At 28.8% G+C, this 57,671-nt stretch carries 51 protein-coding genes and 1 pseudogene (2 of these 52 cut by a window edge); 31 read left to right on the top strand and 21 right to left on the bottom strand.

Annotated features, from left to right (window positions below; translation table 11 throughout):
• Positions 1 to 184, top strand: partial view of a RidA family protein gene (locus EAH69_RS07665; RefSeq protein ID WP_121934602.1) — the end only. The gene continues 206 nt to the left of window position 1, outside the view; the window shows 184 of its 390 coding nt (coding positions 207-390); its start codon lies off the left edge, out of view; its stop codon occupies positions 182 to 184.
• A 24-nt stretch (positions 185 to 208) separates the two neighbouring features.
• Here EAH69_RS07665 and EAH69_RS14060 read toward each other — a convergent pair whose 3' ends face one another.
• Positions 209 to 415, bottom strand: a complete 207-nt coding sequence (locus tag EAH69_RS14060; protein WP_262602205.1) for a tyrosine-type recombinase/integrase — start codon at positions 413 to 415, stop codon at positions 209 to 211.
• 382 nt (positions 416 to 797) lie between these two features.
• Between EAH69_RS14060 and EAH69_RS07655 the strand changes: the two genes are divergently transcribed.
• Both EAH69_RS07655 and EAH69_RS14155 read left to right on the top strand, forming a co-directional pair.
• A complete protein-coding gene (locus EAH69_RS07655) occupies positions 798 to 1,247 on the top strand; it encodes a hypothetical protein (RefSeq protein ID WP_121934601.1) in 450 nt (149 codons plus the stop codon).
• A gap of 80 nt (positions 1,248 to 1,327) precedes the next feature.
• Positions 1,328 to 1,468, top strand: a pseudogene (locus EAH69_RS14155) (IS30 family transposase); the annotation flags it as partial.
• A 172-nt stretch (positions 1,469 to 1,640) separates the two neighbouring features.
• Here the strand turns inward: EAH69_RS14155 and EAH69_RS07650 are convergent.
• Genes EAH69_RS07650 through EAH69_RS07640 form a run of 3 tightly spaced genes read right to left on the bottom strand, consistent with a single transcriptional unit; the run spans position 1,641 to position 4,299 of the window.
• The gene (locus tag EAH69_RS07650; RefSeq protein ID WP_121934600.1) at positions 1,641 to 2,960 is read right to left on the bottom strand and encodes an ABC transporter permease; all 1,320 of its coding nucleotides are present in this window, start codon (positions 2,958 to 2,960) and stop codon (positions 1,641 to 1,643) included.
• A gap of 10 nt (positions 2,961 to 2,970) precedes the next feature.
• Positions 2,971 to 3,906, bottom strand: a complete 936-nt coding sequence (locus tag EAH69_RS07645; RefSeq protein ID WP_121934599.1) for an ABC transporter ATP-binding protein — start codon at positions 3,904 to 3,906, stop codon at positions 2,971 to 2,973.
• Positions 3,907 to 3,957: 51 nt separating this feature from the next.
• The gene (locus EAH69_RS07640; RefSeq protein WP_121934598.1) at positions 3,958 to 4,299 is read right to left on the bottom strand and encodes an MGMT family protein; all 342 of its coding nucleotides are present in this window, start codon (positions 4,297 to 4,299) and stop codon (positions 3,958 to 3,960) included.
• Positions 4,300 to 4,341: 42 nt separating this feature from the next.
• On the opposite strand from EAH69_RS07640, the gene EAH69_RS07635 reads away from it, so the two are divergent.
• Positions 4,342 to 4,878: a hypothetical protein gene (locus tag EAH69_RS07635; RefSeq protein ID WP_121934597.1), complete on the top strand. Its 537-nt coding sequence runs from the start codon at positions 4,342 to 4,344 to the stop codon at positions 4,876 to 4,878.
• A gap of 309 nt (positions 4,879 to 5,187) precedes the next feature.
• On the opposite strand, the gene EAH69_RS07625 is transcribed toward EAH69_RS07635, so the two are convergent.
• Complete coding sequence (locus EAH69_RS07625) at positions 5,188 to 5,379, bottom strand: cold-shock protein (protein ID WP_121934595.1); 192 nt, start codon at positions 5,377 to 5,379, stop codon at positions 5,188 to 5,190.
• A 140-nt stretch (positions 5,380 to 5,519) separates the two neighbouring features.
• Between EAH69_RS07625 and hemW the strand changes: the two genes are divergently transcribed.
• The 7 genes from hemW (at position 5,520) to EAH69_RS07590 (ending at position 14,756) form a co-directional block, all read left to right on the top strand.
• On the top strand, positions 5,520 to 6,647 hold the full coding sequence (hemW, locus tag EAH69_RS07620) for a radical SAM family heme chaperone HemW (protein ID WP_121934594.1): 1,128 nt from the start codon (positions 5,520 to 5,522) through the stop codon (positions 6,645 to 6,647).
• An 18-nt stretch (positions 6,648 to 6,665) separates the two neighbouring features.
• A complete protein-coding gene (murI, locus tag EAH69_RS07615) occupies positions 6,666 to 7,484 on the top strand; it encodes a glutamate racemase (protein ID WP_121934593.1) in 819 nt (272 codons plus the stop codon).
• Between the two features lie 47 nt (positions 7,485 to 7,531).
• Complete coding sequence (rocD, locus tag EAH69_RS07610) at positions 7,532 to 8,767, top strand: ornithine--oxo-acid transaminase (RefSeq protein WP_121934592.1); 1,236 nt, start codon at positions 7,532 to 7,534, stop codon at positions 8,765 to 8,767.
• Between the two features lie 80 nt (positions 8,768 to 8,847).
• Positions 8,848 to 10,902 carry a M48 family metallopeptidase gene (locus tag EAH69_RS07605; protein WP_121934591.1) on the top strand — a complete coding sequence of 685 codons (2,055 nt, stop codon included), beginning with the start codon at positions 8,848 to 8,850 and terminating at the stop codon, positions 10,900 to 10,902.
• Positions 10,902 to 12,704 carry a hypothetical protein gene (locus tag EAH69_RS07600; RefSeq protein WP_121934590.1) on the top strand — a complete coding sequence of 601 codons (1,803 nt, stop codon included), beginning with the start codon at positions 10,902 to 10,904 and terminating at the stop codon, positions 12,702 to 12,704. The genes EAH69_RS07605 and EAH69_RS07600 overlap by 1 nt, the downstream gene beginning before the upstream one ends.
• Before the next feature lie 58 nt (positions 12,705 to 12,762).
• Complete coding sequence (locus EAH69_RS07595) at positions 12,763 to 13,971, top strand: NAD(P)/FAD-dependent oxidoreductase (RefSeq protein WP_121934589.1); 1,209 nt, start codon at positions 12,763 to 12,765, stop codon at positions 13,969 to 13,971.
• A 2-nt stretch (positions 13,972 to 13,973) separates the two neighbouring features.
• On the top strand, positions 13,974 to 14,756 hold the full coding sequence (locus tag EAH69_RS07590) for a GIY-YIG nuclease family protein (protein ID WP_121934588.1): 783 nt from the start codon (positions 13,974 to 13,976) through the stop codon (positions 14,754 to 14,756).
• Positions 14,757 to 14,789: 33 nt separating this feature from the next.
• Here the strand turns inward: EAH69_RS07590 and EAH69_RS07585 are convergent, their stop codons facing one another.
• On the bottom strand, positions 14,790 to 15,347 hold the full coding sequence (locus tag EAH69_RS07585) for an acyl-CoA thioesterase (protein WP_121934587.1): 558 nt from the start codon (positions 15,345 to 15,347) through the stop codon (positions 14,790 to 14,792).
• 5 nt (positions 15,348 to 15,352) lie between these two features.
• Positions 15,353 to 16,858: a GH3 family domain-containing protein gene (locus EAH69_RS07580; RefSeq protein ID WP_121934586.1), complete on the bottom strand. Its 1,506-nt coding sequence runs from the start codon at positions 16,856 to 16,858 to the stop codon at positions 15,353 to 15,355.
• Between the two features lie 236 nt (positions 16,859 to 17,094).
• On the opposite strand from EAH69_RS07580, the gene porW reads away from it, so the two are divergent.
• Positions 17,095 to 19,548 carry a type IX secretion system periplasmic lipoprotein PorW/SprE gene (gene porW / locus EAH69_RS07575; protein WP_121934585.1) on the top strand — a complete coding sequence of 818 codons (2,454 nt, stop codon included), beginning with the start codon at positions 17,095 to 17,097 and terminating at the stop codon, positions 19,546 to 19,548.
• Between the two features lie 55 nt (positions 19,549 to 19,603).
• Here the strand turns inward: porW and hemB are convergent, their stop codons facing one another.
• Positions 19,604 to 20,599, bottom strand: a complete 996-nt coding sequence (gene hemB / locus EAH69_RS07570) for a porphobilinogen synthase (RefSeq protein WP_121934584.1) — start codon at positions 20,597 to 20,599, stop codon at positions 19,604 to 19,606.
• Positions 20,600 to 20,750: 151 nt separating this feature from the next.
• Between hemB and EAH69_RS07565 the strand changes: the two genes are divergently transcribed.
• From EAH69_RS07565 to EAH69_RS07525, 9 genes are all read left to right on the top strand, one after another.
• Complete coding sequence (locus EAH69_RS07565; protein ID WP_121934621.1) at positions 20,751 to 21,293, top strand: lipocalin family protein; 543 nt, start codon at positions 20,751 to 20,753, stop codon at positions 21,291 to 21,293.
• Between the two features lie 48 nt (positions 21,294 to 21,341).
• Positions 21,342 to 22,016, top strand: coding sequence for a tRNA (guanosine(37)-N1)-methyltransferase TrmD (trmD, locus tag EAH69_RS07560; protein ID WP_121934583.1), 675 nt, complete (start codon positions 21,342 to 21,344; stop codon positions 22,014 to 22,016).
• 213 nt (positions 22,017 to 22,229) lie between these two features.
• A complete protein-coding gene (locus tag EAH69_RS07555; protein WP_121934582.1) occupies positions 22,230 to 24,998 on the top strand; it encodes a TonB-dependent receptor plug domain-containing protein in 2,769 nt (922 codons plus the stop codon).
• 10 nt (positions 24,999 to 25,008) lie between these two features.
• The gene (locus EAH69_RS07550; RefSeq protein ID WP_121934581.1) at positions 25,009 to 26,235 is read left to right on the top strand and encodes a DUF4876 domain-containing protein; all 1,227 of its coding nucleotides are present in this window, start codon (positions 25,009 to 25,011) and stop codon (positions 26,233 to 26,235) included.
• A 12-nt stretch (positions 26,236 to 26,247) separates the two neighbouring features.
• On the top strand, positions 26,248 to 27,780 hold the full coding sequence (locus EAH69_RS07545) for a DUF6850 family outer membrane beta-barrel protein (RefSeq protein WP_147439110.1): 1,533 nt from the start codon (positions 26,248 to 26,250) through the stop codon (positions 27,778 to 27,780).
• Positions 27,781 to 27,825: 45 nt separating this feature from the next.
• Positions 27,826 to 29,256, top strand: a complete 1,431-nt coding sequence (locus tag EAH69_RS07540) for a DUF4846 domain-containing protein (RefSeq protein ID WP_121934579.1) — start codon at positions 27,826 to 27,828, stop codon at positions 29,254 to 29,256.
• Positions 29,257 to 29,298: 42 nt separating this feature from the next.
• On the top strand, positions 29,299 to 32,751 hold the full coding sequence (locus EAH69_RS07535; protein ID WP_121934578.1) for an AAA domain-containing protein: 3,453 nt from the start codon (positions 29,299 to 29,301) through the stop codon (positions 32,749 to 32,751).
• 194 nt (positions 32,752 to 32,945) lie between these two features.
• Positions 32,946 to 34,232: a glutamate-1-semialdehyde 2,1-aminomutase gene (gene hemL / locus EAH69_RS07530; RefSeq protein WP_121934577.1), complete on the top strand. Its 1,287-nt coding sequence runs from the start codon at positions 32,946 to 32,948 to the stop codon at positions 34,230 to 34,232.
• 98 nt (positions 34,233 to 34,330) lie between these two features.
• The gene (locus tag EAH69_RS07525; RefSeq protein ID WP_121934576.1) at positions 34,331 to 34,906 is read left to right on the top strand and encodes a hypothetical protein; all 576 of its coding nucleotides are present in this window, start codon (positions 34,331 to 34,333) and stop codon (positions 34,904 to 34,906) included.
• A gap of 56 nt (positions 34,907 to 34,962) precedes the next feature.
• Here EAH69_RS07525 and EAH69_RS07520 read toward each other — a convergent pair whose 3' ends face one another.
• A complete protein-coding gene (locus EAH69_RS07520; RefSeq protein WP_121934575.1) occupies positions 34,963 to 35,277 on the bottom strand; it encodes a DUF4286 family protein in 315 nt (104 codons plus the stop codon).
• Positions 35,278 to 35,389: 112 nt separating this feature from the next.
• Here EAH69_RS07520 and EAH69_RS07515 point away from each other — a divergent pair, with 112 nt between their 5' ends.
• Together EAH69_RS07515 and EAH69_RS07510 are read left to right on the top strand one after the other, a co-directional pair.
• Positions 35,390 to 36,772: a dipeptidase gene (locus EAH69_RS07515; RefSeq protein ID WP_121934574.1), complete on the top strand. Its 1,383-nt coding sequence runs from the start codon at positions 35,390 to 35,392 to the stop codon at positions 36,770 to 36,772.
• 70 nt (positions 36,773 to 36,842) lie between these two features.
• Positions 36,843 to 37,997, top strand: coding sequence for an FAD-dependent monooxygenase (locus EAH69_RS07510; protein WP_121934573.1), 1,155 nt, complete (start codon positions 36,843 to 36,845; stop codon positions 37,995 to 37,997).
• A gap of 1 nt (position 37,998) precedes the next feature.
• On the opposite strand, the gene EAH69_RS07505 is transcribed toward EAH69_RS07510, so the two are convergent.
• The gene (locus tag EAH69_RS07505) at positions 37,999 to 38,496 is read right to left on the bottom strand and encodes an MgtC/SapB family protein (protein ID WP_230466742.1); all 498 of its coding nucleotides are present in this window, start codon (positions 38,494 to 38,496) and stop codon (positions 37,999 to 38,001) included.
• On the bottom strand, positions 38,486 to 38,665 hold the full coding sequence (locus EAH69_RS07500) for an MgtC/SapB family protein (protein WP_121934571.1): 180 nt from the start codon (positions 38,663 to 38,665) through the stop codon (positions 38,486 to 38,488). The genes EAH69_RS07505 and EAH69_RS07500 overlap by 11 nt, the downstream gene beginning before the upstream one ends.
• Before the next feature lie 157 nt (positions 38,666 to 38,822).
• On the opposite strand from EAH69_RS07500, the gene EAH69_RS07495 reads away from it, so the two are divergent.
• From EAH69_RS07495 to EAH69_RS07465, 7 genes are all read left to right on the top strand, one after another.
• The gene (locus tag EAH69_RS07495) at positions 38,823 to 40,007 is read left to right on the top strand and encodes an MFS transporter (RefSeq protein WP_121934570.1); all 1,185 of its coding nucleotides are present in this window, start codon (positions 38,823 to 38,825) and stop codon (positions 40,005 to 40,007) included.
• A 186-nt stretch (positions 40,008 to 40,193) separates the two neighbouring features.
• Positions 40,194 to 41,357: a hypothetical protein gene (locus EAH69_RS07490; RefSeq protein WP_147439109.1), complete on the top strand. Its 1,164-nt coding sequence runs from the start codon at positions 40,194 to 40,196 to the stop codon at positions 41,355 to 41,357.
• Between the two features lie 42 nt (positions 41,358 to 41,399).
• A complete protein-coding gene (locus EAH69_RS07485; protein ID WP_121934568.1) occupies positions 41,400 to 41,951 on the top strand; it encodes a hypothetical protein in 552 nt (183 codons plus the stop codon).
• Positions 41,952 to 42,009: 58 nt separating this feature from the next.
• Positions 42,010 to 42,327, top strand: coding sequence for a hypothetical protein (locus EAH69_RS07480; protein ID WP_147439108.1), 318 nt, complete (start codon positions 42,010 to 42,012; stop codon positions 42,325 to 42,327).
• Positions 42,328 to 42,648: 321 nt separating this feature from the next.
• Positions 42,649 to 43,293, top strand: coding sequence for a PAQR family membrane homeostasis protein TrhA (trhA, locus tag EAH69_RS07475; RefSeq protein ID WP_121934566.1), 645 nt, complete (start codon positions 42,649 to 42,651; stop codon positions 43,291 to 43,293).
• A 12-nt stretch (positions 43,294 to 43,305) separates the two neighbouring features.
• A complete protein-coding gene (locus tag EAH69_RS07470) occupies positions 43,306 to 44,013 on the top strand; it encodes a peptidylprolyl isomerase (RefSeq protein WP_121934565.1) in 708 nt (235 codons plus the stop codon).
• 44 nt (positions 44,014 to 44,057) lie between these two features.
• Complete coding sequence (locus EAH69_RS07465; protein ID WP_121934564.1) at positions 44,058 to 45,731, top strand: B12-binding domain-containing radical SAM protein; 1,674 nt, start codon at positions 44,058 to 44,060, stop codon at positions 45,729 to 45,731.
• A gap of 35 nt (positions 45,732 to 45,766) precedes the next feature.
• Here EAH69_RS07465 and EAH69_RS07460 read toward each other — a convergent pair whose 3' ends face one another.
• Positions 45,767 to 46,201 carry an FKBP-type peptidyl-prolyl cis-trans isomerase gene (locus EAH69_RS07460; RefSeq protein ID WP_121934563.1) on the bottom strand — a complete coding sequence of 145 codons (435 nt, stop codon included), beginning with the start codon at positions 46,199 to 46,201 and terminating at the stop codon, positions 45,767 to 45,769.
• 455 nt (positions 46,202 to 46,656) lie between these two features.
• On the opposite strand from EAH69_RS07460, the gene EAH69_RS07455 reads away from it, so the two are divergent.
• Entirely contained in the window at positions 46,657 to 47,430 is a 774-nt protein-coding gene (locus tag EAH69_RS07455; RefSeq protein ID WP_121934562.1) for a hypothetical protein, read from the top strand.
• Between the two features lie 379 nt (positions 47,431 to 47,809).
• Here EAH69_RS07455 and brnQ read toward each other — a convergent pair whose 3' ends face one another.
• The 9 genes from brnQ to gloA2 form a co-directional block, all read right to left on the bottom strand.
• Entirely contained in the window at positions 47,810 to 49,093 is a 1,284-nt protein-coding gene (gene brnQ, locus EAH69_RS07450) for a branched-chain amino acid transport system II carrier protein (RefSeq protein WP_121934561.1), read from the bottom strand.
• Positions 49,094 to 49,282: 189 nt separating this feature from the next.
• Positions 49,283 to 49,903 (bottom strand): hypothetical protein, encoded by a 621-nt coding sequence (locus EAH69_RS07445; protein WP_121934560.1) that lies wholly within the window; start codon positions 49,901 to 49,903, stop codon positions 49,283 to 49,285.
• On the bottom strand, positions 49,885 to 51,267 hold the full coding sequence (gene creD, locus EAH69_RS07440) for a cell envelope integrity protein CreD (RefSeq protein ID WP_121934559.1): 1,383 nt from the start codon (positions 51,265 to 51,267) through the stop codon (positions 49,885 to 49,887). Before creD ends, EAH69_RS07445 begins: the two co-directional genes overlap by 19 nt.
• Positions 51,268 to 51,334: 67 nt before the next feature.
• Positions 51,335 to 51,634, bottom strand: a complete 300-nt coding sequence (locus EAH69_RS07435) for a winged helix-turn-helix domain-containing protein (RefSeq protein ID WP_121934558.1) — start codon at positions 51,632 to 51,634, stop codon at positions 51,335 to 51,337.
• 9 nt (positions 51,635 to 51,643) lie between these two features.
• Positions 51,644 to 52,258 (bottom strand): hypothetical protein, encoded by a 615-nt coding sequence (locus EAH69_RS07430; RefSeq protein WP_121934557.1) that lies wholly within the window; start codon positions 52,256 to 52,258, stop codon positions 51,644 to 51,646.
• 317 nt (positions 52,259 to 52,575) lie between these two features.
• Positions 52,576 to 55,602: a sensor histidine kinase gene (locus EAH69_RS07425; RefSeq protein ID WP_121934556.1), complete on the bottom strand. Its 3,027-nt coding sequence runs from the start codon at positions 55,600 to 55,602 to the stop codon at positions 52,576 to 52,578.
• Positions 55,589 to 56,383, bottom strand: a complete 795-nt coding sequence (locus tag EAH69_RS07420; protein WP_121934555.1) for a LytR/AlgR family response regulator transcription factor — start codon at positions 56,381 to 56,383, stop codon at positions 55,589 to 55,591. Before EAH69_RS07420 ends, EAH69_RS07425 begins: the two co-directional genes overlap by 14 nt.
• A gap of 88 nt (positions 56,384 to 56,471) precedes the next feature.
• A complete protein-coding gene (locus EAH69_RS07415) occupies positions 56,472 to 57,629 on the bottom strand; it encodes an MFS transporter (protein WP_121934620.1) in 1,158 nt (385 codons plus the stop codon).
• Between the two features lie 8 nt (positions 57,630 to 57,637).
• A protein-coding gene (gene gloA2, locus EAH69_RS07410; RefSeq protein WP_121934619.1) for an SMU1112c/YaeR family gloxylase I-like metalloprotein crosses the window boundary here: on the bottom strand, positions 57,638 to 57,671 show its final stretch. 356 nt of this gene lie beyond the right edge of the window; 34 of the gene's 390 nt are visible here — the last part of the coding sequence; its start codon lies beyond the right edge, outside the window; the stop codon is at positions 57,638 to 57,640.

Genomic DNA, 57,671 nt, shown 5'->3' with positions numbered 1-57,671 from the left:
TCCATTGAACTCAATCGTAAAACTTACCGTTTATACGGTTTCATTGGACGAATTATATCCACATTTTTATATGATTCAAGATTGGATAAAAACTAATCAAATTGAGACTGCATTAACTGTGATTGAAGTTAAAGGATTATTTCAAACTTTAAAAATTGAATTGGACGCAACGGCTGTAATTTAAGAAGAGGGAATATTCCCTCTTCTATTATATATATTGCTCAACCGCTTTATCTAATTCGTCGTTTACGATTTTAGCATAAATTTGAGTTGTTCCGATATCAGAGTGATCTAATAATTTTGATACGTATTTAATACGCATACCGTTAGCTATGGTTTGGGTTGCAAATGTATGTCGGCTTAAATGAAAGGATAAAACAGATCGGTCTGATGTAGTTGTTGATAGTTTTAAAATGGATTTAGATAAAGAATCTAAAGGTTTCCAATTTGGAGCTTATCTCACTGGTTTTGGTGTAATATGTTTTGTGTTGTTTTTAGCTTAGTTAGGTTGGCGGTTTAAAGTAATAGACAAATTAAAGAGTATATAGATGTTGAGTCGCTTAATTTTTTAACCCACTCATTTTGTATATTTGGATAAATAACATTTAATATGGATTTAACCGTTAAAGACCTTTATGAAAGATTAAAAAATGACTCTAATTTTTCAGACAAAATAATTGAATTTCAATCTGATGTTTTAAATAAAAGAGATAGATAAGGAGCAATATGAAAATATTCTTTTAGTCCAAAAAATAAGATTTTCATTAATCAATGAAAGTGATAGAGGTTGTGTTTTATTGTCGGTTTCTTATTTAGAAGATGCTTTAGGTAAGTATATTTTGTTATATTTAAAAGGTGATAAAACTTTTAAAAAGAAGATGCTTAATTATAATTTATCAAATCTTAGTAGTCGAATCAATTTTGCGTATAGTATAGGTTTTATTAATGAAAAATTAATGAATGATTTGAATGTAATACGTAATGTAAGAAATGAATTTACTCATTCATTTGAACCAATTGATTTTAAAACTGAGAAGATTGATAAATTGGTAAAAGGTTTACAGTATAAATTTAGAAATGAAAACAATACGAGCAATAGGAAGCAACTGACTACGTATATTTTTGCCTTGTTAGGTATTCTATTGCCCTATTTAAATAAGAGTTTAGATCTTAAAAATCCTATTGATATTGAGCAGAAATTTATAAAGATTTATAACTCTACTAAAAGTCAAGTAAGTGATTTGTAGGTATTGAAAATGTGCTATATATTATTTTGTTAGTTCGAGAAGTTTATATTAGCTAAAAATTAATGTTAATATGGAAGTTGAAAGAAACTGACCTTTCGATATACTCAGAAAAAGAACTTAAAAAAGTTCAACGTGAACTCAATGAAAGACCTCGAAAAGTACTCAATGGATATTCACCAGCACAAGTTTTTAATCGAATGATTATTCAACAAATCAAATAATCAAAATTTTTACTATTTTTATACTATCGTTGCATTAGCAACTTAAAACCGCCCTTTTATTATTACTGATAAAAGTAATAAAACAATATAAGATAAACTTAATTAATTCAATGGTTTTCAAATAAAAAAAGCTGCTCATAACTGAACAGCTTTAAAATATAATTGAAGATTTTTAATTCTTATATGTAATCCACTTCAACATCTCTTTAATAGTTGGTTTCTTACCGTAAATTAAAATACCTATTCGATAAATTTTAGACGCTAAAAATATCATTCCGATTGTACTAATCAATAAGATAAATATTGATAAAGCCAATTCCCAAATCGGAATATCAAACGGAATACGTGTAATCATCGATATAGGTGATGTAAATGGTATCATCGATAACCAAAATGCAACAGGTCCATCTGGATTTTGTAATGTAGAAAATGACCCGTATAATCCAATCATCATAGAAACTAAAGGAAAATACGTAAATTGTTGCGTGTCGGTGTCGTTATCAACTGCCGAACCAATAGCTGCAAAAATTGCAGAATAAAACAGATATCCTAAAATAAAATAAATGATAAATGTAAATATAATTAACGGGTAATTAAATGATAATAATATCTCGCTGGTTTCAGCAACAATCTGCATCATTTCTGGATTAGATTCTGTTTCCTGAGCTTGATTCATCATATCTTGCGCCATATCCATTCTGCTTGCTGCGATGGCAGGAAAAATCATTAATAATCCTAAAGTCATTGTAATCCAGATGGAAAATTGTGTAACTGCAACCATTGTTGTACCAGCAATTTTTCCCATCATCAATTCGAATGGTTTTACAGAAGAAATGATAATTTCTACTACTCGATTATTCTTTTCTTCAACCACAGAACGCATTACTTTAACTCCATAAATCATAATAAACATAAAGATGATGTACGTTAAAGCACCTGATAAAGCGACTTTAAGCTCTACACCTTTATCCTCTTTCCCTTCCTTAACATTAAATACATTTAAGGAAACGCGAGAATTTGTTTCTTTTAATTTGACTTGATCTATACCCGAATTTTTCATTCGATATTCTTCGATTTTTGAAGACATCAAACTAGAAATTTTTTCGCGATCCGTAATTCCTAAATTCCCGTTAGTTGATAGTTTTGTATTTTTCTCAATGTTGTTATAATTACCATCCGTATTTGCCGGAATCTCTAATAATGCATTTAAATATTCGCTTCCACTTAAAGTATCTTTTATCGCTTTCGCTTCATCAGGCGTATAAATATTAAAAATCATATTTTCGTCTGATTTAAAAGTTGTTACAAATTGTGCACTTTCATCAATAACAGCAATATTTTTTATTTCAGAATTATTGGTTGCTGTCAACCAAAAAATTACACCTCCTGCTCCTACTAATAATAAGGGAGCTAAGATTGTCATAACAATAAATGCTTTATTTTTTACCTGAGAAAAGAATTCTCTTGAAGCAACTAAAAATATATTTTTCATCTTCTCCTACTTATTTATTTTGAGCTAAATTAGATTGTTTTACAGCTTGTAAAAAAACATCATTCATTGATGGAATAATTTCTTTAAATTGATTAATCTGTCCCATTTCAATTAATTCTTTCAATAAAATATTAGACGGTATAGTTTTATCAATCAATAAATTAAATGATGTTAATTCACCTTTTACATCAACATTTTTTATTTGATATTTATTTCCTAATAAAACTAAATCTTCAGATGAAATTTGATGAATTCCGATATTAAATTCGCCTGACTTAAATTGGTTTCTCACTTCTTCAATTGTTCCATCTAAAACCTTATTCGATTGATTTATCAAAGCAACATGATCACACATTTCCTCAACCGATTCCATTCGGTGAGTTGAGAAAATAATTGTTGTTCCTTTCTCACGAAGTTCTAAAATTTCGTTTGCAATTAATTGTGCATTAACCGGATCGAAACCTGAAAAAGGTTCATCAAAAATTAATAAAGAAGGTTCATGAATTACTGTAACAACAAACTGAACTTTTTGTCCCATTCCTTTCGAAAGTTCGCTCAGTTTTTTATCCCACCAAGACATCATATCCAACTTCTCGAACCAGTATTGTGTACGTTTCCTTGCTTCAGCAGATGACATTCCTTTTAATCGTGCAAAATAAATGGCTTGTTCCCCTACTTTCATGTTTTTATACAATCCACGTTCTTCAGGCATATAACCAACTTGTGCAATCGATTTTTTAGTTAAAGGCTCGCCATTTAATAAAATACGACCTTCATCTGGTGCTGTAATTTGATTAACGATTCGGATAAACGTTGTTTTTCCTGCTCCATTTGGTCCTAAAAGTCCATAAATAGATCCTTGAGGAATATTGATACTAAAGTTATTTAATGCAACTTTATCTTTATAGCGTCTTGTTAAATTTTCTGCTTGTAATAAGTAGTCCATTCTATATTATAAATTGAATTCGTAAAGTTAGTAAGAAGAAAACGAATATCGTTACAAATAATTTTCTTCTTCTAAGGGATTCCACAGATGTTGTTTAAAATTAACCACTTGGTCATTTTTTATTTTTATACCTTCTTGTTCTAAAAGTTCAATCATTAATTCAGGAGGAGAAAAATGATGTTTTCCAGTTAACAGTCCGTTTCTATTTACTACACGATGCGCCGGAACGTCCTCCAAATCATGTGCATGATTCATCGCATAACCAACAACACGAGCAGAAAATCCTGCTCCAATAGTTTTAGCAATTACGCCATAAGAAGTTACTTTTCCTTTTGGAATTTGCTTTACTATTTCGTAAATTATTTTATAAGTATCAGAAACTTCTTTAGTCATAATCTATTGATTTATTGTAAATTTAAAGAAACCTAATCAATAATGGAGAACAAAATTAGAATTAAAACTTTACAAAGTAGACCACGTTTTAAAGTATATACAAAAGCATCTAAAATTGAATTGATCAAGACCATTAAAAATCATTTAGCTCTGAATAATAAAGAAATTGGTGGTTATGCAAATCAAGAATTTGCTATGGTTAGATTAAGAAAAGATAAACAAAAATATTGGGCTCCGCAGTTACAAATACGATGGGAAGATGATGAAGAAAATAAAGAATTAATTGTTGTTCGTGGCATTATTGGTCCACGTCCTAATATTTGGACAATGTTTATGTTTTTCTATGGATTGTCTGGTGCATTATTAATAACATTAGGTACATATGCCGTATCTGAATATTATGTAACTGGCACGAGTAATTGGATTTGGTCAATTCCATTTGCTCTATTATTAGCTTTAGGAACTTTTATTGCATCCAAAATTGGACAACAAATATCAAAAGAACATTTAATAGAAATTTATAAATTTATAAACAGTGTTTTTAAAGATATAGAGTTTTATGAAGATAAAGATATTTAGTATTCTTTTTTTACTACTCTTAATTAGTTGTAGTAAAGAAAACCAAATAAAAAGTGTCAAATTTTGGAAATTTGGAAATGGTAGTCACTTCGGAGATGTTTTAGATTTTAAAGATGATACATATTCCGTTAAGTCTGATACCATCTATTATCAAAACAAACCAATCTATAAAATTTTAAAACTAAGACAATTCCCTAGTACTTCTTTAACCATAAAAGATCTGGAAACTAATACTGAAGGGAATTATTATGGAAAATAAAAAAACCACTTCTTTTGAGAAGTGGTTTGCATTCAAAAAATATGTAATGGTTATGCTAATTTTACATTTACAGCCATTGTACCTTTTTTACCTTCAGCTAAATCAAAAGTTACTTCATCGTTTTCAGCAACTTTATCAACTAACCCTGTAACGTGTACAAAATATTCTTTTCCTGATCCATCTTCTTTAATAAATCCAAATCCTTTTTCATCATTAAAGAATTTAACAGTTCCTTTGTTCATAATATTATATTTATTGTCGAAAGATAGAATTTAATTTCATAAAAATTATACTTTTTTTAAATTATTTTTTATCAAATTTCATATTTCTACTTTTAGATAAATAATCGAATTAGATTTATCTTTGTGAAAAATATTTGCCATTGGCTGGAATTTACATACATATACCTTATTGCAAGCAGAAATGTAGCTATTGCGATTTCCATTTTTCAACGAATTTAAATTCAAAGAATGAATTAATTTTTTCACTTTTAAAAGAGTTTGAATTACGCAAAAATGAAATACAAGAACCTATCGAAACTATTTATTTTGGTGGAGGAACTCCTTCTATTTTAACCAATAACGAGTTAGATTCTATTTTTGATGCATTACAACATCATTTCGATTTATCACAGGTTAAAGAAGTTACACTTGAAGCTAATCCTGATGATTTAACTCCTGAAAAATTAGCCTATTTTAAAACTACTCCTATTAATCGTTTTTCAATCGGAATTCAATCCTTTTTTGAAGAAGATTTACGTTTAATGAATCGTGCACACAATGCTGTTGAAGCTGAAAATTGCATCAAATTGGTCCGAGAATTTGGTTTTGAAAACATTACAATTGATTTAATTTACGGATCAAATACAACTACGCACGAAATGTGGCAACAAAACTTACAAAAAGCTGTAGATTTAGGAGTCAATCACATTTCGTCTTATGCACTTACAGTTGAGGAAAAAACAATTCTTAATCGAAAAATTGAGAAGGGAGAATGGAAACCAATTAACGATCAACATCAATCAGATCAGTTTGATTATTTAGTACAATTTCTTGAAAAAAATGGATTTATTCAGTACGAAATTTCAAATTTTGGAAAACCAGGATATTTTTCTCAGCATAATTCTAATTATTGGAAAGGCGTTCCTTACATCGGCTTTGGACCATCTGCACATTCTTATTTCGGGAACAATCGCGCATGGAATATTGCCAATAATGCTAAATATATTCAAGCTTTAAAAAATAACAATTTACCAATAGAGATTGAAACGCTATCTTTAGAAGATCAATACAACGAAATGATGATGATTGGTTTAAGAACAATCTACGGAATTGATCCTAATGTAGTAAAATCAACATTTGGGACTAAGATTTTTGACTATTTTAACCTTGAAATTAAAGAATTATTTAAAGAAAATTTAGTGCAACAAATTGACGGTAAAATTGTTTTAACAAAAAAAGCAAAATTTTTCGCGGACGGAATCGCTTCTCGCCTATTTTACGTTGATTAATTTTATAAATTTGCATCTATGAATGATAACAGACCGATTGGAGTTTTTGACTCTGGTGTAGGTGGACTAACTTTTGCAAAAGAAATTAAACGTTTATTGCCAAACGAAAGTATGATATACTTTGGCGATACACAGCATTTGCCCTATGGTGAAAAATCTAAAGAAGCGATTACTCGTTTTTCGGTTGATATTACTAATTTCTTAAAATCACACGATTGTAAAGCTATTTTAGTCGCTTGTAATTCGGCTACGGCTAATTCTATTGAAGCAATTAAAGAAGCAGCTGGTGAAGATGTTGTTGTTATTGATGTAATATCTCCCGTTGCAGAAAAAGTTGCATTCGAATTAAGAGAAAAAATTGGAGTAATTGCTACAAAAGCAACTATCAATTCTGGAGCTTATAAAAAATCAATACGCAAATACAATAAACACGTTAAAGTTATTGAAATGGCTACTCCTCTTTTGGTACCAGTTATCGAAGAAGGATATGCTAATACTTCAATTTCTAAGGCTGTTTTAGAAACGTATTTATCTAACAAAAAATTAGATGGAATTGATTCAATCATTTTGGGATGTACGCATTATCCGTTGGTTGAAAAAGAAATTAATCAAGTTTTTGAAGGTAAAGTACATATCATCAATTCGCCTTTAATTGTGGTTAATCATTTGATTTATTTATTAGGAAGAGAAGGTAAATTAGCAGCAAAAGATCACGCTCCTACTTATGATTTCTTTTTGTCTGATTATACAGATAATTTCTTAAAGGTTTCAAAAAGATTTTTTGGTAAAGATATTCAGTTAATCGAGAAAAGATTAGATACACAACCGGCGCTATAAGTGTCCGGTTTTTTTATATATTTAAATTACAAACAAAAGCATAAAACATGAATACAAATTATTCTGCACAAGAATTAATCGGATTAGAAGAAAAATACGGAGCACACAACTACCACCCACTTTCTGTTGTCTTAGAAAAAGGTGAAGGAGTTTACGTTTGGGACGTTGATGGTAAAAGATACTTTGATTTCTTATCAGCTTATTCTGCTGTTAACCAAGGACACTCTCACCCAAGAATCATCAATAAATTAAAAGAGCAAGCAGATAAATTAACTTTAACTTCTCGTGCTTTTTACAATGCTGAATTAGGGATTTACGAGAAATTTGTAACTGAATTATTCGGTTTTGATAAAATATTACCGATGAATACAGGGGCTGAAGCCGTAGAAACTGCTTTAAAAATTGCACGTAAATGGGGCTACGAAAAGAAAGGAATTCCTGCTGGTGAAGGTATTATTGTTGTATGTAAAGACAATTTCCATGGACGTACAACTACAATTATTTCTTTTTCTAATGACGAAGATGCACGTAAACATTTTGACCCATACACATCAGGATTTATCGCTGTAGAATACAGTAATGTAGATGCTTTAAAAGAAGTAATTGCTGAAAAAGGTGATAAAATTTGTGGTTTCTTAGTTGAACCAATTCAAGGTGAAGCTGGTGTTAATGTTCCTGCTGAAGGTTACTTAAAAGCTTGTTTCGATTTATGTCAAGAAAATAATATTTTATTTATCGCTGACGAAATTCAAACAGGAATTGCGCGAACAGGAAAAATGTTAGCAATCGATCACGAAAATATTAAACCAGATATGTTAATCTTAGGAAAAGCTTTATCTGGAGGAGCTTATCCTGTTTCTGGAGTTTTAACACGTAACGAAGTAATGGATGTTATTCATCCAGGTCAACATGGATCTACTTACGGTGGAAATCCATTAGCTTGTGCAGTTGCTCGTGAAGCTTTACAAGTAGTTTTAGACGAAAAATTAGCAGATAATGCTGAAAAATTAGGTCAAATTTTCCGTGCTGAAATCAACAAATTAGTTGAAGAATTCCCATTATTCAAATCAGTTCGTGGAAAAGGTTTATTAAATGCAATTTTAATCAACGATACGCCAGAGTCTGACACTGCATGGAATTTCTGTGTAAAAATGATGGAAAATGGTTTATTAGCAAAACCAACGCATGGAAACATTATCCGTTTTGCTCCACCTTTAGTAATGAACGAAGAGCAATTAATGGAATGTATTGCAATCATTCGTAAAACAGCTGCTGAATTCTAATATTCAACAAATACAATAAATCATATTAAAACCTGAGGATTATTCTTCAGGTTTTTTTATTTTCGTTAAAATTTAACACAATGCCTTCTACTATCAAACTTTCTGAAAACTACAAAAGTGCTCAGAAAAAATCTATTGTATGGATTATATTATTCATCATTACTTTTATTATCTCATTACTTCTATCTGTTAGTATATTTTTAGCTTCTTTATATTTAGGTTATTTTCTATTAAGCGAAGCATTTAATACAGGAACAATCATTTTATCTGTTGGTGCTTGCGTGATGGGCGGAATGATAATGTTTTTCAACTTTAAATATTTATTATCAATTTTCAAAAAAACTGAAGAAAATGGTATTCAAATTTATGAAGAGGATTATCCTGAATTGTTTAAATTAATTAAAGATACAGCTGACGAAGTTGGAACAAAACATCCCAAAAAAGTATTTTTAATTCCAGATATTAATGCATCTGTTTATTATTCTAATCATATACAAAGTTTATTATTCCCAACGGCTAAAAACTTAAATATTGGTATTGGATTAGTACGAATGACTACTATAAATGAATTAAAAGGAGTTTTAGCGCACGAATTTGGTCATTTTTCTCAAAAATCGATGACAATTGGTTCATATACAGCTAATGCTTATTATGTTATAGATGAAATCGTTAACAACAAAGAATCAATGGTCGATGTTATAAATACTATTGCTGATTTTAATGGATTTATTGCTATCATTAGTCGTGGTGCTTTATTATATAATAAACTTTTTGAAAAGGTTTACGTCTATATTTTCGAGAAATTAGATTTACAACGTTTGGCACTTTCTAGAGAAATGGAATATCATGCAGATCAGATTGCGACAAATGTAGTTGGAATTGATGTAATGATAAAACCAATGCTTCGTATGGATTTGTATATTGCAGAATTAAATAAAGTTTCAAGATTCTACGCAAGTAAACAAGAAGAGAAAAAGTTTTCTAAAAACTACTACAGAAACTTAGATCAAGTAATTAATTTATATGTAGCTAATAATAAAATTAAAGTCAAAAATGGTTTACCTCAACCAGAGTTTGAGCAGTTAAATAAAGTTTATTCAAAATTAGAATTAGAGAATATTTATTCGACGCATCCAGAATTAAAGGCAAGTATTGAAAATATAAAAAACACTAAAATTGAATCTGAAATAGACAATTCACCAATTGCAAAAGTTTTAATTAACGATATCGTAAAATTCGAAGAAAATTTTTCTTTTAATTTCTTTTTTGATTTAGATATTACACGTAAAAACGAAATTTCAGACGAAGAATTTTTAACTGAATTTAAACTCGAAAATAGTAATTCTAATTACCCAAAAGAATATCATAATCTTTACAGTTATACTTTCTTAGATTACAAAGAAATATTAGATTGTAAAATTATAAATGATGTAGAAGTTATTAATCCAAACGAATTATTTAGTGAGGCTACTACAGATTTATATGCAAATCTTTTTGCTTACAGAGATGATATTCAAAGTTTAAACTTCATAAAATTTAACAAAAATATCAAATCTTTTAAATATGATGGAGAAACATATCATACTAAAGATATTGATGAATTAATTGAAAAAATCACGAATGAACATGATAATTTTCAACCAAGTGTAAATATTATTGATGAAAAGATTAAACAATTTTATTCGCAAAATCTAACAGAAGAAAGTATAAAACTAGCTGAAATTGGTTTAGAATTAAATAATGATATTACTAAAATACAAGATCTTAAAACAAAAATAGATGAGAAAACACAATTCTTATTTGTAAATTCTCATGAAAAAATAATAAAAGAAGGAATTCAAAATTTACACAGTTTTAATGATGAAATTAAGCCTTTAGTAACTAAATATCTTGATTTTGATAACCTTTCACAATACGTAAATAAAGATGGAATTAACAGTTTTAAAAACTATGTAGAGGATGAACAGATCTTCTATACAAATCAGTATTTAGATTATGATTTAAGATCTTTTTTTGAATCCTTAAATTTCATTGATGAAATGTCGCAAATCATCTTATTCGAAAATAAAAAACAATTCTTATACACATATCTTTCTTTATTTAATAAAACTCCTGAAGTATTAATTGCCAATTAATGGAAAATAAAATTGATATATTAAATAAAAACGCAAGAAAAAGCCTAAGAAAACTACAAATCGGCTTTCTTTTAATAGCTATTGGCTCTATTGTATATTTTGGTATACTTATTACATTTTCTGCATATATTTTTAATATTTACAATTGGCATTATGGCGTAATATTACCAGGTTTTATATTTATTATTGGGCTAATTACATCATTAATGCCTTTAAGATATATTCTTATACTTTTTCAGAAAATCAAGACAGGAGAAAATCAAATTAATCCGAAAGAAGAACCTGAATTATTTAAATTACTCGATGAAATCAAAAATGAAATCGGTTTAAAGAAAACGCCAAAAGTATTTATTGAAAATGTAGCTGAAGTTTTCACTGAATATGAGAACCAATTTAATGCATTATTTAATCCCTCAAAATTTAATTTAGTTATTGGAATTAATCATTTTCAAACGCTTAATAGAGCTGAATTAAAAGCTTTAATATTTAATGAATTAAGAAAATATATAGACAGAAATGAATTCAGTTTAATTAAATTCAGAAATTGGGAATTTAGTACTGGAAATATGTTTTATACATCTGAATTGACAAATGAAACTAAGATTTCAAAATTTACAATTCTATTCTCCTATATTTATATTGCTGAACATATATTATTAAAAACTCATTACAAATTTTCTAAAAACATAAAACAATTCGAAAAACAATTAAAAGAATTAAATAAAAAAGAAAATATAAATACTAACGAATATAAGTCTGCTAATCATAAGCTTTTAGAATATATTATTATCAAAAATGAAATTGAATTTTATTTTATAGAATTACTTAATAATTTTTATCAAGTTGATAATCAATTTGAATTATATCGAGAAGTTTTAAAACGTGATCAATTAAGAAAATTAATTTTGAAAAATCATCAAATTAGCTTGTTTAATACGACAATGAACAATACTAAAATAGTTGATTATTATTCCGATACTAATCTAATATTAGAATTATCTAAAACCTCTAACCAAACAAATTATTCTATTGATAATTTTCAACTAAATAATCAAGAAAAAATAGAACAAAATCTATCTACTTTTAACAATGGTTTGAATAAAAAACAAGCTTCAGAATTAGTTAATATTTTCGAAGAATATTATTTTAATAATACCTATTTAGAATTCTTCGAAACATTACAAAATTTTACAGAAATAGATTTTAAACAGATACATTATTCAGCAATTGATTCATCAAGTCCTATCAAAAAAGAAGATTTAATTAATCAAATAATGGATTTAAACAACACAAATAACACTGATTCGCATACAGATAGCTACTTTCAATCCATAGATAAGCTCAATAATCAATTATACATTTATTTAAAATCGAATCATGAACATGGTAGTTCTAAAATTATAGAAACTATCTTATTTTATGATTCTGAAATAAATGATTCCGAGATTCTATTTTATGAATTAGATGAAATCGGATCATCAATCTATACAGAAACAAGACATAAAGTTTTAGAAGAACTTTATAAGGATTTTGATCACAATATTTCAACTGTAAAAACAAGTTTAAAAGAAAAATTAGATGATCCAGAATTACTGAATATTATTCAGCAAGATGTAATTGATTTTATCCAAAACGAAATTAACGACAACATTGTTTATTATGAAAATAGAATATACAATAAAGAGGCTTTTGACCGTATCACAAATTTAACTTTTTGGAATAATAATTTAAATATTTTACTTTCTGTGAGATACAAAAAACTTTATTTTGATTTAAATAAACAGTTAATTACTTTAAATTAGGTATATAAGTTGATAGTTAAATACAGCTATAGCAACTATTTGCTAATCTGTCTAAACTATGAAATTAAAATCGAACGAACCTTTTTGGTTAATTAAAAATGGATTAATAAATTCATTTCCTTCTTTACAACAGGACATAGAAACCGAAATCTTGATTATTGGAAGCGGAATTACAGGTAGTTTAATCGCTCATCAATGTATAAAAGATAATCATGATGTTGTATTAATTGATAGACGAGAAATTGTTAACGGAAGTTCTTCTGCAACAACTTCTATGTTACAATATGAAATTGATGTTCCACTCTATCAATTACAAGAATTAATAGGTGAAGATGCTGCTAATACTTGTTATAAAGCCTGTGAAGATTCAATTAAAACTTTAGAAATGATTTCAAAGTCGATTAAAAGCAAAGCTGGTTTTAAAAATAAAAAATCCATATATTTTGCGCATTTCAAGAAAGATATTGATTGGCTAAAAACTGAATTTGAAGCTCGAAAAAAAGCTAACTTTCCTGTAAAGTGGTTAAATCCTGAGCAAATTCAAGAAAAATACCATTTACATAATACACATGGTGGAATTATTTCTAATGTTGGTGCAAGCGTTGATGCTTTTCATTTAGCCCATGAATTATTGGCTTATAATCATAAAAAAGGATTGCGAATATTTGACAAAACAAATCTCGTAAACATCACTTCTACCTCACGATCTGTAACAGCAACTACCGATAAAGGTTTTACAATTAAAGCTAAAAAAGTAATTTATTGTAATGGTTTTGAAAGTGCCGAAATCATTAAAGAAAAATTTGTTGATTTATTATCTACCTACGCAATTGTTTCAGAGCAAATGGAAGCTAAACAATTAGAAAAATTGAATAAATTATTGATTTGGAATACTGCAGATCCTTATATTTATCTTAGAACAACTGACGATAACCGAATATTAATTGGTGGCGAGGATGAAGATTTTGTAAATCCTGATAAACGCGATCAATTAATTCACAATAAAACATTAAAACTAGAAAAAGAGTTTAAGAAATTATTTCCAGAAATTCCGTTTGCTACTGATTTTAGTTGGGCTGGTACTTTCGGAAGTACAAAAGACGGTTTACCATATATTGGAACTCATAAAGACTTTCCTTCGTCATATTTTGTTCTTGGTTTTGGTGGAAACGGAATTACTTTTTCAGTTTTAGGAATGGAAATGGTAAAAGCTTTTCTAGAAAACAAAACACATCAACTAAATCCATATTTTAAATTTGGTCGATAAAAATGTTAACTGAACAAATACAAAATCTTCCTCAAGTAGCAGGTGTATATTTCTTTTACAATGAAAAAGAAGATTTAGTTTACATCGGGAAAAGTATAAATATTAAAAAACGTGTTATTCAGCATTTTAGTGGCAAAGATCGAAAATCACTGAAAATTCAAAACTATGTTAAATTCATAAAATATGAAGAAACTGGTAGTGAATTAATTGCTTTATTGCACGAATCCCAATTAATCAAAGATTATAAACCAATATTTAACCGTGCACAGAGAAAAAGTGTTTTTCAGTATGGATTATATCAAACAGATGTCAATAATTATATTGGTTTACACATTAAAAAAATCACTGATAATGAAGAATGTATAACAACATTTACAACTGCAAAGGAAGCTAAGGAAACATTATTTCGGATTACGGAAAACTATTTCCTTTGTCAAAAAATCAACAATCTATATCATACAAAATATTCCTGTTTTGGTTACCAAGTTAAAATGTGTTTTGGTGCTTGTATTAATGAAGAATCTCCTGAATCTTATAATATGAGAGTGAATCGTTTTATTGAAAATAATACATTAGAAAAATTTACTAAATTTTATGTACTTCCTGGAAGAAATCCTACTGAAATTGGATTAGTTTATATTGAAAATGGAGTTTATAAAGGCTATGGATTTTGTAAAAAAAGAACGCGAAAAACGAATTATATCAAATACATACTACCAAAAAAAGACACAAAAGATGCAAGACGTATTTTAATTCGATACATGATAACTGAAAAAAATAAATGATAAAAAAACCTCCAAAAATTGGAGGTTTTAATATTATAATCTTGAGTCTAATTGAATCTTTACATTATAATGCTCTAACAAATAATTGATTAAATCATCCGAATGATAATCCATCGGATCTTTTACTTGTAAAGCTGCTTTTTTGTGTTCTTCGATTCGATGTAACGCTTTGTAAAAACGACGAATCTCGTTTGGAGAACGTAAAATTAATTTCGGAGCATCGGCTTTTTCTCCATTTTCTTCCTTACAAATCATAGTAAAATAAGACGAATTACAATGTCTAATTTCTCCGGTTTGTACATTTTGGCTTTCTACGCGAATTCCAATTACCATAGATGTATTACCTACATAGTTCACCGATGCATTAAGTGTTACTAATTCCCCTACTTCTACTGGCGTTAAAAAATCAACTCTGTCTACAGATGCAGTTACACAATATTTCCCAGAGTATTTAGATCCACATGCAAAAGCAATCTGATCCATTAATGATAATAAATATCCTCCGTGAATTTTACCCGAAAAATTCGAGTGTGATGGTAACATTAACTGCGAAAAAGTTATCAATGAACTTTCTACTGTTTTATAAATCATTTGTGTTATTGTGTGATGTTTGTTAAATTCAATCGATAAAATTCATCAGCAATCGAACGATCATTGGCCAAACGAGGAACTTTATTTTGCCCTCCTAATTTACCAATTGATTTCATATAATCTTGGAAACCTCCTTTATTAATTGGCGTTAAAACCAATTTTCGAAGAATATTTCCTCCGATCAAATCATCATAATACACATTTTGTAAACGCATTTGTGCATCTAATTCTTCACCAAAAGCGTCCATATTTTCAGGATAATTCTCAAATTCAACAAACCATTCATGGTAAGGTAAACCTGTTTTTGGATTAACCTGTGGCGCAACTGTAAATTCGTTTACACTTGCCGAATACTTTTCTAAAGTTTTTTGCAACGCCTGCTCTACTTCATGTGCAATTACGTGTTCACCAAAAGCCGATGTAAAATGCTTGATTCTTCCAGAAACCACAATCTTATAAGGCGCAGTTGAAGTGAAACGTACCGTATCACCTAAATTATAACCCCATAATCCTGAGTTCGTGTTCAAAATCAAAACATAATCCTTCCCTACCTCAACATCTTTTATCGAGATACGCGTTGGATTTTCTTGGTGGAATTCGTCGATTGGAATGAACTCATAGAACATTCCGTTGTTTAACAATAACAGTAAATCTTCGTTTTTTTGTGTGTTTTGGTATGCAATAAAACCTTCCGAAGCCGGGTAAGTTTGTATGCAATCTATATTTCTACCAATTAATTGGTTTACTTTTTCGCGGTATGGCTCATAATTAACCCCGCCAGTAACCATTAATTGTAAATCTTTAAATAATGTTTGGATATTTTCCTTTCCAGACACAGCTAATAAACGTTCAAAATACATAATTAACCATGGTGGAATACCAGAAATTAACGTCATATTTTCCGGAATCGTTTCTTTAACTACAGCATCTACTTTATCTTCCCATTCTTCTATACAATTCGTTTCCCACGAAGGCATACGATTGGTTTGAAGATATTTTGGAACATAATGTGCTACAATACCTGAAAGACGTCCGAATTTTAATCCATTTTTTTCTTCTAAAATTGGACTTCCTTGTAAAAAAATCATTTTTCCATTCAAGAAATTAGCATTTCCAGTTTCTTTTACATAATGTAGCAAAGCGTTTTTTGCTGAATTAATGTGATAAGGAATTGATTCTTTAGTTAAAGGAATATATTTTGTTCCAGAAGTTGTTCCAGAAGTTTTAGCTAAATAAATTGGTTTTCCAGGCCAAAGAATATCCGATTTACCTGCAACCATTTCATCGAAATATACACGTAAACCTTCATAATCATTAATTGACACGTATTTTTTAAAATCATCATAAGATTTGATTTTATCAAAATGATGATCTTTCCCAAATTTTGTGTTTTTTGCATAATTTATAAGGTCTAATAAGGTCTTTTCTTGCGTAGAAATTGGATTATTCATCCATTTTTGATCCTTATTTACAATATAATTTGCATAAATTTTAGCTAAAAAAGCCTTCATAAACTTCATTTAAAATTATACAAAATGAATGCTAACATATTATTGCAATCAATTTATAATTATCTTTTTCAATTAGTTACAAATTGTAACTTCTAATGAAAATGTTGTAGATTAGCGACTATAAATAATCGTACTAAACCAACATAATCTAATAGTACAAATATCTAAAACTTTTTGTGAATACAAGATTTTTTGTATTCTTTCGTTTTATTGTAGATTTGTCGATATAGTTGACCATGAAAAAATACGCACTTAGCATCTTTGCAGCAAGCCTTTTGGTTGGTTGTTCTACCAGAAAAGATACTTTTCAGACTAGAAATTACCACAAAATGACTTCTTGGTTTAATGGCCTTTTTAACGCAGAAGAAGAATTACAAAAGAAACAAACAGAACTGAAGTCTTCCTATACAGAAGACTATGGTGAAATATTGCCTTTAGGTGAGAACTATTATGGAAAAAACAGTCTTTCTGAAGAGTATGATGGTTCTTTACTAAATATGACTCCTGGAAATTCGAATAATGAAAACAATTCAAATAAACCAAGTGGTTATGAAGCGGTAGAAGCAAAAGCCAATAAAGTAATTGAAAAACATTCGATGATGATTCGTGGTGAAGAAAAAAACACCATGATTGCACGTGCGTACTTATTAATTGGTAAAGCGAGATTTAATCGAGCTAAATATTACGAAGCTTTAGATGCATTAAATTACGTTACGAAAAATTTCCCGAAATCTAAATACTACGATGAGGCTTTGTTATTCCAAACATTAGCTGATATTAGAGGTGGGAATTATTTTGATGGTCAAGAAAAACTATTGAAACTATACGATAAGGAAAAGGATTTATCGAAAGAATTAAACTACTTAGTTGCTACAAACTATGCAGATTTCTTGATTGAGAATAAAATGTACGAAGAAGCATTAGAACCACTTGAAAAAGCTGAATATTACAGTAAAGGTTCTGATAATAGAGCGCGTGTATTGTTTACTTTAGGTCAAGTGTATTCTAAATTAGGTATGCAGGAAGAGGCTGGTGAAGCTTTTACACAAGTATATAAAATTCGTCCTGGTTATGATATGGAAGTAAAATCTCAGTTGGCAATTGCCCAGAATTTTGATCCAAAAATCAATACATACGGATCGTACAAAGAACATATTTTAGACCAAAGCAAAAAAGGAATATATACATCTAAAAAGAACGAATTTTATTATGCAATTGCAGAAATGGCGTTTAGAGATGGAAATATAAAAGAAGCTATAGAATACTCTAAATTATCTTTAAAAGAGCCTATTTCTGACCCTTATATTAGAGGAAAAGCATATGAGAATTATGCAAATATAGAATTTAGTCAAGGAAACTATCTTTATGCAACATCTTATTTTGATTCTGCAGTAACTACTTATACAAAAGAATCTGATAAGAATAGAATCAATGAAAAAAATACAGTTCTTAAAAAGTTAATGGAGATGCATTACTTGGTTCAAAAGAACGATAGTATTTTACGAATTGCTGCGATGTCTAAAGACGAACAAAAAGAACATTTCACAACTTATATAGCAAAAATTAAGAAAGAAGAAGAAGAACGAGTTATCCAAGAACAGCAAGAAATGGCAGAATTCCAATTAGGTGGAAAAGTTGCTAGCTTTACTTCAAGTTTTGATAATTCAGGTTCTAATAAATTCTATTTCTACAATCAAAATTTAAAAAATAATGGTTTAGCAGAATTCCAACGTGTTTGGAACTCTCCTTCTCTAAAAGATAATTGGAGAAATTCAGCTTCAAATCCAGGAGGTGATTTAGCAGACCGTGAAAATGAATTATTAGGTAACATTGTATCTGGTGATCCACGTCGTTTTGAAATTGAATATTATTTAGAAAAAATTCCGCGTACAGCGAAAGATTTAAATAATTTAAAAATCACAAGAGACACAACTCAACTTTCTTTAGGAACAGGATATTATGATCATTTTAATGATGTAAAACTATCTGCATCAACTTTAGAAAAATTAGTAGCTTCGCCTACAAAACAAAAAGAAGTTGAGGTACAAGCCTTGTATCAATTGTATCGTATCCACAAAGACAGAGATAGAACTCTAGAGGATAAATACAAAAATATTATCTTAAATCAGCACGGAAATACAATTTATGCAGGTTATATTTTAAATCCTGAAGTCGATTTTATTACTGCTGAAACTAAAGAAGCATTAACCGATTACGAAGCTACTTATACTTTGTATAAAGAAGAAAAATACGAAGAGGTTAAACAACGTGTAAACGCTGCAATCACAAAATATCCGACAGAAATTATCATTGCTAAATTTGCTTTATTAAATGCCTTTGCAATTTCGAAAACTGAATCTAAAGAAAACTTTGAAAAAGCCTTAGAAATTGTTGTTTTAGCTTATGATGGTACTGATGAGGCTAAACGAGCTAAACAATTATTAGATAGTTTAAGAAATCCTGATAAATCTGCATTAACAAATGTTAATTCTGGCAATAAATCTGATAAGGATGGAGATAATTCAAATCCAACTAAGGCAATTGAAGAGGAAGATGATTTCGTTCCGCCAATGCCTGGAGGAAATCCTCTTGGAACAGTAGACCAGCAATTTTCTCCACAAACTCCGGTTCAAAATAATAAAAAGAATACGAACAATAAAGGAAATTCTACAAACGAGTGGGATCGATAAAATAAAAAAACCTCAACTAATCAGTTGAGGTTTTTCTTTATCTATAAATCAAATCTTATTGATCATTTAATAATCTTGCCGCTTCTTTCGCGAAATAAGTTGTAATTAAATCAGCACCAGCACGTTTCATACATGTTAAGGTTTCTAACATAATTTTATCATGATCAATCCACCCTTTTTCAGCAGCAGCTTTAATCATTGCATATTCTCCAGAAACTTGATAAACGGAAACAGGAACTTGTAAATTATCTTTCACTAATTTAACAATGTCTAAGTAAGCCATACCTGGTTTTACCATTAAGATATCAGCTCCTTCTTCAACATCAGCAATTGCTTCACGAAGCGCTTCTTCTGCGTTGTGGTAATCCATTTGATATGTTTTTTTATCTTTAGGAATTTCCATATTGTCGACTGGTGCACTATCTAATGCCTCACGGAAAGGACCATAAAAAGAAGAAGCGTATTTCGCAGCGTAAGACATAATACCAACATTATCAAATCCATTTTCTTCTAAACCTTCGCGCATAGCACCAATACGACCATCCATCATATCTGATGGCGCAACAAAATCAGCACCAGCTTCAGCATGAGAGATTGTCATACGAACTAAAGCATCAACTGTTTGATCGTTTGCAACTTGTCCGTTTTCAATAATTCCGTCATGTCCGAAAATAGAATAAGGATCTAAAGCTACATCAGGCATTACAATCATATCAGGACATGTATCCTTAATTAATTTGATTGTATTTTGCATTAATCCATTCGGATTCCACGCTTCTTTTCCTGTATTATCTTTTAAGTTATCGCTAACTTTACAATATATATTAACGGATTTAATTCCTAAATCCCAAGCTTCTTGAACTTCCTTCTTTACATTATCTAAAGAATTACGGTAAATACCTGGCATTGATGGTACCTCTACCTTTACTCCTTCACCTTCTGCAATAAATAATGGCATGATAAAATCATTAGTACTTAAATGATTTTCACGAACCATACTACGGATAGATTCGTTTTTACGAAGTCTTCTATGTCTATTATAAATGAACATTTTATTATTCTTAGATTTTACACAAATTTACTTGTTTTCAGTTGACTTGACTAATGAATAATATCAATTCTATTGATGTACTTAAAAATCTTATTGATAATTTATATAATGTGGAATGTTAATTGTGAGAACTACCTTAAAATTTTATGGTATGAATAAGAATAAATATCTAATTTTTGCAGCACTTACAATTACTACGCTTGCGTTTATAAGCTCTTGTAGTGTTAAAGTACCTGAGTATGCAAAACCTGTAAATAATTTTAAGGCAGATAAATATCAAGGTAAATGGTACGAAATAGCTCGATTCGATTTCAAATATGAAAAGGACATGAATCAAGTAACAGCACAATATACTTTAAAAGACGACGGATCTATCGAAGTAATTAATAGAGGTTTCGATTACGTAAAAAATGAATGGAAAGAGAAAAAAGGAAAAGCAAAATTTAATGGTTCTGATAATCAAGGTGCATTAAAAGTTTCATTTTTTGGACCTTTTTATGCAGGTTATAATGTAGTTATGATGGATCCAGATTATGAAACAGCTTTAATTTTTGGTGATAAACGTGATTATATCTGGTTTTTATCACGTAAACCAACCCTTTCAGAAGAAACGAAACAAAAATTTTTAAATGAAGCAAAAAAAGCTGGTTATGATTTAAATCGTTTAGTTTGGACAGAACAGAATCCACAATAAATCGATAGGAATTTGTAAATCCACAGTTTTTTAAAATATCTTTGCAGTATGCGAATAGATATTATCACAGTTTTACCCGAATTATTAGTTAGCCCATTTTCAGCTTCAATTATGAAAAGAGCTCAAGATAAAGGTTTAGCTGAAATTCATGTACATGATTTAAGAGAATTTGGAAAAGGTAGATACCGTCACGTAGATGATTACCCTTATGGTGGAACATCTGGAATGGTTATCATGTGTGAGCCTTTAGATAAAATGATTTCTAAATTAAAGGAAGAACGTGAATATGACGAAATCATCTATTTAACACCAGATGGTGAAGCATTAAACCAAAATATGGCGAATTCATTATCTTCTGCAGGAAATTTAATGATGATTTGCGGGCACTACAAAGGAATCGATCAACGTATTCGGGATATGTATGTAACCAAAGAAATTTCAATTGGAGATTATGTACTTTCTGGTGGAGAATTTGGTGCAATCATTTTAGCGGATTCTATTATTCGTTTAATTCCAGGAGTAATTGGTGATGAAACTTCTGCTCTTTCAGATTCTTTTCAAGATAATTTATTAGCGCCTCCTGTTTATACACGTCCATCAGATTATAAAGGACACAAAGTTCCAGATATATTACTTTCCGGAAATTTCCCTAAAATTGAGGAATGGTTACATGAACAAGCATTAGAACGTACTAAAGCTCGTCGTCCTGATTTATTAAAATAAGAATTAATAAGATATTTTTAAAGCGTCTCAAATTAAATTTGAGACGCTTTTTTTTATTACAAAACTCTATTTTACAAAAGTTTAACTGTTGATTTTTTTTATTATTTTAAATAAGTCTAAATAAATGATATTTCTCATTATTAATTATATTTAGTCTAAATAAGTTGCTTGTTAAAATATTGTTAAGCATATTTGCGCCCTCAAAACAGAACTATGAGAACTAAAAATATCATCTACTTTACATTATTATTTACATCAAATACTTTATTTAATCAGGTTTGTGCGCAAACTAAAAACGCGCAAATAGATTTACATGTAATGGATAATGATAGTATTTCATTAAGAAATGTACAGATAGAATTTTCACCTCAATTAAAATATCAAACAAATACCGAAGGAAAACTAAGCGTTAATTTACCATTAGGAAATTATCAATTAAAAATCTTAAGCGATACTACAGAAGAATACATTCAGAATTTAGTAATTAATGGTAATAAAAAATTACCAATAGTTTTACAATCCAAGTTGATTAATTTAGAAGAAGCTGTATTCACCGCAAAAGAAGATAAAGGATTAACATCTAAATCCGTAATCAATAGACAAGCTTTGATGCATTTACAACCATCGAGTTTTTCAGATTTAATGGAACTTTTACCTGGAGGATTATCAACCGATCCTTATCTAATCGGAACAAATGTTGTTGCATTGAGAGAAAACTCGGGAAGACCTTCTAATTACAGTACAAGTTCTTTAGGAGTTCAGTTTATGGTTGATGATAATATCATAAATTCAAACTCTGATTTTCAAAAATCATTAGATTCTAGTTTATTATTAAGCGCACCAGAAGGAAGAAATACCTACCAAACAGGGGTTGATATGCGAAGCATTTCTACTAACGACATCGAAAAAGTTGAAATTATTCGAGGAATTCCAAATGCATCTTATGGAGATTTAACTTCAGGATTAATCAAAATTGAACGAAAAAATGGAAATACTCCACTTCAAGCAAGATTAAAAGTTGATGGATTTAGCAAACAATATTACATTGGAAAAGGATTCAGAATAAAAGATAATTGGTCTATCAATTCATCATTCGATATTTTAAATGCCAAAGTTGATCCAAGTGATGAAACAAGTAATTACCAGAGAATTACAGCTTCTGTTAGATCCAAAGCAGATTTCAAAATTGGAGAAAATAAATTACAATGGCGAACAAATTTAGATTTTACAGGAACTTTAGATCAAACCAAAATAGATCCTGACACGGGTTATGATTTGGTTGATAAATACAGATCTTATAACAGAAAAATAGCACTTGCTAATAATTTTATTTTTGATTTAAAGAAAGAATCATTTTTCAATAAAATCATTTTAAATACTGCAATTCAACAAGGATTTAATCGCATTGAACAAACAAAATTTGTTCAATATACAGGTCCAAGAGCAATTTCTATCTCTACACAAGCTGGTGAAAATACAGGAATATATCCAGCATTAAGTTTCATCTCAGATTCTTATACTGATGGAAAACCATTGGATTTACAAACAAAATTAGAATTTAAAGGAAATAAAAAAATTGGTCAACTAAAACTTGAATATGATTTAGGAACAGATTGGCGATTCTCTAAAAACTACGGTGATGGTGATGTTTATGATATTACTCAACCTCCTACTACATCGATGAATACTAGACCGAGAGCTTTTAAAGATATTCCTGGAACTCAAAATTTATCAGTTTATGGAGGTAATTTATTGAATTATAAAATCAATCAACACCAATTTAATTTATATACAGGTTATCGTTTAAGCACATTATTAAGTGTTGATTCTTCATATAAAATCGCGAATAAAATTTTTGTTGAACCTCGTGTTAATTTTCAATATAGTTTACCAAAAATCAATATAGGGAAAAATCACTTAAACATTGATGTAACAACTGGATATGGTGAGTTTTATAAACAACCAACTAATCTAAATTTATATCCAGCAGATCAGTTTAGAGATTATGCTCAAATCACATATTACCATAATGATCCACAATATCGTTACATCAATTACATGACGTATGTTACTTCATTAATCAATAAAGATTTAACAGCTGCTAAAAATATCAAAAAAGAAGTTCGTATTGATTTTGAATACAACAAACATCAGTTATCAGTAACGTATTACAAAGAAAACATGAAAAACGGATTTCGTAATGTAGGTTATTACAATATTCACTCATACAAAAAATACGACATCACTGCTATTGACACAAATAATTGGGGACCTAATGGACCAGATTTATCTAATGTTCCTTACCAAGATATTAAAACTTTTTCATCTTATACTTTAACAGAAAACGGAAGTGCTACAATAAAATCTGGATTCGAATTTCAGTACAATTCACCACGAATTAAAGCAATTAATACGCGATTTACATTAAGTGGAGCCTGGTTTAAAACAAAATATTACAATACTGTTCCGGTTCGAGCAATTCCTTCAGTTTCTGTTGGTGGAAATTCTGGTGGTTTTCCATATGTCGGAATATATGCGAATGACGAAGGTTATAAAAACTCACAAATGAATTACAATTTAATGATCGATACTTATATTACTTCGTTAGATTTAACATTTTCGGCATCGTTACAAGGAATACTTTTTACGAATAATTACAGAATGGGAAAAATAGCAAATCCATTTGCTTACATGGATTTACAAGGAAATATTCATCCCTTTTTAGAAGAAGATAAATCAGATTTATATAAACAATGGCTTGTTAGAAATACATCTGCAACGGATTATATGAGTCAAAAAACGAGTTACAACATCAACATGAATTTGAAAGTAACTAAAAGTATTTATAAATCGATCAGAGCTTCCATGTTCGTTAATCGATTATTCAACTACAATAACCCTTACACATTTAATGGTGTGAAAGTAAATCCGAGAAATGGAATGTCTCCGTATTTCGGAATGGAAATAAACTATAATTTTTAAACATATTACAATGAAAAAACGTATTTTACTATTAGGTCTTTTAGCAATCACTTCAACAATTACAATAACTTCTTGTTCTGATGATGATGGTTTTAATGTAGAACAAGTTCAAAAAAGTATTTTAACTTTAGGATTTAGAGGAGAAAACATTTCAACATATAAAACATTAAACATTGATATTTTAGAAATAAATACTGGTGTAACTACAACTAAAACGATCGAAAACACTAACGTTCATTCTTTAGAGTTACCTAAAGGATCTTACAAAATCACTGTTAATGGTGAAATTATTTCGCAATCAAACGAAACATTTACTGTTGGTGGAGGTACTAACATTGATATTGTAAGTGCTGTAGAAAATGTAAATATAGATTTATATGTAAAATCTTTCAATAACGATTTTATTATTGAGGAAGTTTTCTTTACAGGCGTAAAAACTCCAGAAGGTAGAAATTATAACTCAAGCCGTTACTTTAAACTAACAAACAACACAGACGAAGTTTTATTTGCCGATCAATTAATCATTGGACAATCAAACTTTTTAACATCGGTAGACAACAATGTTACACCTTATGCAACTACGGAATATTTTCCAGTAAAAGGTGTGATGGTTTTACCAGGAACTGGTCAACAATACCCAGTACAACCAGGAGATTTTATTGTAATTGCTGATAATGCGATCGATCACAATTCAATTTCTAGTACAGCTTTCAATTTAAGTAATGCTGATTTTGAGTTTCCAAATGATAATCCAACTTTAGGAAATGTAGACAATCCAAATGTTCCAAATGTAGATGTAATTTACACTCAAATGAATTTTAATATGTTTTTCTTACACAGCAGTGGTGTTGAGGCTTATGTAATTGCGCGTTTCCCAGAAGGACAAGATAAAACGACATTTTTAGCGAATCAAAAATACGATTACGAATACACAAATTCTGCCGGAAACATTACTTCTAAATCTGCATACAAAATTCCAAATTCTTGGATTATTGATGGAATGAATAATGCAAACGAAGATAAGTTGTTACAATTATTAACATCTCCTTCTATCGATGCGGGTTGGACAAGTGTAGGAGCTTTTTACAACGATCCAAATAGAATAGGTAAATCTGTTCGTAGAAATGTTATTGGAAAATCTGCTACTGGAAAAAATGTATACAAAGACACGAACAATTCTACAATTGATTTTAATAAAAATGCTGAACCAAGTTTAAAAAACGGAATCGTTCACTAAAACAATCTTATTTTGAAACACAAAAATTTATTTCGATTAACGATATTTTCTGTTTTGATTTCTGTTAATGTACAAGCGCAAAATCAAAAAAAAGATTCTATTACGTATTTAGAAACCATTAATAGACAATATCATACCGAAAGAGATTTTATAAATAATTTATACTATAATCCGGCATCAATGTCGGATTATAGTAATTTTTCTTTCTCCGAATTATATATAAATTCTCAAACAAATAAAGACCAAATTAATCGATATCCATTAGGAAAGGATCAAACATCTTTTGGTTTAAAAACAAAATCTTATCAAACACTTAAAAAAAATGTCTCTTTATGGGGAGAAGCTGCTTATTCTTCTATCTCTACAAAAGACGTTAAGTGGAATGAGAATTTAGATTATGATCGTATTTCACCATATAGCGTAGCCGATTCTGTTGGAGGAAAATTAGATGTTGAAAAATATAATTTTAAAGGTGGTTTTGCCAAAAAATTAAACCGAATTTCATATGGTTTAGAAGGGAATTATATCGCCCAAATGGGTGCGCGTAGTAAAGATCCAAGAAATAAAACTGTTACTTCTAATCTAGAAGTTAAAGCTGGTTTAAACTTTAATTTTTACAAAAATTTAGAAGCTGGAATTTTCATTCATGGTGAAAAATACACACAAAATAACAATGTTCGTTTTGCAAGTATTCTTGGATATCCTACCGTTAATCAAATGGCTGGATTCGGAAATTATAACTATTTATTTAGTGGTGGTAACAATAACATATCAAGTATTTATGAGCAATTCGGATATACTTATGGAGGACAAATCTCAAATAATAATGATTTCTATTTAATGGCTAAAAAAAGTAAACATGATTTACTTAAAACCACAAACGGAACACAAACTAATTATTTTGACATAGCCGATTTAATTGAAGAAAATTACTTATTTGAAGGTGCTAAGTTTTTTACAATTAATAATAATCGACTTGGTATAAAAGCTCAATATAATTACCGCAAAAAAATAGGAACCGAATATGGATATAGCAACAACACTAAGGTTATTGAATTAATTTATAAACAAAAATCGTATAAAAAAGATATTACAAATTATTCAGCAGAGCTTTTTTATCAATACAATTCTCGTAAAGTAAATGTTACGCTAATGCCTTTTACTAACTACGAACAATTTGTAGAAAAACGTATAGGTCCATTTAATGGACAAAAATGGAATAGTATTTTAATTGGATTAAAAACTGATCTTAAATACCAGATTAATGAGCAGCATGTACTTTCTGTAAAACCTGTATTTTCTTATAAAAAAGTAACAAATAAAGATGCTATTTTCTCTGAGGATTATAAGCAATCGATAAAAGATTTAGTTCTATCAGAGTATAATTATTTATCAAGTAATATATCTGAATTTGGAGCGACTATTCGTTATGATTTTGAGTTTAAAAATCTTCCAAAATTATTTATTTCAGCTGATTATTTTAATAGTACTATTTTAGAACAAAATAATCAATTTTTATCATTTAATATTGGTGTTATTTTTTAAACCTACAAATTACTATTTTTGATTTTTAATTGAATCTAAAATACTATGATTGCAATCGTTATTGGAGCTACTGGCGCTACAGGAAAATTTTTAGTTCAAGAATTAATTAATGATTCTAATTATCATGAAATTGTAATTCTTGTTCGTCGTAAAACGAATATTTCACATTCTAAAGTGAATGAAATTATTGTTGATTTTGATCAATTAGAAAAATATTCTGAATACATCATTGGTGATGTTGCGTTTTCATGTTTAGGCACAACTTTAAAAGATGCCGGAAGCAAAGAAAAACAACGAATTATTGATTATGATTATCAATTGAAATTTGCAGAAATTGCGAGTCAAAATCAAGTTAATTCGTTTGTTTTAGTTTCGAGTATGAATGCGGATAGTAATTCAAATTTCTTTTATCCAAAAATAAAAGGCGAATTGGAAGATGCGATTAAAAAATTAAATTTCGAACAATTAATCATCTTTCAACCTGGCTTTTTATTACGCCCAAATACTGATCGATTAGGTGAAGTTTTAGGTGTAAAAGTAATTGGCTTTTTCAATTCTATCGGTTTATTTAAAAAATACAAACCTCTAAAAGTTGAAGATTTAGCCAAATCTTTAATACGTTCTGTACAAAAATATCCAAAAACAAAAATTACTATTAATACATTAAAAGGACTTCCTCTACTTCTACTTGCCTTTATGCTTTCGTGCGAATCTAAATCAGGAAATCAAGATAAACCTGAGAATCAAACGACTGAAATTACAGAAGAAAACAACGCGACGTATATCAATACTAATGGTAACACTATTTTGGAAAGATATAATACTCCAAAAGGTACAGAAAGAGAAAATTATAACAAATCCGATTTTGGATACTTTTTGCAACATCTTCCTTTAAAACCATTTGGAAATCGAGTTTTGTATCATACTGGTAAAGAAAAAATCAATCAAAATGTATATAATGCAGTAATTGATTTACCAATCGGAACGAAAGATTTGCATCAATGTGCAGATGCGACTATGCGTTTACGTGCAGATTATTTATACCAACAAAAACGTTTTAAAGAAATTGCTTTTAATTTTTTATCTGATGGGCAACCACGTTTTTATTCCGATTATGTAAATGGAGATTATTCAGAGTCTAAATATTGGGAATATTTAGAACATATTTTCAATTATGCAAATACGGCTTCACTAAAGAATCAATTACAAACTATTTCACATCAAAATATCAAAATTGGTGATATTTTAATACAAAAAGGAAATCCATACGGACATGCAGTTATGGTTGTAGATTTGGCTAAAAACGATTCAGTAACTTACGTTTTAATCGCTCAAAGTTACATGCCTGCACAAGAATTACAGATTTTAAATAATCCGAATACTACTGATGGATCGCCTTGGTACAAAGTAGAAGAAGGAAATATTAACACACCAGAATGGAATTTCACAAGTGAGGATTGGAAAACTTGGGAGTAATTTTATAGAAGATTAAACGTATTTTTGTAAAAAATAAACTCCATGAATCCGCAGGAAGGTTCTCGCTTTTTAGAAGAAATTTTAGCCATACAGCAATCTAATAAACCAATTATTTCTAAATATTTAGATTTAAAACGTGTCGTTGAAAACTTAGCTTTCGATTTAACTAAAAACGAAAGTTTACAATTCTCGAATCTTTTCTCAAAGCTTTCGTTCATCTGTAATACCTACAAAGTTTCAACAAAAATCCATTCGTTTCGTGCTACAGTTAAAAAGGTTGAGACACAATCCTATAAACCAGAAGAATTAGAATATTTTACGCATTTAATGTATGTTTCTAAGTTTATTGCTTCAATTTACGAAGTTATGACTCCGGCAGAATTAATGTACTTTTTTCCTGCAAAAGCATATTATACAAATAAAATCACAACTCGACAGCGCATCAAAAAAATGCGTGTTCAGGTTATTGAAATTAAAATGGATTGTTTGATTTGTGATTACGAAGAAATTGAAGATGGTGAATACATTACGATTCGTATAGATGAAGATGGAATCAACGAACGATTCAAATCGACATCTAAATTTTGGGTTGGTGCACAATTAAATTTGATTAATGTATCTGTTGATGAAGAAGATATTTACCATCCTCGTTTCATTATTTTAGAACCTGATTATTTAATCAACATCTCCTCTATTGCCGAATGTTTCCAGGATTACGGAACTTCGCCGATGCAATTCATTAAAAGTAAATTTGAAGAATCTCCAAATTCTAAACATATTCGTTTAGGAAATTTTGCCAATCAAGTTGTTGATGCTTTTACAACTGAAGGGATTGAAAATACGCAATTTAATGATCTATTTACTGAAGATTTTAAAACCAATCCGTTAGAATTTTCTTCTTGTGATGATTTAAAAGATCCAGATAAATTCAAAGAATATTACCAAGAAGCCAAAGGTCATTACGATCGTATACAGAAAGTAATGGAAGAAGATTTTAAAAAGTATGATATCTCATTGGATCGTATACTTTTAGAACCTTCTTTCCTATGTGAACAATATGGGATTCAAGGTCGTTTGGATATTTTAGATTTAAATCCAGAAGGGAAAAATAAAATTGTTGAATTAAAATCTGGCGGTGCACCATTTGGTGATCATGAAGGTGTAAAAATTAAACCCAATCATGCCGTTCAGTTGTTTTTATATTATCAAATTATTGGTGTTTTATTCGAATTAGAATTTAAAGATATTGCCAATCATACGGATGGATATATCTTTTATTCAAAAGTATATATGGGTAATTTACGTTATGATAAACCTAATTTATCTCGCGTTCAATCTATTTTGGATTTAAGAAATTTAATTATAGTTAATGAACATATTTTAAGTACTGGAGATCGAAATTTAACAGAAAATTTAATTAACCAAGTTAATGTAAATGAAATAATTAAAACCAAAAACTTAAACCCTAAGTTTAAGGAATTAGTTGGGAATCAAATTGATGCATTTCAAATCCCAATCAAAACAAGTACACCCTTAGAAAAAGAATACTTCTACTCTTTTGCAAGCTTTATTGCGAAGGAACAATACTTGGGTCAATTAGGTTTGGGACAATCTAATTCGAACAATGGTTTAGCAAGTTTATGGTTAAACACATTTGATGAAAAATCAAGAAACTACGAAATCATTTATGATTTGATGATTCAAGAAAATTCTATTCATCAAGACAAACGTCAAATTGTTTTAAAACGTACCAATCCAGCTAATGATTTTATATCAATTCGTGAAGGAGATATTTGCGTATTATACCCAAGAAACAACAATGAAGAAACAGCATTATCAAATCAGATTTTCAAGTGTACAATTCGTTCAATCACAAAAGATTTAATAACACTTCAATTTAGATATAAACAACCCAACACTCACTTTTTTGATACTTTAGGTACCGATGCAAAATGGGCTTTGGAACGAGATTTCATGGATAATTCGTTCATTTCGATGTATAGAAATATCTATGCTTTTATGAAAAGTAAATCGGAAACAAAACAATTATTATTAAATCAGCGTGAACCAATTAATCAATTAGCATACAATTTTCATAAAGATCATTTATCAGAAGAACAAAATCGAATTCTGAAAAAAGCACTTTCAAGCGAAGATTATTTTTTATTAAATGGACCTCCAGGAACGGGAAAGACATCGATTATTATCAATGAATTGGTAAAAGAATTACATACAAATACTAATTCAAATATCTTATTATTAGCGTATACCAATCGTGCGGTAGACGAATTATGTGAAAGTATTAATGAAGCAATTGATGACACGGTTAATCAAAAATACATAAGAATTGGGAGTGAATTGACTTCGTCGCCAGAACATCATAAAAACTTGTTGAATGTGATAATTCGTCGAAAAGAAGAAGAATTAAAACAAAGTGGTGATAAATTTACACGAAAAACAATAGTAGATTTAATCAATAATCAGCGCATTTTTGTGTCGACTGTCGCTTCGATTACAAGTAAATCTGATATTTTAAAACTAAAGAAATTTGATACGATAATCATCGACGAAGCTTCTCAAATTTTAGAACCTCAGATAATTGGAATTTTACCGAAAGCTAAACGATTTATCATGATTGGTGATCATAAACAATTACCTGCAATTGTTTTACAATCGCCTGAATTATCTAAAACAAATTCTGAAAAATTAGAAGAAATTGGTTTAGTCAATCGTAAAAACTCTTTGTTTGAGAGACTTTACGAATTCTGTGAACAAAATAATTACGACAATGCTTACGATCAATTAACCTATCAAGGTCGTATGCATCATGAAATTGCAGATTTCCCAAATCATCATTTTTATGGAGGAAAATTAAATGTTGCTTTCGATTTAAATCATTTATCTGCTGATGCTAAACAAAGTCTTTCTCGTCAACGAGCTGAATTAAATTTAAAATCATTTGAAAACAATTATTTTCAATCACTTTTAACAACTAAACGTTTTGCATTTTTAGAAGTTGAAGAACATCCATCTTTACCAAAAACAAATTATCAAGAAGCTGATTTAGTTGTTGAAATGGTTAAAGAGATAATACGTGTTTATAATTTTAATCAAAAAGAATTCAATCCAAAGAAAACGATTGGAATAATTGCACCTTTTAGAAATCAAATTGCGTTAATTAAACAAAAATTAGAATTAGCCAATATTCCAAATTTCGAGCAAATTACGGTTGACACTGTCGAGCGTTACCAAGGAAGTCAGCGTGATATCATCATTTATAGTTTTGCTGTAACGCATTATGCACAATTAAATTCGTTGGTAAATATGAATGATGCTGGTGATGTAGACAGAAAATTAAACGTTGCACTAACAAGAGCGAAAGAACAATTATTTTTGGTTGGGAATAAATATATTCTAAAAGAAAATCAAATCTTAAGAGATTTGATTTTCTACTTAGATAATCATCAATCAATTCTAAAAATAAGTTTAGGTTAGTTGGTTGGTTAGTTGGTTATTGATGCAAATATAGATAGAGAATTACATCTAAATCTACCTATATATCTGTATTTTGTTGCTTAATAAATAATTTAAAACAATTATTACGAAAACTTTTAAAGAAATCAATTTCATTATACTTCTTTATTCAAGCTAGTTTCGTTAAATTTGCATAACTATTTTTACAGTTTATTATGTTGTATCAAAGAAGTAGTGCATTATTTGCAGATGCACAAAATTATATACCAGGTGGTGTTAATTCACCTGTAAGAGCATTCAAATCAGTTGGTGGTACTCCAATTTTTATTTCTAAAGCAGAAGGAGCATATATTTACGACGAAGATGGTCGTAGCTATGTAGATTACATCAATTCTTGGGGACCTATGATTATTGGACATACTCACCCAGATGTATTAAATGCAACAGTTGAGCAGATGAAAAAAGGGTTTTCTTTCGGAACGCCAACTGAATTAGAAACTGAAATTGCGAAATTAATCACATCTGTTGTACCAAACATAGATATGGTACGTATGGTAAACTCAGGTACAGAAGCTTGTATGTCTGCTATTCGTTTAGCGCGTGGATATACAAATCGTGATAAAATTGTAAAATTCGAGGGTTGTTACCACGGTCACTCAGATGCATTTTTAATTAAAGCTGGATCTGGAGCTGCAACTTTTGGTAACCCAAATTCTCCTGGTGTTACACAAGGAACTGCAAAAGACACATTATTAGCAGAATACAATAATTTAGAATCTGTTAAAGCATTATTTGAACAAAATAATGGCGAAATTGCAGCTATTATCGTAGAACCAATTGCTGGTAATATGGGTTGTGTTGTACCACAAGAAGGTTTCTTAGAAGGGTTACGCACACTTTGTACAGAAAACGGTGCATTATTAATCTTCGATGAAGTAATGACTGGATTCCGTCAAGCTATGGGAGGTGCACAAGAGCGTTTAAACATTGCAGCTGATATTGTAACATTTGGAAAAGTTATCGGTGGTGGTTTCCCTGTAGGGGCTTTCGCGGCTCGTGCTGAAATCATGAATCATCTAGCACCACTTGGACCAGTGTACCAAGCCGGAACATTATCTGGGAATCCAATTGCAATGCGTGCTGGTTATACGACTTTAAACATCATTAACAATGATCGTGATTTATTCAACCGTATTGATGCAACAACTGAAACGTTATCAAAAGAAATCCATACGATTTTAAACGAAAAAGGTATTGCAAATCACATCAATCAATTCGGTTCAATGATGTCGGTATTCTTTACGGAAGCCAATGAAATCAATAATTTTGAAGACGTTGCAACAAAATGTAACCACGAAACATTCAATAAATTCTTCCATCATTTATTAACGAACGAAGTTTACATTGCTCCTTCAGGATACGAAACTTGGTTTATTTCTGATGCAATTAAGGATGCTGAAATCAATAAAACATTAGAAGCTGTTCGTTCATTCGAGCTATAAAAAACTAAATAACAATAAGATAAAATGCAACATATTACATGTTGCATTTTTTTTTTGAACAGTCTTTGTTAAAATTAAGTTAACCAAAATAAAACTATATGAAAAAAATAATTTTAACATTAACATTTTCTGCTTCAATATTTACTTTAGGGCAAGACATTACGAGGCCTGTTTCATCTGCTGAAGTTGGTGAAAAACCCATCCAAAAAGGAAATTGGTTAGTAGGTGGATCTATCGGTTCGTTAGGATATTCATTCGAAGGTGAAAACTTTAACATCAACATAAATCCACAAGCAGGTTACTTTATTTCAGATGGTGTAGCTCTTGGTTTAACTACAGGATTAGGATTACAAACTGTAAAAGGTGGTGATAATATTTGGAGCTACAAATTAATGCCATTTATCCGTTATTACTTCCCAGAAGGGGCTAGTTCTACTGGACGTTTCTTTGGACAAGGAGAATTAGGTATTACTGGAGCTGAAAGCGGCGGAACATCTGACACATCATTCGGATTTGGAATTAATGCTGGATATGCACATTTTATCTCAAGAACAGTTGCATTAGAAGTAACAGGAGGTTATAACTATTCAAAATCTAACCACGCTTCGGCAGAAGCTCAAAATGGATTAGGAGTAGCAGTTGGATTTCAAATTTATTTACCTGGAAAAAGATAATACTTTATTAATGATATAAAAAAAGCAGATTCAAAATTGAATCTGCTTTTTTTATATTAATTAAAATCTCCTAAATGTTCCATTTCACTTGCAAAAGTTAAAACCTTAGTTGCAAATTTTTGTAATGATTTTTGCTGGATTCCATCTAAAAAGTTATTTCTAAACTGTTCTAAAGTCAAATCATCATTCACAAATAATTGCAACGAATAACTTTTAAAACCAGGCTCTTCATGAGAGGTAATTTTCCCTAAACGAGCACCTAAAAAACAATTTGTATTTAAATAATCTTTTAAATGTTCTTCCTTAAACCAAGGTAACCATTCTTCGTGTACACTATCTTCAACAACAAAAGTTGTATTGTATAATATCATATATCAATTTTTTGCAAAGATACACTACTTTTTCAATCCTAATAAATCCTATTTTATAACTTCAGTATTAATATTTATGCTTAACTTTATACATTATTCATAAAAAACAGAAATGAACAATACGCAACAATTTATCCAAGAAAATAAAGAAAGATTTCTTGATGAATTAATCGAATTACTTAAGATACCTTCAATTAGTGCTGATACAGCTTACACACAAGACGTTAATAATGCAGCAGAATTAATTGCTAAATATTTAACTGATGCTGGTGCTGATAATGTAGAAATTTGTGAAACTGAAGGATTCCCAGTTGTTTATGGAGAAAAAATTGTAGATCCTACAAAACCAACTGTATTAGTGTACGGACACTATGATGTACAACCAGCTGATCCATTAGAGTTATGGGAATCAGGTCCATTTGAGCCGGTAATCAAGAAAACAGAAATTCACCCAGACGGAGCAATCTTTGCACGTGGATCTGCAGACGATAAAGGTCAAATGTTTATGCACGTTAAAGCTTTTGAAGCTTTAAACAAAACAAACGAATTACCTTGTAACGTTAAGTTTATGATTGAAGGAGAAGAAGAAATTGGTTCTCCATCTTTAGTTAACTTCGTAAAAGATAATAAAGAGAAATTAAAAAACGATGTTATTTTAATTTCTGACACTTCAATGATTTCTAACGAACAACCATCAATCTCAATCGGATTACGTGGTTTATCTTACGTTGAAGTTGAAGTTAAAGGTGCTAATCGTGACATGCACTCTGGTGTGTACGGTGGTGCAGTTCCAAATCCATTAAATGTTTTAGCTGGTATGATTGCTAAATTAATTAATGATAATGGTGAAATAACAATTCCTGGTTTCTACGATAACGTAATTGAATTAACTACTGATGAAAGAGCTGAAATGGCGAAAATTCCTTTTAATGTAGAAGATTACAAAAAATCAATCGGAATCGCTGATATTCAAGGTGAAGAAGGTTATACGACTATCGAAAGAACTTCTATCCGTCCAACATTAGATGTTAATGGTATGTGGGGAGGATACACAGGTGTTGGTGCAAAAACTGTAATTCCATCAATGGCTTATGCTAAAATTTCAATGCGTTTAGTACCTGGTCAAGACCATGAAGATATTACACGTAAATTTGCTGAGTATTTCCCAACTCTTGCTCCATCTTCTGTAGAAGTTGTTGTAAAACCTCATCACGGTGGTAAACCATATATTTTACCAACTACTGATAAAGGGTATATCGCAGCCAAAAAGGCATTAGCTGAAACATTTGAGAAAGAAGCTTTACCAGAAAGAGCTGGTGGATCTATTCCGATTGTTGCTTTATTTGAAGAAGAATTAGGTACAAAATCTGTGTTAATGGGATTCGGATTAAACTCTGATGTTATTCACTCACCTAACGAACATTATGGTTTATTTAATTTCTACAAAGGCATTGAAACTATTCCATACTTCTTTAAATACTATACTGAAGAATAAGAATTTATAATCTACTTATAATTTATAATGCCTTAATTTTAATCAATTAAGGCATTTTTTTAGAATTTACATGATTGATCAAAATTTTATAATTGTTGGAGCCGGTATCGCCGGTTTGTGTTTAGCAAAAGCCTTCGAAGATTTAAACATATCATATACTTTATACGAAAAAGCTGATGAAGTTCGTGGTATTGGAGCTGGTTTTGGATTAGCATCTAATGCAATGAAAGCATTTGAAATTTTAGGATATGATGACAAGATCATTCCACTTGGACACATGTTGGATGATTTTGAAATCCAAGACTGGAAAGAAAAAACAATTTTAAAAGCAGATACAAATAGACTACGTAAAAATTACAATACAGATAATTTTGCAATTCATCGTGCCGATTTACATCACTATTTATATCAATCCATAAATCCTAAAAATGTTGTAACTGGAAAAAAGGTAGTTGATTTACAACAAAGTTATGATAAGGTTGTCTTATACTTTGATGATGATACAAACGAAACTACAGACTTTGTAATTGCATCAGACGGAATATCTTCAGCAATACGACAAAAATTATTGCCAAAATCAACTCCAAAATATGCTGGTTACATTTGTTGGCGTGGCGTAATTAAAGATGAAAATTATACCTCAAAAAAATCTATAGAAACTTGGGGACCAAATGGCCGATTTGGTTTAACACCATTAAAAGATAACCAAATTTATTGGTATGCCTGTAAAAACACTCCATTAAACAGCGATGTATATCAATGGGATTTAACTGATATTAGAAGAAATTTTGCCGATTATTCTGGTTTAATTCGTTCTACTTTACAAAAAACAAATCAACAAGACTTGATTACTGCTCCAATTATGGATTTAGAACCTATTAATAGTTATAACTTTAACCGTGTTTTAATCATTGGGGATGCAGCGCATGCAACAACGCCAAATATGGGACAAGGTGCTTGCATGGCAGTTGAAGATGTTTGCGTTTTGGTAGATGAATTAAAAAATAATCCTGATAATATAATTTTGTGTTTTGAAAACTATAATAAACGAAGATTAAAAAGAACGCAATACATCATACACACTTCAAGATTAGCGGGAAAAGTTGCTCAGTTAGAAAATAAAATTTTAACTTCTGTTCGTAATTTTGCGTTTAGACAGCTACCAACTTCAATAGCACAAAGCCCATTAGATGATTTATTGGAACAAGATTTTATGACTTTATAAATTAGAATCCTAATTCTAAAATTTTATCATTATTTACTAATGAATTTTCAATTAAATGAAGATATTTTTCTTTGTATGTTATTTCAAATAAACATGTTATCTCATTTCCTTTCATGATAAATGACTTTGAATCAACAGTTAAACAAAACTCAATTAAACTATTAATTATCTGATCTTTAACTTCTGTATTTTCTCTATTATATTTAACCGAAATTATTTTATAACTGGTTTTATTGATAAATGTTCTAGAAATAAGATTTCCAAAAAATATCACCAGCAAACTGCATACTAAAAATACAATGCTGATTAAATATTCTCCAAACCCAAATGACATTCCAATAGCAGCGGCAATCCAAATTATACCTGCCGTTGTTAATCCATTTACATTTATACCATCTTTAAAAATAACGCCAGCACCTAAAAAACCAATACCACTAACTACATAAGAAGCAATTCGTGTTGCGTCTTGAAAATCCCCTGCTCCAATTTTAAAAGACAAAACTGTAAACAAAGTACTTCCCAAACAAATAATCGTAATCGTTATTAAAACCTGCTGCCTTATCCTTCACCTCACGTTCTATACCAAGTAGCAATCCTGCGATTAATGATAAAATTATCTTTATTAAGTCTTCATTTTCCCAATTTCTGATGATTACATCCCAATCCATTTAGTATGTTTTAAAAACATGTTACAAAACAAATACCATATTTAAAACACATAGATAATTCTTATGGCGTAAATAAACAAAACTCTGTCTATAATTAAATAAAAGGACAGAAATTTAATAAAGAAATTTGCAAAGTCTAATTTTTAAAGGAATAATAATGGAAGAAAAGCTGTGGAACAAGAACTTTTTAAACGTTTGTTTAAGTTCATTTTTTATATTCTCAAACTTTTATTTATTAACTGCAACAATGCCTATATATGTAAAAAATGATTTACATGGTAGTGCAACACATATCAGTTTAATTGTTTCATTATACATTTTAGGAACTGTATTATTAAGACCTTTTACCGGGAAATGGGCCGATCAATATGGCAAAAGAAAAATAGCTTTAATTTTCTTAGTACTTTTTATTATATGTAACGTAGCCTATTTAGGTACGCAAGCAATCGTACCATTATTAATCGTTCGTTTTATTAACGGATTTGGATTTTCAGCTGCTACAACTTCAACAGCAGCATTAGCTATGGACTGGATACCAAGTAAAAGAAAAGGAGAAGGAATAGGATATTTTGGATTATTTATGAGCTTGGCCATGGTAGTTGGACCTGCATTAGGTATTTTATTAGCTAATAATTATGATTATAGTATTTTATTAATTGTAGCTTCATTATTTGCTGTACTATCGATAATTTTTAGCTTTTTTACATCAGAAAAATCGAAAGAAAATGTACAAAAAATTGAAAAACCTATAATAACAGGAATAGATCAATATATTGAAAAAAAAGCATTACCAATTTGTATTACTTCATTTTTATTAGCATTTGCCTATAGTTCTATAATCGCATACATTGCTCTATATTTCACAGAAATTGGACAAGCTAAATATTCTATGTATTTCTTTATTTGTTTAGCATTAGTAATAATAATTACTCGACCAAAAATCGGAAAAATTTATGATAAAAAAGGTCCACATGCCTTAGTATATCCTGGATTATTTTTCTTGGCTTTAGGCTTAATAGTAATCGCATTATCTCAATCTCCTTACATTTTATTATTATCCGGAGCAATTATAGGATTAGGTTATGGAGCTGTTTTTCCTGCATTTCAAACTATATGTGTTTCTTCAGCAGAACCATCAAGAGCTGGAACCGCATCTGCTACTTTCTTTTTATTATATGATATTGGAATTGGATTAGGATCTTTCGTTTTTGGAATGTTTTCATCAAATTTCGGATTCAAATACACTTATATTTTAGCCGCAGTAATTGCAATAATTTGTTTAACAAATTACTTTTTTAACATTCATAAAAAATCAAAACGAAATAAAATAATAATTGAATAAAAAAGAAGAGCGGTTTAAATTACTTTAAATCGCTCTTTAGTTTGGTTAAATATTAGATTCTTATAAAGATATCTTTTACAAATGTATAGAAACAAATTAAACCAAAGAATTATATACCATTAAATATCAGGTAATTATAATTTAATACGTTACTTTTTATTCAATCACAGATGAGAAATAATCATTTTGAGAAAAAATGAAGTATTTTTACGTGGATTATTGATATACACAATGGAAAACTTAACCAATACAGATACAGTATTTAAAACCTATTTTGACCAAACATTAGAAAGATGTGGATGGAGTGAGGAAGTTCAAAAAGGTTTATTATTTTTCTTAGGAACTAGCATTGTAACTGCTAATACAGATCAAATATTAAGTCGTTATAAAGACGAAATTCGAATTCAGGAAGAATTACATTATTTAATAAGATTATACGCAAAACCAAACGAAGCTTATGATCCATTTAATGAAATTGAAGCAACTCCTATTTCTTCAGCAATTTTAACATACAATCACATTGTTTTAAATGAATTATTAGGCCAAGAAAACCAGATTGAAAAATTTATAAAACAAAACCCAGATCATACAAGTATTATTTCTGATGCTAGCGTATTAGAAGATTGGACATTCGAATTTAAAGATACAAAATACAAATTAGCTACTTTACATCGTTTAAATATTAAGTTTTTTGAATATATAGGACAATACTTAAAAGCTTTACATTTAGATAATACGCAATGTTATGTTGCCGGAATTAATTACTATCAAAAATATCAATCAATAGATTTTGAAGGAACTAATTTCCTAAGTTTAACAATTATTGATACGTTATCACCTGTATTTAAAACGTTATTTGCGTATCCTCTTTTATTTACATATCACCCAAATGAATTGAATGCGAACCATTTATTTAGTTCTATTTTACAATTCTTTTACATGAATGCAAATACTGATATAGCGAAATACGTTCACCAATATCATCACCAATTATTCTATACTCAAAATCCTCGAAAAGTACGTAAAGAATGGAATTTCGAAAAAGAAAAACGTGGTGTCATAATTTCTCAAATCGTTCATAATGCTATGAATATTCGCAAAACTATGATTGGAAATTACAGATCTCATTTCTTACAATCTGATAATTATATCATGAAAGAATTGAAAGATAAAACGATGACTCGTGAGGATTTTAAAGGTTCAATTTCACATTTAATTGAAACATATTATGAGATGAAAATTGACGATGTAATTGAAAAATCAACTCATGCTGAATTTTTACAAACATGCGCCATTTTATACTACGAAACTGCAGTACACGCCATGTTATTAAAAGAATTTAAATCATAAATATATCTAAAGCCTTTCTTTGTTAAGGCTTTTATTTTTACAATGAAGAAGTTTTTAGCAATCTTGTTTCATAGCCTATTTTGTTTTCCTTTCCTCTTATTTCTTTATTTAGCAGGAATTGAAAACTATACTTCTATTCGTAAAATTTTATTTATTATTTGTGTTGCTATTCTTTTGATCATAGGTATTGGTCAACCAAAATTTTACAAAACAACTTTTGAAACCGATAAATTAATAACAATACCTCTTGTTTTATTAGGAACAATTTCTGCTTATAGTTTACAAATATTTGCCAATTTCAACCCTATATTATCTGCAGCTATTGTTGGGCTAATTGCAATATTTTTAGAGAAAAGAATGAAAATACTAATTGCTTTACCTGTCTATTGTGGAGCTTTTGTTGGAATGACAAATCCTGACAATCATTATTCTTTTTACTTGATTTTTTTAATTGGATTTTTTGCTGGTGTTTTATTCTATTTAAGTAAAAATTTTTATGCTGGTGTTGGAGGAAAATTAGGTACCATTGCTTTTGCATCTGTAATCGCAGGAGTTTTAATCTTAAAATATGTCAACCATGCTATTCCTTTCTAAAGTACTTTGTTGCTTTATTATTTATTGGCTTACTTATCATTTAAATAATACTCGAAAATTGGGAGGTGTTACAGCGTCAGCTTCCGTTGCATTAGTTATCGGAATCATATACCAAATCTGTATTGAAAAGAATCTACATCTTTACTTTTTCAAGGATTATTTTTTAATTATGATGGGGGCAACTTTCATGGGGATGATTGCAAAACTTCACGAACATAAAAAATTAGATTTTATTATTTCCTCTTTTATATTTTGCGCACTATTTCAGCATGTTTCTACTTTTTTCATCGGATTTGGAGGATTATTAGGAACAATAGCATGTATAAGTATTTTGTGTGTTTTTGGACTAGAACGAATATTAAAACAAATAAAATAAAAAACTGCCCAACCTTTTGAAGTTGAGCAGACCGAATAATTGCTTTTTCAGTATTATTATCTAAGTTGTATATGGTTACATTATTACTAATTAAGTACTTATCAAATAATATACCTTTTTTTTTTAAGATTTAAACTTAATAATTATATTATTTATAATTAATAAAACTATTTATTTAAAATATAATAAATATCACACACTATAAATATTCATAACTGATTTACTTAGATAAGCTAATTGTAAAATTTAACACTAACTTTTACTCATTAAAAATTAATAATAATATTCTACAATATTTTAGGTTTCTCTACATTTGTTTCTATGAAACAAGAAATATTAAATTCATATAGTCCTACTGAAGAAAAACTAAATGTATATAGCCATTTATTAGGCTTATTTTTGAGTATCGTTGGACTAATATTGTTAATAAAAAAGTCTTTAATAATAGAAAATAGATGGGCTACCGTTAGTTTTATAATTTTTGGACTTAGTATGATAACTTTATACCTTGCTTCAACATTATATCATGCTGCTACAAATCCTGAAAAAAGGATTAAATTAAAAATATTTGATCACGTTGCCATTTATGTATTAATCGCCGGTTCATATACACCATATACCCTAGTTTCTTTAGTAAATGATAATGGTTGGAAAGTATTTGCAATCGTTTGGGGATTTGCATTAATTGGTATAATTATAAAATTATTTTTTACAGGAAGATTTAAAGTTGTTTCAACATTAATGTATGTATTAATGGGTTGGATGATTGTATTTTCATTTTCAGATTTACAAAAAAATGTTTCAGAAGAAGGTATTAATTGGTTAATTGCTGGTGGAATTGCATATACTGTTGGTGCCATTTTATATAGCATTAAAAAAATACCTTACAATCACGCAATTTTTCATGTATTTGTATTAATTGGAACATTTTGTCATTTTTTTAGTATTTTAAACTACGTTTTATAATATATTCGAACTATGAAAAAACAAATCGTATCTACACTATTTACAGCACTTTTAGTTTTATTAACGACTAAATCACAAGCACAAACTTATACTTTAAAATTTAAAACCAATCAAGGTAAATTTAAAGTAATGTTATACGATTTTACACCAAATCATAGAGATTTAATTTTATCAGAAATAAAAAAAGGAACGTATAAAAATGCTGAATTTAATCGAGTTGTAAAGGATTTTGTAATTCAAGGTGGCGAGCTTGATGATCCTATTTTAGCTCGTGAAGCTTTAACTCCAGATATAGAACCAATTCGACTAGCACCAGAATTTAATCCAAAAGCTTTCCACAAGATTGGTGCATTAGGTGCAGGACGAGATTTAAATCCAACAAAAAGTTCTTTCTACAATCAAATATATTTTGTAGTTGGAAAACAAATTAATGAAATTGATTTAGAGCTATTAGAACAGAAAAAAGGAATTAAATATACTGCTCAGCAACGTGAAGAATACTTAAAAAATGGTGGTCAACCAAGATTAGATCATGATTTTACAGTTTTCGGAGAAGTTACAAAAGGTCTTGAAAATGTAATTAAAATTAGCTATTCCCCTACTCATCCTAATGAGATTCCAAAAAAACCTATAATTTTTGATATCAAAGTCAAGAAAAACTTACCTAAAAAAGTAAATAGAACTAGTATTTCTGCTAGTGTTGGCATTGGTCACCGTTAATTTCAGATAAAATATCCTAATTTTGCATTTTAAATAAAGAATTAATGCAACCCTCAATATTATTAACAACTTTAAACGCAAAATATATTCACATTAATCTTGCGATTAGAATTCTTTACGATTTAAATCATCACAAAGGAAATATCGATTGGAAAGAATTTACCATCAAGTTAGATTTTGATGAAATTGCTAAAAAATGTGCTAAATATGACATTGTTTGTTTTAGTTGTTACATATGGAATATCTCTCAGACTTTAGAAGTTTGTAAACGCATTAAAAAAATTGCTCCAAACACAAAAATTCTTTTAGGTGGTCCTGAAGTTAGCTACGAATATGATGATGTTATTGCACAAGATTGCATTGATTATATTATTATCGGAGAAGGAGAAATTCCGTTTGAAAAGTTTGTAGAACAATACCCTGCAATTGAAAATGTCCCAAACTTAGTTTATAAAAAAGACGAAAAAGTAATTTTTAATAAAGAAAATATAACTTTTGATATTAAAAATTTAGAAGGACGAAATCCATATCAATACGATGACCCTTCGACATTGATTAATCGTGTTTGTTATATAGAAACTTCTCGTGGCTGCCCTTATAAATGCGAATTTTGTTTAGCAAGTTTAGATAATAAAATGCGTTATTTACCAATGGATACCATCAAACAAAATCTATTGTATTTGATGGAACATGGTAAAACGATTAAATTTTTAGACCGAACTTTTAATATTAAACGTGATTTTACAATAGAATTATTCCAGTTTATTTTAGATAATCATAAACCCGGAAATGTTTTTCAATTTGAAATTACAGCCGATATTGTTCATCCAGACATTATCAAATTTATCAATGAAAAAGTCCCTCCAGGATTATTTCGTTTCGAGATCGGAATTCAGACTGTAAACCAAGAAAGTAACAGAGAAGTTAGTAGAAAACAAAACTTCGAGAAAACTTCAAATGTTATTCATCAATTAAAAGATCGCATCGAAATGCACTTAGATTTAATTGTAGGTTTACCTTTGGAATATATTTCTGATTTAAAATTCAGTTTTGAATCTACTTTTAAATTATATCCGCCCGAATTACAATTAGGATTCTTAAAATTCTTGAAAGGTACTCCTGTTCGAGAAAAATACGAGAATTATGGTTATAAATTTGATCCAGAACCTCCATATCAAATCATAGAAAGTAACTTTTTAAGCGCGAAAGAATTACAAGATATTACTGATTTAGAAAGTGCTTTAGAAATTTATTGGAATAAACCCAGAGCTTTTCATACCTTAAAATATGTTTCTGAAAATTATAGTATTTTCGATTATTTAATGGGATTAGGAAAGTATTTCAGGAATAGAAATCATGCGTATAAATTTACAATTGTTGAGATTTACGAAACTATAGTAGAATACACAAAAGCTAATTTTGAAGATGAAATTTTAATGCAATTAATTGCAATTGATTATTATTCGACTCAAAAATCTAAACCTAAAGATTTATTTGGTTTTGAAGTCAATAAAAAAGATACAGAGATTTTTAAAGAAGCTAATGAAATTGTAACTAAAGACCGTTTAGTATTAATGGCAATTTCATTTGATTGGAAAAGTTGGATAAATGAATTAGAAATCCAAAAATCGAAAGAAATGTTTACACTTTATTATCCTGGAAATGAATTACCAAAAATAGATTCAGTACAAGAGTATAAAATGGAAATACTATCATAAAACAAAAGCCAGAATGTAACATTCTGGCTTTTCTATTATAATATAGCTAATAATTCAATTTCGAAAATCATAGTTGAATAAGGGCCTAATTCTTTTGAAATCTCACGATCTTTATATCCAATTTCTGGCGGAACAACTAATTTAAATTTGCTCCCAACTGGCATTAAAAGTACACCTTCAGCCCAACCTTTTATAACATTTTCTAAAGGAAAAGAAGCTGGAACTTTACGACGAACAGAACTATCAAATACTTCACCTTTGATATTAGTCCCATGATAATGACATAAAACTTTATCTGCCATTGTAGGTTTTGGACCATCACCCATTGTAATTACTTCATATAATAATCCACTTGGCAAAGTGATTACATTTTCTTGTTTTGCAAATTCTTCACGAAAAGCTAATCCTTCAGTTTTATTCTTTTCAATAAGTTCTTGTTTGCGTTTTAATAATAATTCTGCAACACCCATATTTTATTTTTTACAAAGTTAGAAAACGATTATTTAAGGCACAAAAAAAGAGTTAAGTAAATCAGAACTGTTAAAAACAGATGAGGAGAAATCTTAACTCTTTAATAGTTTTAAAATGTTACTGCAAAATTACAGACTAAATTCCACTTAAATATATTGACCGATATTAATATAATGTTAAGATAATTTTTAATAAAATTCATTAAACCACCTTTAAAAACGAAAAAAATTAAGGAACGTATCTTATATTCCTTATAACATTCTGAAATACTGAATCTTCTAATTATGGTTCTATATTAAAAACGAAGTGTTAAAATTTTAACTTTTATAAACTGATTTTTGACATATTCATATTAATAAAAACGTGCAAAATCATATTATCAGTAACTTTTAGTTAAAAATATTATTCAATTTACTTAACGTATATTTGCAACACATTTTAAAAACATTAGACAATGTCAGAATTTGATATAACATCAGCTTTAAAAAACTTATTAAATGATTATACTGAAGAAAATGCTTCTGAAGTAATTGAAACGTTGTTATACAACCCAACTGAATTAACGGATGAAGATCATTATATTATTGATAAATTACAAAATCACTTTTTGCATACTGCAGCTCAAATTTTTGTAGAAGATTTATCTTATGACTTTAATACGTTGGTTAACTATTGGGAAGCTTTTATTGGACAGTTAACGGAAGAGCAATCTTCTAAAATTCTAGAGTTTGGTTTAGAGCAAACTGATGTTGATTTTGTTGAGGATTTTATTATTGGTTATCGCAAATTTTACGTTAATCCGAAAGAATCTATTACTTTCTTTTCTAAATTAGATGCAAACGAATTTCATGAGATCAAGTTCTTTATTGGTCGTTGTTACGAAGCTTTAAACGAGTACGAAAATGCAATTGCATCTTATAATGATTATTTAAATCATCCATTTTTCGAGGAAGAAGAAAACCAAGAACAAGCTAATATTAACGCTTTTTACATCAATCATACAATTGCATCTTTATATTATAAAATGAAGGATATGAAGAAAGTTGTAGAGACAGTAGATAATATTATTGAACCAATTGGTTTTAATCAATATTTAGAGAATTTTTCGAATGCTGAAGATGATGAAATTAAAAAGTTTTTAGTTGAATATGCAGATGCATTAGAAGCAACTGACGAAACAATTAAAGCAAATACGCTAAGAGAAAAAATTACAGAATTTTATAAATAATCTTTTTATAACACTGATAAATAAAGGATTATAAAATTTTTCTTTACCTATATAAATAAATTCATTAGGAATTTATTCTATTCATTATAAATCAATTGTAAATTTGCCTTACAATAATTCGTTCAGATGTATATATTAATACAGACTTTATTGAATTCATAGTATTTTTAGGTTGGTTTATTAAAAAAGGGTTGAAACTTTATTTTCAACCCTTTTTTTAATACTCTAAATTAAGTATTTGATTTTCAAAACATTATATCTAATTTTACAATTTACTATTTAGTGTTAATTGTTAAAAAGCAAACATTCGAATTTTCAACCTATATTAATAGTTTCAATCAAATAATATTTAATTTCAGTTATTATTAGAGTCTTTGTTTTATTTCTTCTTCAGTAAGAATCCTAAACCAAAACCAATAATTGACGGAACAATCCATCCTAAATCATACTCAAAAAATGGGATATGATTTAATGTTTTGATAGTTGATTCACTAAATAATCCTAATAATTTAAATAATCCTAATGTACCAATGATTGTTGAAGCAATTATAGCCCCAATATATGGTGCCTTATCTTTAATCGTTTTTCCGAATAAAACAATGTATAATACTAATGTAATTACAATTGGATAAATGAACGCTAACGGCGGATACGCGAAATTAATTATCTCATCTACTCCTTTTATTGATAACCCAAAAGAAATAACGGTACAAGCGATTACAACAGCTGTATAACCAACTTTTTTATTAAATAACTCGCTGAAGAATGAACCAACTGCAGAAGTTAAAGAAATTGCCGTCGTTAAACATGCAAACGCCATACATAAACCAATTGCTAATAATCCATAATGACCTAATAAATTAGTCGATATTTGGATTAATAAATCTGATCTTTTAATTGCTGTATCGGTAATTCCTGATGTTGCACCTAAATAGATTAAACCACCATATACAAACAATAAACAGATTGCAGATAATGCACCAGAAATAATTGTTACCTCTGTTTTACTTTTAGTATCGTTATAACCTTTGGCTTTAGCAGCAGAAATAATAATTCCGGCAAAAATTACAGAAGCCAATACATCTAACGTTTGATAACCTTCAATAAATCCTAATGAAAAAGATTCCATCATCGTGAATTTAGAAGTTTCTAAAGCTTCAACTGGATTTACAATTCCAACTAAGATTAAAAAAGCTAATAGAATTAATAAAACTGGAGTTAAATAATTACCAATAACATCTACCACTTTTGATGGACGAATTGCTAAAACTAAAGTAACAACAAAAAAAGCTAACGATCCCCAAAAAGGATTTAGTTCAGGAAAAAATGGTTTTAAACCTACTTCAAAAGTTGTTGCAGCAGTTCTCGGAATTGCAATTAATGGTCCAATACAAATCATGATAATTGTACCTAAAATAACAGCTATATTTTTATTGACTCTGTTACCTAAATCATTAAAACTATCTCCTGATTGTATAACAGATAAAATACCTGTAAAAGGCAATAAAATACCTGTTAATCCAAATGCAATCATTGCCATTAAAAAATTTGAGCCAACTTGAACACCAATTAATGGTGGTAATAACAAGTTTCCGGCACCAAAAAACATTGCAAATAGTGCAAATCCTAGTGTTAAGATATTACTTAATTTTTTTTTCTCCATCCTTTATTCTTCTTTGGATAATATTTTTTCGTTGTAATGCGGGCGCAAAATATAAATATTTCAATCTATAACTAAACATAAAGGTAAAAAGTTGTGTAAGAATCTTATTTTTTTACGTTTTTGTCAGTATTTAATAAAAAACATAATATTATCCTTAAATTAAATTTCAAGAATTCAATTAACTTTAATTTAATAGGAACAATGTGACAATAAATTAACCTTTATTAAAGCAAAAATTAACATCGAAAGACTGATTAAAGGATATCCTTCGTAAACTAAGATGAAAGACAAAATAAAAAACAGAAAAATCCAGAATATATAATATAAAAATCCGAATGCATTTTGCAAATTTATACTCCCAATTGAGAAAAATTTTGGACTTTCAAAATTGATAAACGCAACCGAAAAAACAGCTACAAAATTTCCTATCAAAAAAGTAACTAAAAGTAATAATCCAATAAATTCTAAACTTTCAGACCAATTTTTAAGATGCATATAATTATCAAATAAAAAGGCTAAAACAAAAAACAGTATATTACAATTCACCAGAATTAATACATCTAAAGCTGATTTAGAATTGACAACTATAGCTAATTCTTTAAAAGAGTTAATTTTAAAATAAACCATGATTATCATTAACATAATAGTAAATGCCAATAAAAATGCGCTTAAACTGTAGATTTGAAATTCGAATGAAATTTTATAATTATCATTATAATAAGCCGAAGAAAATGTCATCGCTACAAGTATAAAACTTATAACGATGACTGCAAATAAACCTTCAGAAAGGGTTAACTTTTTGAATTCCATTCTATATTTTTAGAATAATACATGATAATTGCAAGAATAATAAACAAACCTAAACTTCCTACTAATAATGCGTGTTCTTTTAGTTGTAAAACACTATAAATAAATGCGTAAAGCAAAAATAATATCATTGTAATGCGAATCGTAAACTTCCAAGATTTAAGGAAACTGTTGATGAAAAGTGTGATTAAAATTAATGTTGCAAATGCTGAAATAAAATAAGCATAATCAAATCCTAAATATTCTGATATTGAAAGTAATAAGACAAAATTGATGCAAATTGCAAAACCAACTAACGCATATTGTACAATATGAATATTTAAATTGTTTCTATTTTCGATAAAGAAAAACGCCACAAAAGTTAACCCAATAAACAAAATCGCATACTTTGTAGAACGATATGTTTTATCGTAATGATCGTTCATTTGTAAAAAATCAACTCCAAAAGTGTAACCTTCAAAATCTACATTATTCTTCCAAAACTGGCCATTCAGCGGATTTTGCTGATACACTTTCCATTGTGCTGAAGTTTTGTTATTTGTAGTTACCAACGAATCTGAAGGTAACACATAACCATCAAATTTTAAATCTTTCCAATTCGACGATAGTTTTACATTCGTTTGTAAAGCCGATGGTAAAAACTTTAGACTATTAGATCCTTTTATTTCGACATCAATACCAACAGAATTAAAATCGAAAGTTTTAGGATCAATCGATCTGCTTAAAAAGTTTAAATCAACAGATCTACTTTCTGGCAATTCAACTTCATATTCATTATTTACAACTACAACTTCGCCAGATTTAAAGTTAATCTTATCATCAAAACTTAAAGGATAAGATAAATTTCCTGATTTTGCTATAACTTTATTATTAAATCCTTTCGAATCTTTAATTGCAAAAACTAATTTAGCATCAAGTACATTTTCACTTTTTATTCCAGATTCAATCAGAATTTTAGCGTATGATGGAAAACTTGACTTTAAATTTAACTTCGAATCATAAACTACAACATCATATAAATTTCGTCTTTTGATCGTATTATTTACCTCTGCATTAATCCAATTTTCATTGGCAGATACATAAGATATTTCTTGTGAAATGGTTTGATTTCCTTTTTGATCTTTACCAATTACATTATGCTTTATTTGAATAAATGGACCGTAAACAACCTGACTTCCACTCCATTTATTCGATATCTCTTTGATTACTTTTTCTTGTGATTCTTGCCTTTCTATGATCAAGTTTAAAATAAAAGGAATCGGAATTAGCATTAATAATGTTAATCCTAAAATGATTAAACCTTTTGTCATTGTAGATTTTGAAGATTCAACTTCCTGTTGAATTTCTTCTTCGAATTGATTTTCCATAAGTTATGAATGTTTTAAATTTTTTAAAAGCACTTTGAAATTCAAAGTTTAAATACAAAAAAATATTCTATTTCATTTTTTTGATTAATTTTTCTAAATATGCTAAATGCTCTTGAAAAGCTAATTTTCCAAGATTTGTTATAGCATAAGTTGTATTGGTTTTACGACCAATAAATCCTTTATGAACGGTTATATATTCGTTTTCTTCCAAGTTTTTTAGGTGAGATGCTAAGTTTCCGTCGGTCAAATCCAAATACTCTTTCAGATCTTTAAACGAAATTTCATCATTCATTACCAAAGCACTCATAATTCCGACACGAATACGATTATCAAAGACTTTATTTAATTTATTTAAATCAAAATTCATGTTGCAAATTTAAACTTTGTAATCGTATTTACGCACCATCCACACACCAAAAATAATATGAACTAAACCAAATCCTAAGCTCCAAAAAGCTAATCCATTGGCAATAAATAAAAAAGCTAATAATCCTAAAAAAATCTCTGTATACGCCAGATATTTAATTTCTACAACTGTATCTCGTTCTACATTTAATAAGGCCATACCATAAAACAATAAAGTTGCAGGTGCTATGTACACAAAACTAAGGTGTTTATACAAAGCCAAACACAAAAAACCACCAATTACTAAAACAAAAATGAATCGTTTTAAAATTCTTTTCGTAGTTGGATTAATGAATTTAACTTGATCGTTTTTAGATTTTTTAATCATAAAATAAAATCCTCCCAAACAAGCTATTAATAAAGTAATTAAAGCCAAGACAACTAACAATAAATCTCTTCTATTATCTGGTTGTAACGAATACAAATTCAACTTACTTTCTAAAATAATAAAATATGCAATTGCTGCGGCAATTAAACCAACTGTTCCGACCCAAATTCCACTCCATCCACTTATACTTGTGAATTTCGTAGTTCGTTGCATCATTGATTTAATTTCGTTTAAGCTATCTAATGGATTTTGGCTCATAAAAAAGTGCTTTGAAATTCAAAGTTAATTAAAATAATAATATTAAAACAAAAAAAAAGCTAAGAAATTTATCCTAGCTTTAATTTTGTTGTTTTGTAACTAATTGAGTCACGATAGTAAGTTAATTGAAAAATAATAAATCTTTCATAGTAGTTCCTTATATGGTTAGTAAAAAGAACGGTTGTTTTTCTAAATCGTTAAGTCAAAAGTAAAACAGATTATAATTGGATAAAAATGTTTTAATACACTTTTCGTTAAACAGCTTTTCAAGTAGGTGAATTATAATAAAACATGGGTGAATTTATTCGCAATAACTATTAAAAAGACAATTTTAAGGCTAAAATCGCTTTTGTACCCTCTGAATTTGATTCAAATTTTAAGAATTCTTCTTCTGAATTATTGAAAAGCTGTAATCTTTCTCTTATAATTCCTAAACCTTTTGACTCGTAAAATTTTTCTTTTTTAGAACTTTGTTCAATTCCTTTACCATTATCAGCAATGATTATTATTAATAATTCATCAGATTTTTTGACATGAATATTAATCTTATTAGTAGAAACTGTTGGGTTAAAAGCATGCACAAAACAATTTTCTACTAAAGGTTGTAATAACATTGGAGGTATGTTGGTTTTTTGAATATCAATTGCTGGATCTATATTAATTGAAAATTCAACTTTATGTTTGTATCTAAAATTTTCAATTTTTACGTATAATGTTAAAAATTCAATTTCTTCTTTTAATGCAATTTCATTTTTACTTGATAATTCAAGCATTTTACGAATCAATCGGGCAAATTGATTTAAGGTTTCCAACGCGTTATTCACATCATTATCAATGATATAATATTGGATTGAATTTAGAATATTAAAAATAAAATGTGGATTCATTTGACCTTGTAAAGCCATTAATCTAACCTCAGACATCTTCTTTTCTAATGTAATACGTTTATTTTCTTCGTCTTTAACTTCTTGAATATTCTTAATTTTTAATTGATTAATTTCATTTAAACGACGAATTTTATTCTTATAATATTTAAAAAACAATAAAAGTAAAACCAATATTAAACTTCCTATGAAATAAGGATTTTGGTAAAATGGAGGATCAATTTTAATCTTAATTAAAGAAATAACCGATACATCTCCTCCATTTAGATTTGTAATTTCTAATTCTATGTTATATGTACCAGATTTTAGCGAGTTAAAATGTAATACTTCATCCGAAAAATACTCACTCCACTCCTCTCCTTTATTTAATCTAAAACGATATTTATATTTTGTTGAATATTTTGGATTAATGATAGTAAAATCAATATAAATATTATTTTGATGATGCTCTAATCTTAAATTTTTATCAATCAAATCATACCACTTATAATGATCCCTACTTAGTTTTGTATCATTAATCTGTAACTTCGTTATTAAAACTTTTGGTGCAGTAGATTTTATATTTACAACACCGTTTACATCTATTAAATAGTATCCTTTGTCTGTACCAACAAATAAATTCCCTTTGTTTACGGCTGATGCAGATAAAGATTTATAATTAACACTCTGGGCTTTATCTATATAGTAATATTTGTATCCATCGACTATAACAATATTAGAAAACGAACCAATTAACAGTTTCCCGTCCATTTCCTCAATAAAATTGATGTTAACAGAATCAATTGATTTACCAGAAATTTTTCGAATTAATTGTAAACGATTTTGAATTATTTTGAATAAAAAAATGTCTCCAAATTCTGTTGCAACAGCAATTTTATCCTCTCCAATTGCCTTTATAGTTTTTATCTTTTTCTCTAAAAACTGACCATTAAAAAGATAAGAAATGAATTTTCCGTTTTCATACTTAAAAAGTCCATTAATTGCTGAACCAAAAAATACAGCTTTTGAATTTTTAGTGATTGAAACAACAAAAGTTGGTGTGGTTGTTATTGTATCTGAATAATTTTTATATATTAATTGATCTAAATCAGTAAAAATCTTTACACCACCGTTTGGATTAGCCTCTATTAATTGATTATTTATAAAAGTAAAGTATTGTGTATGGATTGGATAATAATTAATTATTTGTCCTTTATTATTTAGTTTAAATAAACCTATGTTTGAATTAATCCAAAGATGATTTTCGTGAACTTCTAGCTTATAGAACTTTAAATACTCTTCTTTAATTTGCGAATTAATTTCAAAAAAATTAAGATCGTTAATTATTAAGTTCTGTTTATTTTCTTTATTCTTTTCATAAAAATTCCAGAACTGAGCTTTACTTGTAAGTAATTCTGTTTTTTCAGATTTATTTACATATAAACCATTTGAAGATAAAATATAATCTTTTCCAAAAGCTTCTTCAATACATTCTATAATGGCATTATCTGTTGGATAATATTTGTAAGGAGTATTTAAGACAAAACGCATTAATCCTTGGTCTATGGTAGATACATAAGCAATGTCATTATATTTATCATATACAATACGATTTGGAACTATAGAACCTAATTCTAAAGATTTATTGATGTTTTTTAGATTGGTTCCATCAAATTCAAGAATACTACCAGAGGATGAAGTTTCATCATGTGTTACCATCCAATATTTATCTTTAGATATTAGGTCATAATCCCAAATAATAGGAAAATGAGTCGTATAATCCTGATATTTTCTATTGAAAAAATCTTGATTACTTAAAATCTTAATTCCAATCTTATTAGAAAAAATAATGTTATTACCATAAGTATAAGAGCTTTGAATTTCGCCAGGATAATAGGCTAAAACGAGGCGGTTATCTTTGATTTCAAAAACACCATGAAACTTAGTACAAGCAAATAATTTGTTATCAATTTTAATAAAAGCAACAACTTCAAATTGCTTTTTATCATTACTCGTTGGGTATATTTTTTGAATGGATTTATTTGATGGATTTATTACAGAAATTCCATTATTTCCACCTACATATATGTTATCTTTATGAGAAGTAATATTTGATACTAAATCTGAAACTAAACCTTCTTTTTCTGTATATTGAATAATTTTACTTCCGTCAAAATATGCTACACCTCTACCATAACTGGCAAACCAAAGATCATTATTCTTATCCTCGAAAATATCATATACATTATTAAATTTTATTTCCTTAAATCTACTAGACAATTTAAATCGTCCCATATCTTTAATATAAATTCCGTATTTTGTAGTTACCCACAAAAATTGACGAGAATCCATAAACATTTCTAAAATCTCATTAGAATCTAAGCTATTTGCATGCGTATGTTTCTCGGATACAATATATTGAGATTTAGATATTATCGTTGATAATAAAAAAAATAATATGAATAATTTACGAAACAGCATTCATTAATATCTTTAAACCTGAAGCTGTGACAGGAATTAAAATTTCACTTTCATTATCTGAATTTGAATTTTGTACAATAAGTGTATTGTTGCGTTTATCTAATCGAACTGCATATTCTAAATTCACTAAAAATGAACGATGCACACGAATAAAAGAATTTCTACAGATTGATTTTTCAATTTCTTTTAATGGTTTTGAAATCGTGAATGATTTTGTAGATGTATAAATTTCACAATAATTATCTGCCGCTTTACAATAAATAATATCATCAATTTTGATAAAAGATAATTCATTTACAGACGAAAAAAGTAAGATACCATTCTCTTGATTTAATGTTGTTTTTATCTCATTTAATTCATCAATATCATCTTGATTTGAAGCATCTAAATCAACAGTATTAGCAAGATTTTTCTGCGTGTAAACTTGTTTAAAACGCTGTAAAACATATTCTAAATCGCTGATTGATATCGGTTTCATTAAATATCCTAAACATCCCCACTGATTAACAGCTTCTAAAACATAATTAGAATGAGCAGTTGTAAAAATGACTTCGAAATTAATGTCATCAAAATAATCAAATAACTTAAAACCATATTCATTTGGCATATGAATATCTAAAAAAACTAAATCTGGTTTAAATTCTCTTATCAATTCTACTCCTTGATTCACTGATTCAGCTACATATATATTCGAAAATAAGTTTGGAGCTGTATGAGCAATCAATTTTTTTAATCCTTCTTGAGCGTAGTATTCGTCGTCTATTATAAGTGCTTTGTACATGGTAATAATCTGAATGAAAGTAAGACAAATATAAACGAAAAAAGTTGTGCCATAAGACACAACTTCTATATTTTAAAGATGATTTAATTTAATATTTTAGCTTCTTTGCGCTTAAGTTTAAGAATATTAATGCAATCAAAGCTCCTAAAGCTGCCATCACAACACCAACCCATAATTGAGAATTATATCCTAATCCCATTGCAATAGGAATTCCACCAAAATAAGCTCCTAAAGCATTACCTACATTAAAACTTGCTTGTCCTGCTGCTGCTGCTAAAGTTTCAGATCCTTTTCCGTTATTAATCAACATCATCTGAATTGGAGAACCAATTGTAAATGCAATTAATCCTGTAATAAATGACATGATGTAAGCCATAATCTTAATTTCCGAAGTAAAATAAACTACAACTAAACAAATTGCCATGGCTGAAAATGAAATTATAGTTGCTTTATTCGGAGACAATGTATCTGCTACTTTTCCTCCTATAAAATTACCTACAAACATCCCTAATCCAATCAAAATCATAATAACAGGGACTGTTTCTTTACTCATTTTGGCAACTTCTGTTACTAAAGGAGAAATGTAACTAATCCATGCAAAAAGGCCAGCTGTTCCTATCGAAATCATTGCGATTAATACCCATGCTTGCCATTTTTTAAAGAAAGATAATTGTTCGAATAAACTTCCCTTGTTTGAATTCTTAATATTCGGAACCCAAAATTGTACAGCCAAAATTGTAACAATTCCTAAAGCAGCAATTAGCGCAAAAGTATAACGCCAAGACATTGCTTGCCCTAACCATGTACCTAATGGTACACCGACTAAATTAGCAACCGTTAATCCCATAAACATAAAAGCAATGGCTTGTGCTTCTTTACCTTTAGTTGCCAATTGACTTGCCACAACTGATCCTACTCCGAAAAATGCTCCGTGAGGTAAACCAGATAAAAATCTTGCAGCTAATAATGTATAATAACTTGGTGCGATAACAAAAAGAGCATTAAAAATTGCAAAAAGTAACATAAAGAACATTAATACTTTTTTTGGCGCATATTTACTTGTTGCCATAATTAAAGTTGGCGCTCCAACCATAACTCCCAAAGCATACATCGAAATAAAATTTCCTGCTTCTGGTATGGTAATATTCAAATCTTTTGCAAAATCTTCCAACACTCCCATCATCGTGAACTCTGTCATCCCAATGGCTAATCCTCCTAATGCTAATGCAACTAAACTCTTTTGTATCATTCCTCTTATAATTCGTACAGCTCGAGTGGTAAACCGTCT

The organism is Faecalibacter macacae (assembly GCF_003687725.1).
In the GTDB taxonomy this organism is placed as follows: Bacteria; Bacteroidota; Bacteroidia; order Flavobacteriales; family Weeksellaceae; genus Empedobacter; species Empedobacter macacae.
Note: the sequence above shows the minus strand (reverse complement) of the source record. Positions and strands in the feature narration are given on the sequence as shown.

Excerpts from the sequence above, each read along its gene's own strand:
- EAH69_RS07650 (WP_121934600.1), bottom strand. The coding sequence starts at position 2,960 with ATGAAAAATATATTTTTAGTTGCTTCAAGAGAATTCTTTTCTCAGGTA.
- EAH69_RS07645 (WP_121934599.1), bottom strand. The coding sequence starts at position 3,906 with ATGGACTACTTATTACAAGCAGAAAATTTAACAAGACGCTATAAAGAT.
- EAH69_RS07640 (WP_121934598.1), bottom strand. The coding sequence starts at position 4,299 with ATGACTAAAGAAGTTTCTGATACTTATAAAATAATTTACGAAATAGTA.
- EAH69_RS07635 (WP_121934597.1), top strand. The coding sequence starts at position 4,342 with ATGGAGAACAAAATTAGAATTAAAACTTTACAAAGTAGACCACGTTTT.
- EAH69_RS07625 (WP_121934595.1), bottom strand. The coding sequence starts at position 5,379 with ATGAACAAAGGAACTGTTAAATTCTTTAATGATGAAAAAGGATTTGGA.
- murI (WP_121934593.1), top strand. The coding sequence starts at position 6,666 with ATGAATGATAACAGACCGATTGGAGTTTTTGACTCTGGTGTAGGTGGA.
- rocD (WP_121934592.1), top strand. The coding sequence starts at position 7,532 with ATGAATACAAATTATTCTGCACAAGAATTAATCGGATTAGAAGAAAAA.
- EAH69_RS07605 (WP_121934591.1), top strand. The coding sequence starts at position 8,848 with ATGCCTTCTACTATCAAACTTTCTGAAAACTACAAAAGTGCTCAGAAA.
- EAH69_RS07600 (WP_121934590.1), top strand. The coding sequence starts at position 10,902 with ATGGAAAATAAAATTGATATATTAAATAAAAACGCAAGAAAAAGCCTA.
- EAH69_RS07595 (WP_121934589.1), top strand. The coding sequence starts at position 12,763 with ATGAAATTAAAATCGAACGAACCTTTTTGGTTAATTAAAAATGGATTA.
- EAH69_RS07590 (WP_121934588.1), top strand. The coding sequence starts at position 13,974 with ATGTTAACTGAACAAATACAAAATCTTCCTCAAGTAGCAGGTGTATAT.
- EAH69_RS07585 (WP_121934587.1), bottom strand. The coding sequence starts at position 15,347 with ATGATTTATAAAACAGTAGAAAGTTCATTGATAACTTTTTCGCAGTTA.
- EAH69_RS07580 (WP_121934586.1), bottom strand. The coding sequence starts at position 16,858 with ATGAAGGCTTTTTTAGCTAAAATTTATGCAAATTATATTGTAAATAAG.
- porW (WP_121934585.1), top strand. The coding sequence starts at position 17,095 with ATGAAAAAATACGCACTTAGCATCTTTGCAGCAAGCCTTTTGGTTGGT.
- hemB (WP_121934584.1), bottom strand. The coding sequence starts at position 20,599 with ATGTTCATTTATAATAGACATAGAAGACTTCGTAAAAACGAATCTATC.
- EAH69_RS07565 (WP_121934621.1), top strand. The coding sequence starts at position 20,751 with ATGAATAAGAATAAATATCTAATTTTTGCAGCACTTACAATTACTACG.
- trmD (WP_121934583.1), top strand. The coding sequence starts at position 21,342 with ATGCGAATAGATATTATCACAGTTTTACCCGAATTATTAGTTAGCCCA.
- EAH69_RS07555 (WP_121934582.1), top strand. The coding sequence starts at position 22,230 with ATGAGAACTAAAAATATCATCTACTTTACATTATTATTTACATCAAAT.
- EAH69_RS07550 (WP_121934581.1), top strand. The coding sequence starts at position 25,009 with ATGAAAAAACGTATTTTACTATTAGGTCTTTTAGCAATCACTTCAACA.
- EAH69_RS07540 (WP_121934579.1), top strand. The coding sequence starts at position 27,826 with ATGATTGCAATCGTTATTGGAGCTACTGGCGCTACAGGAAAATTTTTA.
- EAH69_RS07535 (WP_121934578.1), top strand. The coding sequence starts at position 29,299 with ATGAATCCGCAGGAAGGTTCTCGCTTTTTAGAAGAAATTTTAGCCATA.
- hemL (WP_121934577.1), top strand. The coding sequence starts at position 32,946 with ATGTTGTATCAAAGAAGTAGTGCATTATTTGCAGATGCACAAAATTAT.
- EAH69_RS07525 (WP_121934576.1), top strand. The coding sequence starts at position 34,331 with ATGAAAAAAATAATTTTAACATTAACATTTTCTGCTTCAATATTTACT.
- EAH69_RS07520 (WP_121934575.1), bottom strand. The coding sequence starts at position 35,277 with ATGATATTATACAATACAACTTTTGTTGTTGAAGATAGTGTACACGAA.
- EAH69_RS07515 (WP_121934574.1), top strand. The coding sequence starts at position 35,390 with ATGAACAATACGCAACAATTTATCCAAGAAAATAAAGAAAGATTTCTT.
- EAH69_RS07510 (WP_121934573.1), top strand. The coding sequence starts at position 36,843 with ATGATTGATCAAAATTTTATAATTGTTGGAGCCGGTATCGCCGGTTTG.
- EAH69_RS07500 (WP_121934571.1), bottom strand. The coding sequence starts at position 38,665 with ATGGATTGGGATGTAATCATCAGAAATTGGGAAAATGAAGACTTAATA.
- EAH69_RS07495 (WP_121934570.1), top strand. The coding sequence starts at position 38,823 with ATGGAAGAAAAGCTGTGGAACAAGAACTTTTTAAACGTTTGTTTAAGT.
- EAH69_RS07485 (WP_121934568.1), top strand. The coding sequence starts at position 41,400 with ATGAAGAAGTTTTTAGCAATCTTGTTTCATAGCCTATTTTGTTTTCCT.
- trhA (WP_121934566.1), top strand. The coding sequence starts at position 42,649 with ATGAAACAAGAAATATTAAATTCATATAGTCCTACTGAAGAAAAACTA.
- EAH69_RS07470 (WP_121934565.1), top strand. The coding sequence starts at position 43,306 with ATGAAAAAACAAATCGTATCTACACTATTTACAGCACTTTTAGTTTTA.
- EAH69_RS07465 (WP_121934564.1), top strand. The coding sequence starts at position 44,058 with ATGCAACCCTCAATATTATTAACAACTTTAAACGCAAAATATATTCAC.
- EAH69_RS07460 (WP_121934563.1), bottom strand. The coding sequence starts at position 46,201 with ATGGGTGTTGCAGAATTATTATTAAAACGCAAACAAGAACTTATTGAA.
- EAH69_RS07455 (WP_121934562.1), top strand. The coding sequence starts at position 46,657 with ATGTCAGAATTTGATATAACATCAGCTTTAAAAAACTTATTAAATGAT.
- brnQ (WP_121934561.1), bottom strand. The coding sequence starts at position 49,093 with ATGGAGAAAAAAAAATTAAGTAATATCTTAACACTAGGATTTGCACTA.
- EAH69_RS07445 (WP_121934560.1), bottom strand. The coding sequence starts at position 49,903 with ATGGAATTCAAAAAGTTAACCCTTTCTGAAGGTTTATTTGCAGTCATC.
- creD (WP_121934559.1), bottom strand. The coding sequence starts at position 51,267 with ATGGAAAATCAATTCGAAGAAGAAATTCAACAGGAAGTTGAATCTTCA.
- EAH69_RS07435 (WP_121934558.1), bottom strand. The coding sequence starts at position 51,634 with ATGAATTTTGATTTAAATAAATTAAATAAAGTCTTTGATAATCGTATT.
- EAH69_RS07430 (WP_121934557.1), bottom strand. The coding sequence starts at position 52,258 with ATGAGCCAAAATCCATTAGATAGCTTAAACGAAATTAAATCAATGATG.
- EAH69_RS07425 (WP_121934556.1), bottom strand. The coding sequence starts at position 55,602 with ATGCTGTTTCGTAAATTATTCATATTATTTTTTTTATTATCAACGATA.
- EAH69_RS07420 (WP_121934555.1), bottom strand. The coding sequence starts at position 56,383 with ATGTACAAAGCACTTATAATAGACGACGAATACTACGCTCAAGAAGGA.